The following is a 56233-nucleotide window of genomic DNA, read 5'->3' on the forward strand; positions in this document are numbered from 1 at the left end:
CCTCCACTATGTCCAGATAGACCGCGGGCGCCCCCGTGACGTACGTCTTGAGCCGGTCCGAGCGCACCTTCCTTCTGACCTCGTCGACCAGGTTTTGCACCCGGTCGGCCGAGGCATCGAAGCCGATTATCGCGTAGCTCTTGGTGCCGTCGTTGGACACGAGGTGCGGATCCTTCGTCCCGGCGTAGGTTTTGACGAAGCTCACCTCGGGCATCCGGCGCACACCCGCGAGGGCCCGGCGCTCCTCCTGCTGGAAGCGTCTGCTCGTAGCCGGAAGCCCACCGCCGTCGAAGACCACCTCCAGGGTGGTCGGCGCGAGCCCGAAGCGGTGAACCATCAGGCTCTGCACCCTCTCGGCTTCGGTGTGCCCTCCTCCGAATCCTCCGCCCTGCAGCCTCTGTGACAGGTGCGGGGCGAAGAAGACGCTGCCGGCGAGGAGGACGGCCCATAAGACGACCACCAGGACCCGGTAACGATACACCAGGCCACCGAGAGGACGGAAAGGGTTGGAACGCCGACGCCCTTCGCCGTTGCTCATGCGGCCATATTATCCGAAGCCCGGGCTCTCGGGGAGGACCCGCCCCTACGCTCCGGAGGAGCGGGCCTTACCCGGCAAAGTGTACGCGAGCACGGCACCGATCACCGGCAAGAAAGCGAGCACGACCACCACGGTATGGAGCCCGAAATGGTCGGCCATGACCCCCAGAGGTACTGCGCCGGCGCCACCGAGTCCTATCGAAAAGCCCATCGTGACCCCGGCGGCGAACCCGATCCTGTTCGGCAGGTACTCCTGTCCCATGACGGTGGTGACGGCGAACGTGCCGACGGTCGAGGCCCCCACCAGCACCAGCACCACCATCCCGGCCTCGGGTCCGAGCACCGAAAAGAGGAAGAGCAGGGGAGCGAGCAGACACATCGAGGCGAGAAGCACCCGTCTGCGCCCGAACCTGTCCGCCAGCGGACCGGCGATCAGCGTGCCGGCCGCGCCTCCGAAGAGCATGAGGGTGAGCGCCACGTTGCCCATCGCCTCCGAGGTACCGAGCGTCCCGTGGTAGTAGGAGGAGACGAAGGAGACGAGCCCGAAGTAGACCAGCGAGCGCACCGCCACGACGAGCGTCATCCTCACGAACGGCCCCCACTCGTCACGACCGGCCGGAACCCTCCTGGGACCGGAAGCGGGCTCTTCGGGCCGAAACTCCCTCAGGCGCGGCAGCTCGTGGAAAAGCACGGCGGCCATCAGAGCAGCCGGGATGGCCATGAAGAGCGTCCCCGGCAACCCGAAGGCCAGAACGAGCGGCGTGGCCACGGCAGGCCCGAGCGCGAACCCGGCGTTCCCGCCGACGGAGAAGAAGCTCATGCCCCGGGCCCGCCCGCTCTTCGAAGAGACGTAGTTCGCGAACCTGGCCGCCTCCGGGTGAAAGGCCGCGACGCCCATCCCGCTCAGGACGACGCACAGAAGGGTGGTCAGATACCCGGGTGCGATCCCCACCAGCGCGATCCCCACCCCGGCTGCGAGCACCCCGAGCGGCATGAGGGCCGGGAAGGGCCTGCGGTCCGAGAAGACGCCAAACAGCGGCTGGATTATCGAGGAACTGGCCGTGGAGGCGAATACCAACGCTCCGGCGGCCGCGAGCGATATCCCCCGATGAGTCTCCAGGAAGGGAAGCAGGGCGGCCACCGCCCCTTGATTCAGATCGGTGAACAGGTGCCCGGCGGACAGGGCTCCCATCCCACGTCTGTCGACTCTACCCTCGACGATAGTGCTCAAGATACGCCCCTCTCGAAAACATCCTTTCGATAAATCCGAAGACAATACTACCAGTGCTCACCGATGTGATAAGGCACCGCCGCCCACACCCCAGAACCAAAAGCCCGGGTCAGCGAGCGGGTGACCTCCTCGGGCTCTTCCAAGAGCTCACCCGCCACGAGATACCCCTTCGGTTCTCCCACCCTCACGAGATCCCGCTCGGAGACACCTTCGATCCCGGCGAGTTCCCCCGCCCTGGAGAGGGCCTCGCGAAATCCGCCGATCTCGTCTACGAGCCCGATCTCGTGCGCCTCCGCCCCGCTCCACACCCTACCCCCGGCGATCCGTTCCAGGGACCGGACCGGGATACCACGTCCCCGGCACACCTTCTCCTTGAACTCCTCGTAGCTCCTGCGAAGCTCCTCGCCGAGGATCCTCATCTCCTCCTCGGTCGGCGGCCGGCTCTCGTCGAAGATCCCGGCGTGCCTCCCGCGCTCGATCGAGACCGGATGCACCCCAACCCTGCGGTAGAGCCGGAGAGCCACGGGACGGGTCACGAACACCCCGATAGAGCCGGTCAGGGTGGTCGAGCGGGCGACTATGTGGCTGGCCGGGGCGCAGACGTAGTACCCGCCGGAGGCGGCCGCATTACCCATGAGAGCGACCACGGGCTTCTTGCGCCGAATCCTCTCCACCTCACGCCAGATCAGGTCGGAGGCCAGAGCGTCACCACCACCGGAGTCGACGAGGAAGAGCACGGCAGCAACGGACCTGCTGCCCTCGGCTGCCCTGAGCGAGCGGACGACCGAGTCGCTCCCGGCCTGCTCGGCACCCACCAGCGGAACGGGCAACGGCAACCTGCGGCTCCTGCCCCGGGTTATGGTCCCGCGGAGCTCCACAACGGCCACCTTCCTGCGCTTCGTACTGCGGTAGGGCCGCGGCAGCGCCCGGCGGGCAGCGCCCCACCCGGCCACGCGCTTCCTTTCCACACCGAGGACTCCGGGGAGCTCGTCCTCGTAGCAGGCCCCGTCGATGAGCCCGATCTCCACGGCGCGCCCGGCTCCGTAGGGAGCTCCGTCCACGAGCTCGCGCACCTTCTCCGGCGTCAGATTGCGCCCGTGCGCGATGGCCTCGACCAGCGCCTCGTACCTGCGCTCGAGGAGCCTCTCGGCCTGCTCCCGGGCCTCCCGGGAGAAGTCGTTGCGGGTGAAGACCTCCCCCGCAGACTTGTAGGGCGAGACGGCGAGTACCTCGGCTTCGACGCCGATGCGGTCCAGGGCGTCCTTGAGAAAGGTGACCCGGGTACGCACCCCGGTCACGGCGACGGTCGCCGACGGCGGACAGAAGATCCTCTCCGCCGCGCACGCCAGATAATAAGACCGGGTATCGACGGAGTCCAGATAGGCGACCACCCGTCCCCCCGCCTCTCGAAAGCGTACTATCTCCCGGCGCAGTTCCTCCAGCGCAGCGAAGCCGGCGCCGAGTTCCCCCACGCGGAGCAGTACGCCCACACCGGCTCGACGGGAGATTTCCAGCCTATACCGGATCTCCTCCAGACTGGGCTGCCCGGGCGAGGGCAGCAGGCGCCGACGCAGCACGCCGACCCTGCGAGAGAACTCCGGCAGCTCCCCCCGCACGTCGAGCCACACGTACTCCGGCCGCCTCCGCAGGAGCAGCACGCAAAGGTTTCGGAGGGCGATAAAAAAGTTCATTGTCCATCCGGCGATCATCGCGTAACCGGTATGGTACACCGAGGCGGCGCCAGAACCGTGTGGTAAACTCCAGATCAGGAATGGTTATCGATAGGGTGCTACATGCCGTCCAGCAAGGTTGACGAGAACATAAGAGAGAAATTCCGCAGGTCCGGATACACGCTGACCGCTCAGCGCCGGGCGGTGCTCGACGCCCTGAGGCAGGCCGACGGACACCCTTCGGCCGAAGAAGTTTATCTGATCGTCAAGCGCAAGAACCCGCGCATCGCGCTCGGCACCGTCTACCAGGCTCTCTCGGTTCTCGAGGAGATAGGGGTGATAAGCTCCAAGCACTGGGCCGAGTCCCCGATCCGCTACGACCTGAACCTGGAACCCCACCTCGACATCCGCTGCATCCGCTGCGGCCGGGTCTCGGAGGTGCCCGGGATAGAGATGGGCGACCTGAAAGCCAGGGTGCAGGAGAACACACCGTACGAGGTGACCTCGGCCGACCTGGTGCTCGAGGGTATCTGCCCCGAGTGCCGCAAGGCTGGAGAGAGCTGATCTCTCCCCCCTGAGAGGCACTTTACCACCGATCCCAGAGGGGCTACCCTGATGCGGGTGGCGAATCATCTGCCGGCAGCGGTAGCATTCGAACGCGAGAGAGCATGAGCGGAGGGGAACGAGAAGCCGAACGCGAACTCGAGAGCCAGCTCGAAGCCGCGGGGCTCCTCGTCGAAAGCCTCGAGCGGGAGATCGCAGGACTCCGGCACGAGCTGGCTCAGGCCACCGTGGCGCTGAAGGCAGCCCGGGCGGAGGTCACAGCGCGCGAGAGAGCACTGGAAGAAACCGGGCATGCACCGGAAGACGAGGTGCGCCGGATAAAGAGCGTCGCAGAGACACGCGAACGTGAGTTGCGCCGGACGTTCGCCAGGCGCCTCAGGGAAGCCGAAGAAGCCTTCGAGAAGAGGCTCGCCTCGCTCACCGAGCAGCGGGAAGCCGACAGGCGCGCCTTCCTGGACCGGCTGGAAGCCCAGCAGAAACGAAACCAGCACGAGATGGCCGTTCTCGAGGAAGAACTCGAAGGGATGCGCCTCAGACGTGAGACCGAGCTGCGCACCTACAACGAGCGGCTACGACAGCTGAAGGAGGAGAACCTCGCCCTCCGTCGCGCTCTGGAAGAAGCAAACCGTGAGGAGGCATACCGCAGAGGCTCCCACCTGGAAACGCAACCTCAGAAGGAGAAACGGGAAGAAGACTTCCCCGACGGTACGTCGAAGGTGCAAGGTCGAGACCTCGCAGAACGAGCGTCTCCCCCTCACAACTCCGCCGATCCCACGCATCGATTGCTGGCCGCGGTGGAACGATTCAACGCCAGCGACCACACGCTCACGGCCGCCGCGACGATAAAATCGTTCGGCCTGCCGGACGTCCTGGTCGAGCAGGAAAACCCCGATGGACCGGTATCGATCACGTTTTCGTGGGGAGAGCTGGGCTGGAGACGCTACATCTGTGAATCCCTCACGACCGACGAATCCAGGGTACGTCTCGCGGCAGAGGGCTCCGACCCCATCGAAATAATCCCCAACGCACGCCTGGATCTCGAGGGCAGGATCCTGCTCGGCGAGAGAGCCCGCTAGCGCTTCCCGAGGCGCCGTTCGGTACGTTTCACCTTCCGGTTGTAGATCTGAAGCTGCCAGCCCCGCCCCGCCCCGACGAAAGAAGCGGCCACGGAGATTGCGAACAATACGCCGCACAGCAAGAGGAACCCCGAATCCCGAAGCTGGACGAAAGGATCGTGCGCAGCAGCGAGGTTCAGAGCCGGCGAGACCACGAACAGCAGCACGGCCACCGCGACCCCGTGCAGCCGGGGGCGGTGCACGGCCTTGTACCCGGCCGCCATCCCTCCCCAGTACATCCCGACAGCCGCAGCAACGACCACCACCCCGTCCGCAAGGGCAGACGTACGAGCCAGGCTCTCGGGGACGAAGGCGGTGAATATGGGCGCCGCGATGCCGAAGACCAGAAGCAGCTCCACGATGAGCGCGATGGCGAGCCCGAACCCTACCGCCTTGAGACTTCTCATGCTTTCATTCTACCAACCCGGCGGGGTGGAGCTGACCTGCTACCCGAAGAGGAGATCCTCTCGCGTCTTTCCATCCCCGGTTTACCTGAAGGTGTCGAGTGGGAAGAGTTCGAGGGCTGGACAGCCGGCTTGGTCCGGGCCGGTCTTGAGGCCATCGCAAGGGCCACAGGCGAAGATCCCGAAGCGCTCCTTAAGGTAGCCACGGAAGAGGCCCGAAGGGAGGCGCTCAGCGCGAAGTACCAGGCGGAGCAGGTGGAGCGGGACCTCGAACGGATGAGCCGGGAGCGGCTCCTACCGGACGAGACGACGCTGGAGAAGATAACCCGCTACGAGGCGCATCTCTGCCGGCTTCTCTACAAGACCCTGCACGAACTCGAAGCGCTTCAGGCCAGAAGATCGGGCCAGGCTGCGCCGCTTGCGCGGCTGGACATAGACGGATTGCCAGAGGGCTAAACTGCCGAACGAACTCCCAAGATACGCTCTAGGTGCGTTCCGGGACGACGGAGAGGATCCTTCTCAGGTCCGGCGAGTAGGTCACGAGAGCCTTGCTCTGCCCCTCATCGTCCGTATACTCCACCAGCACGGCGGGGCGGGGATGCTCGAAGATCTCCACCACCACCCCCCTATCGCCGGCAGAGACGTCTATCTCGGGGATGCCTTGCGGGGCCCGTATCTCATCAAGCTCTCTGTACGCCGTAACGTTCGACATACCAGGATTTTAACCTACAGCTCCTCCCTCCGCCCCTCTCTCCGCCACTGCGTGGTCCTCACGTAGAGGGTGACCAGACGTGGAAAGTCCTCCCCCACCCTGTAGATCCACTTCGTCCTCACCGGAGCCTCCCTGCCCGAAGGACCGGATACGACCATATCAACATCGTACGTCACACCCCACTCGTCCCGGTGGCTGAAGACCGCCGGCCAGACCGCCAGCCCCTCCCTGATCGCCTCGCGCAGCTCCTCCCAGTTGCCCGCCCCCTCACTGTAACCCCAAACGCCAAACGGCCTCCTCTTGTCCCGATCCCTCAGAGCGTAGCGGATCTTACCCTCAGGCACGTAAGCTCGCTCGAAGTTGCGCAAAGCATCCGGATGTGGCTCTCCTCTCTCACCCATAGCCCACGCAGCATAGAGAAAAGAAAGAGTGGGCGTGGCCCCGCACGGTGCGCAGGCTGGCACAGGCGCTCGAAGTGGAGCCGAAAGAGTTGATGAAGGAGGAGTAGATGGAGCGCAGCAAACAGCGAGCCAATGGCGATGGGGACGTATTCCCACGCCGGAACAGGCAGGTCAGGATCACGAGCTGGAGGGGCGCGTACTTCGGGCCGGACGGCAAACGGCGCTACGTCTCCGGCAAGACGAAGACGGAGGCTCGCGAAGCACTCGCAAAAGCTTGGGCCGGCGCCTCAGGCGGCGTGGTCTTCGATGCCGGCAGGCTCACGGTGGCGGAGTACCTGGAGCGGTGGCTGGAAGACTCCCTGAAGCCACTCGTGGACGCCGGCAAGATGGCGCACAGCACCTACGTACGCTATGCCGGCATCGTAAAGAGGCACATCAACCCCGTGTTGGGCCGGAAGAAGCTCCGGGAGCTCTGTCGAGCCGAGGTCCGCGCACTCTATGCTGAGAAGGGAAAGAAGCTCTCTCCCCCGCTCCGTTGACTACATACACGTCACCCTGCAGAAAGCCCTCACGCAGGCCGTGCGAGACGACCTGATCCCACGCAACGTGGCAGCCGGTGAAAGACCACGCAGCAGCCGCAGCCGGAAGGACGTAAGAGCGTTCTCCCCCGACCAGGTCCGCGCGCTCCTCGAAGCTGCACGCGGCGAGCGCAATGAGGCCCTCTACGTCGTAGCCGTCCATACGGGCCTCAGACAGGGCGAGTTGCTCGGGCTGAAGTGGTCGGACGTGGACCTCGACGGGCGCCGGCTGTCGATCCGCCGGGCGATCAAGGTCACAGAGGGTGGTCTGGATTTCGGCCCTCCGAAGAACAAGGCCAGCCGCCGGTCGGTACCCCTGAGCAAGAGTGCCGCCTCAGCGCTAAGGGCTCACAGATTGCGGCAAAACGAGGAGAGGCTGCGTCTCGGAGACCTCTGGGAAGATTACGATCTGGTCTTCCCCAATCGTGTCGGCAGGCCGCTGGACCACAACAACTTCTACTACCGGGAGTACAAGGTACTGCTGAAGAGGGCCGGCCTCCAGGAGAAGGGCTTCACCTTCCATAGTCTGCGCCACACCTTCGCCACCGCACTCCTCATGCGCGGCGAGCACCCGAAAGTCGTACAGTCGCTCCTCGGATACTCCTCCATCACACAGACCATGGACACCTACTCGCACCTGCTCGAAGGCGTCGGGGCCGGCGCGGTAGACGGCCTGGATGAAGCCTTCGGTTGAGCACAGGGCGATCTATTGCTGCCGCATTGCTGCCAATGACCTCTGGTGGATCCACCAGAGGCCATCCCAGATTCCGAGCATTCGGCTTATCTAAGGGGGATTGGAGAGGGTGACCGACGGGATTCGAACCCGCGACCTTCGGAGCCACAATCCGATGCTCTACCGACTGAGCTACGGCCACCACGTTCCCGGCAGATGATTCTACCAGCAAAACCCGGCAAAATCGCCAGGGGCGCGCCCGGCAGGATTCGAACCTGCGGCCGGCGGATTAGAAGTGCGAATAACCACATTCCAACCCGTCCTAGTGTGTCCGGGGATTCAGCTTATCTATGCGGTTTTTGACGGTTTGGCAGGAGCTCTTTGTCCGTCCCGTACCGCTCCGTGTCAGCTTGGTTGCGGTACGGTCGCGGTAAGTTTCGCCAGGGATCAAGGGGCAGGGGCTGAAAGCCTCTGGATGAGTTCGGCTGGAGTGACGACCTCGGCGCTGAAGGGTAGCTCGGCGTCGAGCAGGTGCCGATCCCAGGTGACGATGAAGTCTGCACCGGCGTCGTAGGCGAGGTCGGGTATCCACCGGTCTTCGGGATCGGGCACGCTGGGCCATTCCCAGCCTGGAGGCCGCCTGAGCTCGCCTTGCAGGCCCAGGTCCAGCGCCACCTCGAAGGCCCTGGCCGCGTTGAGGATCAAACCCTGCCGGTATCGGTTGCGGACGGTCCTCACCAACTCGACCAGGAAGGCGTCGGAGAGCGCCACCCTAATGTCCCCGGCGCCCACGGCGCGCAGGATCCGGTAGCTCGAAGCGCCCTCGTCGCCGATCAGGGCGGTTACGACCGCGTCCGTGTCGAGGACGACCAGCGGCCCGCTCAAAGGGGCTTATAGCCCTCGCGCCGGCGACGCTCTTCCCTGCGGTGCTCCCACTCCCGGATCTCCTCCGGGGTCGGCGCGGGCCTTCTCTCCTCTTTGAGGCCCAACCGCTCGCGCTCACGCCTGAGTTCTTCCCTCACCTCGTGCACGCCTTCCTGGGCGAGCCGCACTGCTTCGTCTTCAGGGAATTCGCCGGGGCGTTGGATCTCAGCCAGCCTCTCGACCGCGGTTCTAAGCTCCTTGACGGCCTCGGTGATCTCTTTGGCCGCGCGGGTCATCTCTTCGGTCTGTTTCTCTAACCGCTGTTCCATCTGAGGGCTCCTATCGTTCCGTCCAGATTGTCGCATGTTCTGCCCGATTACGTCGCCTTCCCCGAACTCGTCGCCCGCCTCCGCGCAAGCTCCCCCTCCGGGTCGTCAGTCTTACCCAGGTAGAGCTTCTTCTGCCTGCCGCCCTCGTGGTAGCGGAAGTACCAGTACGGTCCCTGTTCCTTGACCGTGCCGTCCTTGCGCACGTACCGGCGGACCTCCGCCTGGAGCGTCCCGTCCGCATGCGGGCGGTACTCCAGCACCCCGGAGCCCGCCGGCTTGCCATCTTTCCCGGAGGCATCGTCTCCGAGCTCCCGCAGCCGCAGCTCGAGCTCCTCTCGCAAGCGGGCGAGCCCCTCCCGGTCGAGGTCCTTCAAGCCCGCGATCATCCGGTCCAGGTCCACGCGCCTCCTCTCGCATGTGCGCGCACAGATATAGTACCATTGTGCGCTCTCTTCGGGAGATGGTCAGGGGGCGCCGGCCGTGTGCGCCGGCGCCCCGGCGGGAAGAGGGCGTGCGTCAGGGAGCCCCGGCCACGAAGGCGCGCAGGGCCGCCTTGTGGCGAGCCCTCGCCGCCTCGACCAGTAGGCCGTCGCGCGGGTAGAGCCCGCACACCCGCAGGTACAGGTCGTAGCTCTGGCGGATCGCCGCCTCGGTGACCGGCTCAGCCAACGGCTCCGCGACCGCCTCCGCCAACTCCTCGGCGCGCCGGGCGCGAAGCTCCGCCATGAAGGAGACCGCCCGACCGTGGCGCGAGGCGGCGATCACCGCCGCGAAGACGTGCTTGCACGCCTTGCACCGGTTTTGGAAGTCCGCGCAGGTGCAGGACTCCTCTTCGAGATCCACCGCGTAGAAGCGCGGGCAGCTGCACGAAGGCACCCGCCAGCGCCTGTCCTGCATGGGCCGGATATCCACTCCCCGCTCCCGGAAGAGAACGAGACCGCGCAGCGCCCGAGACGTCTGCCGCTCGTGTACACTTTGCTCACTCAAGGACCAAACCTCCTTGGGTCGCGCCCGGGGCGGGACCAGCGCCGCCGGGCTTCTTTACACTCCGCACTGATTGTGCGCGTACAGTAATAGTACGGCAACATGGTGTTTTCCCAACATTAATTTTGTTTGATTTGCAGGAAAATCTTCCAAGCTAGAAGAGAGACGGCGCCGGAAGATAGACAAAGCCGGGCACACCCGCCAGGCGAAGCGAAGACCAGGAAACAGGCACGGAAGGCCGAGGCCCGGCACACCAAACCGGAAGGCCAGCGGACAGAGCGCACCGGATGGCGAGTGATGAGCCAGGGCCAAGGGAGCCGCCGGCGGGCGGGAAGACGCACAAGGCCGACGCACCGGCGACCACCGCACGGGTGCGAGCAGCCAGGCGGGCACGCGGCGGACCGGAAAACGACGAGGCGCGCACCACCACGGCCGAGATGCAGCACGAGCGGACGGCGGCATCAACGCCAGGGGCACAGCCGACGCGGACGGAGCCGCCGGCGGAAAGCACAGCCGCCACCACGGGAGAGACAGGAAAGGGCGAGCCATGACGGGAGCCGCAGAAAGCTACCACCCCACCGAGAGGGAGTGCAGAAGAAGAGCCAGATGTGTCGCTGCCAGAGATCATGTTTTGCCTGCCTGGAGGCGGGAGGGACCGGGAGGGCGGGGATGTCAAGGGGTAGGGCACGGCCGGTATGGAGGCCCCTTGACACCCCTTTAAGGGCGGCTTAGCCGTCCCCGCCCTCCCGGTGTAGCCTTCCCTGGCGTAGGCAAAACCCGGAACCCGGTCAGATCATGCGTGGATCCTTCGATGTCGGCGGAACTTTCACTCTGCGTCCTCAATGTGATTCGGGGCGGTGTGCCGACCTCCGGGAGGCTCTCCGCCTTTACGGCGTTGCGCTTCTCGCGATGTTCGATGAGGGCCGGGGTCGGCGTAGAGAAGCGGAGCCGACTGCGGACCGTACCGATGAGGATCGCCTTCCACAAGCGGCGAGCTTTAGCTGGCCGCCCTGTCGGGGCGCGTTACCGGAGAATGTCTGTAGAGGGCCGGGGGCCGACCATCCGGGGCGGCCTGCGGCCCGTACCTCCGAGCCTCGCCCTGCGCCGTTCCGCCGGGAGAGCACAGCCCGGTTCCTGCCAGGTTGCCGCAGGCAACCCCGAAGGGGCGGCATAAAGCCGCCTGGGAGGTAGGTGTGCGAGCCTTCCCGTAGGCGTGGCGATGTCGCGATCCGATCTCATAATCCCGCTTTGACGGCAGCGAAAGCCACTGCATCGATGCCGATCTGCGTGCTCTACAACTTTCTTGTTCGCCCGTCACGATCGTATGGTGCGAGACGGGCGAACAGCCTCAGAGCGAAGAGGAAGTCGACGGTTATTGCCACTTGGGGAGGTTGAAGGTGGGCCAGCACCAGGCTGTCGAGTAAATTGGCAAGGCTGCCGAGGACAAAGCCAAGTGCCGTTCCGCCGACTCCCACTCCGTCCCTCCGGGTCACGCCTTCGATGGTGATGCGAATAGGGCCGAACTCGCGCCAACGCTCGTCAGGCTCCGGGCGCTCTTCCGGCTCGTGCCTCCGCCCGGCACCGGTTAGCGGCCACGAGATTCATGCTCTCCTGCTCTGCGGAGCCGGGTGGTCGGGAAGCCGGATGACCATCAGGCGAGCGTGGCGGAGTCTTCAGGCCATGCTCGTGGAGGCCATCAGGGTCCCTGCCCGGCCCTCTACTCCACCTCCAGGTAGGTAGAGAGCAGCGCGAAGAGGGCGAAGCCGCCGATGAAGGCCAGGGACGAAAGCGGGGACTCGGGGACCTCCTCGACCGCCTCAGGCACCAGTTCCTCGACCACCAGCGTACTGAGAACCCCGGCGGTGAAGGTGAGCAAGAGGAGCTTGTTGAGCTCGGACGCGTCGCGCATCAGCCAGTAGCCGAGCGTGGCGCCCAGGAAGATGGGCGCCGCGAAGGCCGCCGAGAGGAGCAGGCGCCGGCTGCGCGGGACGCCCCTTCTCCTGAAGTTGGCGACGGTGGCGAAGCCTTCCGGGATGTCCGAGGGCACCTGTCCCAAAGCCAGGAGCAGGCCGAGGCCCACGGCCACCGTCGAGCCGGTGCCGACCATGATCCCGTCGGAGAAGAGGTCAACCGAGACGCCGAAGAAGATCACCCACGGCCCAGCTCCGCCCTCGCCGCCGTAGCGGTCGTTGAGGCGCTGTATGGCCCAGTCCACGGCCACGTAGAAGACGCCGCCCAGGACGAAGGCCAGAACGATGGCCCAGGCCGGGTCGGCCTCCAGCGCCCGGGGCATGAGCTCCACGGCCACCACGGCGACCACCACGCCGGCGGCCGAGTAGAGGGCGAGGTTGAGCATCAGGCGCGAGACGGGCACGAACTCGGCGAGCGCCCCGCCCGCGAAGTTGCCGAGTGCGGGCAACGCGGCGAACGCGAGTACGACCAGGTACTCGTTCAAGGGGCTGCTCCCTCGGGCGGCCGCGCTCCGAACGGGGCGCCAACGGCGTCAGGCACGCCCCTCCAACTCGCGCATGTACTGCACTTGGTTGCGTTGCGCGTAGCGGATCTGGTCGGCGAACAGGATCAGGCGGGGGTCCCTGGCCCGCCTTATCAGGTCGTCGGACATGGTTATCGCGCCTTCGTGGTGGGAGATCATGACGGGGTAGAAGCTCCGCTCGAAGGCGGCCCCGCTCATCGTCTCCAGCTCGTCCACCCGCCCGGTCGGCGGCATGCCGGGCATGCGCTCGTGCTCCTCTTCGGTCGGCTCGGGCATCTCGCCGCCGTACCAGTTGCGCCACCAGCGGCGCATCGCGTCGAGTTCCCCCACGTGCTCGGCGTACATCAGGGTCCCCAGCACCCGCGCCTCCTTTTGTGGGGCTTTGTCCCGCAGCAGGCGGGAGAGGCGGACCCCCAGCTCGTGGTGGGCCGTCATCTGCCGCAGGAAGCTCCTGCCGACCTCGATCTCCTGCTCCCGGTCGAAGGGCCAGCGGGGCTCATGCCCCTTGCGGGCGAGGACCTCGAGCAATGCGAGGGCCGCGATCGAGCCTCCCATCGCCAGGAGGGTCAGGCGCGCCAGCCGATCCTCGTCCGGGGTCGTCTCTTCCCCTGCGATGCGCCGCCGTATCCGCAGAAAGAGCGGGTAAGCGACGCTCGACGCCAGGTGAACGGTCAAGCCCGTCCAGTAGGGGACCTGCATTTTGAGCAGCCGCTGGAGGATCGGGATGGCGACGAAGAACTCGAACGCGGAGGACGCCACCGCCCACGGGATGGCCCCGGCGAGCAGGGCTTTCCTCTGCTTCTCCTGGCCGAGGTGCCCGATGCCGAGTCCGAAGTACGCCGCCGCCCACGCAAGGTCCACGCTCTGGTGGGTGAGGATGCCCGGGAGGACCTGGGGCCAGCCGGGCTCGGAGACGATCGCCCGGTCGCGCAGGTTGATGCTCGCTATCTCCATCCAGTCGAGCGGCACGTCGCGCCCGATCCTGGGTCCTCCCAGGGAGATAAGGACCGTCGAGAACGTGCCGCTGGCCAGTCCCGTAAGGGCGCCCGCGCGCCACCTGCCGTCCGGATCATGTTTATCGAAGAAGTCGCTCAAAGAGCCCACGCGAATTCTTCTCCTTTCCCGTCGTAGAGTGGGGCGCGTCACGCCAGAGCAGCCACACGACCAGGAAAACACCAACCGTTATCGCCGCGTCGGGCAGGTTGAAGGTAGGCCAGCGCCAGCTCCCCAGGCCGACGTCCAGGTAGTCGGTGACGCGCCCGTCGCCGAGGCGGTCGAGCAGGTTGGCGAGGCCGCCGCCGAGGATCAGGCCGAGCGAGACACCGCCCGCGCGGCTGTCCCGCAGGGATCGAGCCAGGTAAAGCGCGAAGACGACGAGCGCGAGCGCGGAGAGCCAGGGCACGAGCGGGGAGCCACCGAGCAGGCCGAAGGCCACGCCCGGGTTCTCGCCGAGGGTCAGGCGGAAGAGGTCGCCGGCCAGGGGGACCGTCTCGCCGTAGTCCAAGCCGCGTTCGGCCCACCGGCGCGCGAGGTACGCGCCGAGGACGGTCAGGGCGGCGGCTGTCGAGGTTACGCCAATCTTCCTGCCGAACCGTCGGGTCATGATCCCCCCGAGTTTAGCGGGATTATCGTACGGTACTTGCCACCCGCGGATTGCTCCGGCGGCTCCCCGGCGCGCTCGACCGTGACGTGGTCGAGCCCGTTTCCGGCGAGGAGGTGCGTGATCTCGTCGTGCACCATCCGCCACACGCGCTCCGGGTCGGCACCGGCCGCGGGATGCAGGCGCACGCGCAGGCTCGCCGGTGCGGTCTGCACGATCTGGAACAGCTCGACCCCCGGGGTGCGATCGACCAGCGAGCCGAACGCCAAAGGCGGAATGGTGACCCGCTCGCCGCCGATAGGAAAGGCGAGCACGTCGGCGGCGCGGCCCTGCACGCGGATGGCGGGCAGCGTGTTACCGCACGAGCAGGGGTCGGGCCGCTGCAAGATACTGTCGCCGAGGTCGTAGCGGATGATGGGCTGCACCCGGTTGGCGAGGTTCGTGAGCAGGACCGTGTGCGAGTGCTTGCCCGGCGCGACGGGGCGGTGGTCGGCGTCGACCGGCTCCAAGACGAGCCAGTCGCTATTGACGTGCAGCCAGCCGTGCTCGCAGCGGTAGCTGATGAAGGGGCACTCGGTGGCGGCGTAGCTGTCGCGGACCTTGGCGTCGAACGCCCCGGCGATCCGGTCGTACTCGCGTGCCGGGAGCCCCTCGGCCGAGAGCACCACCAGCACCGGGTCGATGCGCAGGCGGCCGGCCTCCCGCTCGCCGGCCAAGAGCGCGGCCATGCTCGCGTACGAGGCGACTATGACCGGCCGAAACCGGTTGAGTTGAGCCACCATCTCCGGTAGGGGCATATCCACCGGGAAGACCTGGACCCGTTTGCCGCGTAGGCGGGTGGCGGCTACCGCGGAGGCGAAGTGGCCGCCCATGGCGTTCACCATGGCCATGCGCCCGCCGCCGGCGAGGATGCCGATGACGTCGCCGATCCCGAGCCAGGCGCTCAGCATGCGGAAGACGAGGGCGCTGGTCACGGCCATGCTCCGGTCGTCCAGCACGAAGATCCCGCGGTTCCCGGTGGTGCCCGAGGTGGTGAGCAACGTGTACCTGCCCAGGAACCGCTCCCCGATGAGGTCGGGGTTCTCAACGAACGCCCGCGCCTTCTCGATGGTCACCTCACGGTCGGTCGCCCAGTCGTCGAAGCGCGCCATCAGCGCCTTCTTTGAGGTAATCGGCAAGAGCGTGGGATCCTCGATCTTCTCCGGCAGGTCCCGGTAGAGCTTGCGGTAGTACGGCGAGTTGGCACACGCGAAGGCCACCATCCCGGCAAGCCGGGCGCGCTGCCGCCGCTCGATCGCAGCCGGGCCTTGCTTTCTGGCCCTGCGCGCGTCGCGCAGCAGCCACAGCGGATGTTCGCGCGTCCTGCCGGGTGCGGTTGCCGCGCCGGTTGCTTTCGATGGTGCGCCGGACATGCCATCGACCTCCTTCAGCCGACCCTCCGGGCGACGCGCAGGCCGTTGGCGATGGCGAGAAGCTCCGATGTCTCGTGGGCGAAGACGGCAGCGGCGATGCCGAGCAAGCCGAGTACCGCGCCGGGGATGAGGACGGCCAGAACCAGTATGGAGAAGACGATGTTCTGCAGGCTTATGCGCCGGCTGCGCCTGGCGAGCCTGAGAGCGTAGGCAGCCTTGCGTGGGTCGTCGCCCATGAGCGCCACGTCCGCCGCCTCTATGGCCGCGTCGGTACCTGCGGTGCCCATCGCCATCCCGACGGTCGCCGTGGCAAGGGCCGGCGCGTCGTTAATGCCATCCCCGACCATCGCCACGGGGCCGTGCTCCCGCTCCAGCTCCTTTACGGCTTCCACCTTGTCCTCGGGCTTCAGGTCGGCGCGCACCTCGTCGATGCCCAGCTCCCGGGCGATGGCTCTGGCGGTGCGCAGGTTGTCCCCGGTGAGCATCGCTACCTCGTAGCCCATCTCGTGCAACTCTTCGATGGCGCGTTTCGCCTCCGGACGCGGCTCGTCACGGATGGCGAGGAGCCCCTCCACACGCTCTCCGGTCCCGACCAGGACCACCGTCTTGCCTTCCTCCTGAAGGTGCTCGATCTCTTCTAGCGTACCGTCGAGGGAAACCCCGAGATCGCGGAACAGGGCGGGGCTGCCCACGTAGACGGTCCGGCCGTCGACCTCGGCCCTGGCACCGGCACCGGTGAGGGACCGGAAATCCCTGACCTCCGCAGGATGTATGCCCTCCGAGCGGGCACGCTCGACGATCGCCCGGGCCAGCGGGTGCTCGCTCAGGTGCTCGACGCCGGCTGCGACTCTCAGCATGCCGTCGGCCGAACCGTTGCCCGCGACGACATCGGTCACCACGGGCTTGCCGCGGGTGAGGGTTCCGGTCTTGTCGAAGGTGACGACCCTGACCTTCGCCAGGTTCTCCAGGTGGATGCCGCCCTTTATGAGCACGCCCTCGCGCCCGGCGCGGCCTATCGCCGCGGCAACCGCCACGGGGGTGGACATGACCAGGGCGCACGGAGCGGCGGCGACGAGCAGCACCACCGCGCGGTAGGCCCAGGTGTCGAAGGAGCCGCCGAAGAGCGGCGGGACGACCAGGAGCAAGAGCGCTCCCAAAAGGACGGCGGGGCTGTAGCGGCTACCGAAGCGGTCGATCCAGCGCTGCGCGCCGGACTTGACGCCCTGCGCCTCCTCGACCAGGTGGATGATCTTCTGCAACGAGTTCGACTCGAAGTTCGTCGTCGCGCGCACCTTCAGGGAGCCTGTGGCGTTTATGGTCCCGGCGAAGACCTTCTCCCCCTCGCCCTTCTCCACCGGCACCGACTCGCCCGTCACCGCCGACTCGTCCAGGCTGCTTGCGCCCTCCAGGATCTCACCGTCCGTTGGGATGCGCTCGCCGGGCCTGACCAGGAAGAGGTCGCCGACCGCAAGCTCCTCCGCCGGGACCGTCTCCTCGCGCCCATCCTTGAGGAGCGTCGCCGTCTCGGGGGCGAGGTCCAGGAGCGCCCGGATGGCGGTGCGGGTCCGGGCGTAGGTGTACTCTTCGGTCGCCTCGGCGCCGGCGTAGAGGAAGACCAGGAAGGCGGCCTCGAACCACGCGCCCAGGATCACCGCGCCCACGGTCGCGAACGCCATGAGGACCTCGATGCCGACCTCGCGCTCCTCTACGAGTTCCTCAAGACCCTCGCGCGCCCAGTAGTAAGCGCCGATCAGGATGACGAGGACGAAGACGGAGATCGGTACGTAGTCCGGAAAGCCCGTGAAGCGCTCGATCAGCCACCCGATCAGCAACAGCGCGCCCGCGATGAGGGCGTTGCGCATCGGCGGGAAGAGATACCACGGCCCCTCAAAGCCCTCGACCTCTTCGTCCTCGTCTCTCTCTTCGGTCTCTACATCCTCGCGCTCGCGAAGTCGTTCTTTGGCCACGTTTTGCTCCTTTCGTTCTTTGGCCACGTTTTGCTCCTTTTAAGGTCTGCGTACGGTCAAAGCCCTAGGCGGAAGTCGCCCCTCGCTCTGCGAGGACGTGTCCCACGCAGTCCTCAAGGAGCCGGCGCAGATGCTCGTCTTCGAGGCGGTAGTAGGCCAACCGGCCCTCCTTACGGAAGCTCACCACCCCCCGATCCCTCAAGCGCTTGAGCTGGTGGCTCGCGGCGCTGATGGAGAGCCCCGCCACCGCGGCTACATCACAGACGCACAGCTCCTCCACCGAGAGGGCGTAGACGATGCGTGACCGCGTGGGGTCGGAGAGGAGCCCGAAGATCTCCGTCGCCCTCCGCGTGACCTCCTCCTCCGGCAAAGCCTCCCGAGCTCGCCGCACGGCCTCCGCGTGGATGACGTCCACCTCGCAGACGCCCTCGCTCGCGATCCGCTCCAGATCCTTCTCTTTGTCGTCGATCGCTCGCACGCGATACTCTCCTATAGTTGAACGACAATCGAAATAATGCTATACCGGCGCGTATGGAGCGTCAACTTGCCAGGGCGGCGCGATCCGCAGGAAGGCGGGCGGAGGCGGTCGGGTTCCGGTTCGGGGTTCCGGGCGGAGAAAGCCGGCGAGCGACCAACGACGGCGAAGAGGGAGCCGTTCGGGAGAGGAGAAAGAGCGGTGAGGACTTACACGGTTGGGGACACTATCACACTGGAGCTGGACCTGAGGGACTCAAGCGGCGTCTCCCGGGTCGATGCCCTTTTCAGGGAAGACGCGAGCGGTCGCGTCATATCCATGCACGGTGACGGCGGCGGAGAGAAAGAGGTGACCGTGAGGCTCGAGGTGGGGCTTACCGACGAGACCTTCCCCGGCGAGTACCGGTGCCGGTTCGTCGACGCTTACAACACGCGGGGCGGCAAGGACACCCACCACCCGGATATACGCTTCAGGGTCCAGATGTTCCCCGCCGAAGGCGGCGGGCCGGAGCTGGTGGAATGGCGCCTATCGTAGAGTCCGGCAAAGATCAAGTAAACGCCGGCATATGGTCAACATTGACAAAAAATTGAGCCGATCTGATCAGGACAACACCGTCTCGCTCCGATACATTTGCGTCGCAAGTACGAAGAAGGAGGCTCTTCGATGAGTGATGGTACCAAGACCGTGCTCGGCGCCCTCGGCGGTTTCTTGTTGTTGCTCGTCCTGCTGGCGATCCTCGCCGGCGGCGGCTTGTTCGGTGGTGGTTCGATGATGGGTCCCGGAGGCATGATGGACGACTGGGGGTGGGGTCCGGGTGGCATGATGGACGGCGGCCGGGGTTTCTTCGGGATACTCTGGACGCTCGTCCCGCTCCTGTTCTGGGGCGGGCTGATCGCATTGATCGTCTGGGCCGTAGTGCGCATCACCTCGGGTCAGGGTAGCTCCGACGACCATCGGGCACGCGCCGGATCGGCGGAGGAGATCCTGCGGGAGCGCTTCGCGCGCGGCGAGATCGACGCCGAGGAGTACGAGAGATCGCTTGAGGTGCTGCGGGGCGAAGGGAGTGCTTGAAAAGGGGTTTCTTCCAAGGCTGCCCAGGATCTTACGGCTGCGCCGGTATCCTCGCGGTGGCGCGGGTCGCCCTCTCAGCCAACCCGCGCCTGCGTAAGCGAACTGCGACTCCAGGACCAAAATCACAAGTCTCGCACCAGAACGTGAGACGTACGTACTGCTGAGAACCGTCACCCCCGCAAGGTTTCAAGGACCTTCTCGCGGAGTCGGGGTTTCTGCGAGACCACTCTCCACGAAGCCGCGTCCCCTTCGCGAGAGACCGAAGTAAGGCATCCCCGCTATGGGACGTTCTTCCGTAAGACCCCGGGCGGCGAGAGCGCGCAGCACGTCCTCGATCTCCGGCTGCGGATATTCGAGCAACGTGGCTACGTCGCAGGCGCAGAGGGTCGCCTCCGCGAGGCTTGCCAGTGTCCTGGCCTCCGTCGGGTCGCGCAGAAGGCCAGGGGCCGCTCCAAGGATCCGTTCGGCCACCGCTTCGCCGATCAGGACCGCCGCGACGTACTCCCCGGAGACCTCGCAGGTGAACGGCACCCGCCGAACCTCCCCCTCGCCGAGGCGCTCGCGCGCGGCTTTGGCCGCTTCCGGCAGCAGGCAACGGGTCGCGCAACCTCCCGTGTCAAGTATTCGGAACTTGCCTCGTCTGTCCACGGTTACACCTCCAGCTTCTCGCCGAGCTTCTTCGGGTCGAACCCGATGATGACCTCTCCACGGATCACGGTGGTCGGGGTCGCTTGAGATCCGAGCCCGGTCAGCTCTCTGAGAGCCTGCTCGTCTTCCCGGATATCCTTCTCGATGAAGAACACGCCTTTGTCCGAGAGCCACTTCTTCTCCCGCAAGCAGCCGGCGCAACCAGGCTGCGTGTAGATCACAACCTGTTTTTCGGCCATACTCTCTCCTTCGCTACCGGTCCTTTCGTACAAAGACCATCCCGTAGTGGTATGGGGGGAGTTCCATGACCCGCTCCAGCTCGAAACCGGCGGGCTCCACGACGGCCCCGGTCTTCTCGGGTGACATGCGCATCTCCGTGGCGGGGCCGCGGGGTTCGCCCAGTACGGACGTTTCTTCTCTCGGTATGGGGTGCCAGTTCACGATGGCGAACCTTCCGCCGGGTTTGAGCACCTCGAAGAGCGCGCGGGCCAACCTCGTTTGCTCCGGCACTCCGTGGAAGGTATTCGCCAGCAGCACGAGATCGACCGGCGCGGGGACGTGCTTGGCGATATCGCGGGCGTCGGCCAGGGCGAACTCGCAGTTGTTCGCCCCGTGGCGGGCCACCTCTTCTTTGGCCCGCTCCAGCATCCCGGGGTCCAGATCCAGCGCGTAGACCCTGCCCGGAGCCACCAACCGCGACAGAGGAGCGGTGAAGTAGCCGTCGCCGCAACACAGGTCGACCACACTCATCCCCGAGGAGATGCCCAGCTTCTCCAACACGCCTTCCGGGTCGGGCCACAGGGCGCTCCACCAGTCCCTGTCCGGCATGCCGGTGGCCGGGAAGGGGGACATTCGGCTTTCTTCCCGGCCCGGTCCACGACCGGCTCCGCCGGCGGGAGACATTACTTCCCTCCCCTCTCCGGCTTCGGGCGGAGCAACCTCAGGCCGTTGGCGATCACCACGAGGGCGCTCCCCTCGTTTATGGCGATGGCCGGCACCAGGCCCACCAGGCCGAGGAGCGCGGTGGGTACCAGCACCGCGACGAGGCTCACGGAGAAGAAGACGTTCTGGCGGATCGTTCGCGTCGCCCGGCGCCCCAAAGAGAGCGCCTCGGCCAGGCGCCTCAGGTCGTCGTCCATCAGCACGATGTCGCCTGTCTCGCGGGCCACGTCGGTGCCGCGGACTCCCATGGCGATCCCGAGGTCGGCCCGGGCGAGGGCGGGACCGTCGTTGATGCCGTCGCCGACCATCGCGACCCGGTGGCCCCGCTCCTGCAGCTCCCGGACCACCCGGATCTTGTCGTCGGGCAAAAGCTCGGCGTGGACCTCGTCTATGACCGCCTGCCGGGCGAGCGCCTCGGCGGTCCGGCGGTTGTCGCCGGTGAGCATGACGACGCGCTTTACGCCCCGCTCCTTGAGCAGCGAGACGGCCTCCGCGGCTTCCTCACGCAAGGGGTCCTGGATGCCCAAGACGCCGAGGATCTTCCTGCTCTTCCAGACAACGATCGCGGTTTTTCCTGCGGACTCGAGGTCCGCCACGGCCCCGAGTTCTCCTGTGGGGATGTCCTCCTCCGCAGCGAGGCGCGGGCTGCCGACGAAGATGCGCTCGCCTTCCACCTCGGCGACGGCCCCGCGTCCCGTAAGGGCCGAGAAGCGCTCGGAGGTCGGGACCGCGAGCCCTTCTTTTTGCGCCCGGCGCACGACGGCGGCGGCTATGGGGTGCTCGGAACCGGCCTCGACCGCCGCGGCGAGCCCGAGCAGTTCCTCGCGGGAGACGACACCCTCCGCCGGGACGACGTCGGTGAGCTCGGGTTGACCGGTGCTCAAGGTCCCAGTCTTGTCGAGGGCCACCGTATCCACGCGGGCGGCGGCCTCCAGGTATGCTCCTCCCTTGACGATCAGGCCGCGACGAGCCCCGTTGCTGATCGCGGCGAGCGCGGCCGTCGGCACCGAGAGCACGAGCCCGCAGGTGCAGGAGATCACCAGCACCACCAACGCCCGGTAGAACCAGGGCTCGAAAGGCTGGGCGAAGAGGAGCGGCGGTATGGCCGCCACGAGCGCGGCCAGGGCGAACATAGCGGGGGTGTAGACGGCCCCGAAGCGCTCTCCGAAGTTCTCGTAGCTCGACTTGTGGGCGCGAGCCTCCTCCACCGTGCGGATGATCTGGGCCAAAGTCGTCTCCGAGGAGGCGGCCGTGACCCTCACGGTGAGGACGCCATTCAGGTTCATCGTCCCGGCGAAGACCTCGTCGCCTCTCCCCTTGTCCGCCGGCATGGACTCGCCGGTGATGGGCGCCTCGTCCACCGCGGAGCCGCCCTCGACCACCTCGCCGTCCAGGGGGATCCTGGTCCCGGGCTTGATCCGGATCAGGTCTCCGGTACGCACCGCCTCCACGGGCACGGTCTCCTCCATTCCGCCCTGGCGCACCACGAGTGCCGAAGGCGGTGCCAGGTCCATGAGTGCCTTGAGGTTGCGCCGGGCGCGGTCGGTGGCGTAGACCTCCATCACCTCCCCGAGCGAGAAGATGACCACCAGGCTCGCCGCCTCTTCCCACAGCCCCAGCCACAGCGCCCCCGCGCTGCCCACGACCAGAAGCGTGTTGATCGTGATCCTCTTGCGCTTGAGGGAAGCGTAGGCGCTGCGCGCGGGCGCGTAGATACCGACGAGGATGGACGCGCCGAACAGAATTCGTGCCAGGAGCTCCCCACCTCCGAGCCTGTCGGCCAGGCCGGTCCACTCGAAGACGAGGCCCAACATGAGCAGCGACGCCGAGAGAGCCAGAAGCACCTGCCGGGTCTGCCTCCACCAGGGCCTGGGCTCCTCTCTTGCCGGCGTATCCCCGGCCGGTGGCGCCCCTGCGGCCGCAGCCACAGAACCGTTCGGGCTCCGGGAGCCCTGCGGCCTGACCGCCCACCCTTCGCTCTTCGTGATCCTCCGGATGGCCTCCGTGTCGGCCTCGCCGATCACCGTCAGCCTACCGGCCACCGGGTTGAAGTCGGCCTCCTCTACACCCGGAAGATCCGCTATGGCCTCCTCGACCTCCCCGGCGCAGTCCAGGCAACCAGCGCCCTCGACCTCGTAGACCGCCACCCGTCCGTCACCGCCGCCGTTTCCATCCTCCACGGGCGGCCCTACCTCCCGCTCTTCGAACCGCTCTTTCAAACCGTCTCCTTTATGATCAAGGAAATTTGATTAAATGAGTGTAAACGGACCGCCGAACGCGCGCCTTATGAACTTATGCGGTCAACGCCTCGTTACGTTCGTGCGTCGCCGAGAAGAGCAACCCGAGCCGCTCCAGGAGCCTCGGGTCGCGCAGGCTGTAGTGGCTCCAGGTGCCGTGCAACTCGCGCTCCACGACCCCCGCTTTGAGCAGGACCTTCAGGTGGTAGGAGACCTTCGATTGGCCGAGACCCAGGAGCTCCTCGAACTCGCAGGTGCAGAGGTCCTCTCGCTGCTCCAGAAGGCGGACCATCTGCAGCCGGATCGGGTCTCCGAGAGCCTTCCCGTAGGCCGCCAGGGCCGACGCCTCCCCCTCGGGGAGCAGTTGCAGGTCCCCCCGCCGCACCCTGGGTATCTCGCTGTAGCACTCGTCCAAGCCGAACCACCTTTTTATCAAATTTACTTGATTAATAACGACCAGTGTAGCTCTCCTCAGGGGAAAGTCAAGGATCGCCCTCGTCGTCAGCGAGGAGCCGGGACCGAGCGCGCCGCCGGCGGGTGGAAAGACGCACAGAGCCGAGGCACCGGCAACGACCACCCGGGTACGGGCAGCGAGCCGGGCACGCGGCGGGCCGGGAAACGACGAGGCGCGCACCACCACGGCCAAGAGGCAACAGGAGCGGACGACAGCGTCAACGCCGGGGGCGCAGCCCACGCGCACCGATCCACCTGCGGCAAGGACGGCAGAGACAAGCGGCGCCACCGGGAACGGGGAGCCGTGCCGGGAGCCCGCGAAGGCCACGACGCCGGATAGGGGGAACGGGTGTGCGGTGGAGGAAATCATGTGTTGCCTGCCTGGGGGCGTAAGGGGCCGGGGGACGGGGATGTCAAGGCCAGGGCACGGCCGGTATGGAGAGCCTCGACACCCTGAAAGGGCGGCGAAGCCGTCCCCGCCCTGCCGGTGTAGCCTTCTGGGGCGCTGGCAACACATCGTCTCCATCAGGCTCCAGACGCTGGTCTCGAAGTTGGTGGGAACCCTCGCTCTGCATCCTCAAGGTGGTCTGGGGCGGGGTGCCGGCCGTCAGGACGGCTCTCCGCCTTGCCGCGTTCCGCTATAGCTGATCATTGGTGGAGGGCCGGGGTCGGCTTTAGCCGACGGCGGACCGTGCCGGCGAGGATGATCCTGCGTAGCGGCGAGCGCAAGCTGGCCGCCATACCGAGTCTCGCCCGCTACGGACGAGAGGCGCAGGGCCGGGGGCCGACCCTCGGGGGCGGCCTGCGGACCGTCACGCGGAGTTGCGCCTTCCACCCTTCCGCGGCCGGGAGAGCGCAGCCCGGGGTGGGTGCGCAGACCCGCCACGGGAGTCTGGTGTCGCCTAATGGCTCCCGCCTGTGAAGCCTCCTCGCAACGGCGTTAGCCCGTCAGGGAGTGTCCACTTCGGGACAGGCGCTCCACAATCCCGCGCCCCTCTCCTCGGCCTCTTCCCTTGCTCGCTCGAACTCGCGGCGGTAGGTGTGGGCGAAAGTCGTGGTGCGGGCGAGCCCGAGTTCGATAAGGTCTTCGTTGAAGAGGCGCTCGTAGGAGCCGTCATCGTTCGCATCGATGTAGACGTAGGCAAGAGTACGGCCGTAGGCGTCCTCGGAATCTCCTATGCGCGGGATCTCCAGCCTCACGAGACGGCCTTCGCGCACGACCTCACCTTCTTCGTTGATCTGGCGCTCGTAGAGGACCTGCTTCGTGTAGTCAGATGCCTGCGGTCCAAAGCAACCTATAGGCTGGTCAGGCGCCACGGTCTCCGGGGTGTCCACGCCTATGAGACGCACGGGAGTAGTGCGGCCCTGGGTCTCTACCTCTATGGTGTCGCCGTCGGTCACTCTGGTCACCTCGCCGTAGAGCTGGTCGGAGCCACCCATGCGGTAGATCAGGCCGTCGAAGCCTACTCGCGAGACAGGGTAGAAGAGCAGCGCAAATATGAGGGCAAAAGCAACGAAGACACGTTCGGAGTTGCCACCGCTGACGACGCGGTACTCGTCGCGACCAGGGAAGACGGCGATCAGACGAGAGGGCCAGAAGAGCTGCACTCCTCCTAAAGTCATCATGTCGACGAAGAGGTGAGATCCGTAGCCCACCCCCACGGCGATCATCGTGGCAGGCTGGCCGGTGATCCACCACAAAAGCGAGCCGAGAGCAGCCGTGACGAGCACGAGAGCCAGTAAGCTGTGTAGGAAGGAGCGGTGCCCGAAGGCGCCATACAGATCCTCTGAGACGCTGCCGAGCTGGTGGCCGAGCCAGCTCTTGGGGTAGTCGGCGTCGGGCAGGACGGAGCAGACGGCAGCCGCCAAGACCGAGGGTATCTCGTAGTGGAAGTCGAAGACGGCGGAGGCGGCGAACAGGCAGCACTCGCCGAAGACTATGTGGGTAGCGACCTTCACGGCATGCTCCTATTCGTCCCTGGGCCTCTGCATCTTGAAGAAGAAAGGCCTGAGGCCGTACATGAGGGCGAAGGCTATGCCGGCGAGGATGTAGAGGCTCTGATCGTCCAGGCCCAAAGAGACGTAGCGGACGGCCATAGCGACCGCTGCAACAACGAAGATGACGGGAGTCATGTCTATGTAGCGCCTCTCGTCTTCGAGCCTTAGCTCCTCCACCTCGGCGCCGAGCCTCTCTATGGCGGTACGTCCCGTGCCGGCGAGATGGCCTTCCACGACGATGCGCTTACCCCTCACTATCGGGCCGAGGACGTGCTCGATCTCGCCCATGGAGGAGCGGTAGAGGGCTCGCTGCAAGCCGGCCTCGTCCACGTCGCGGCCCCTCACCTCACCGAGTTCCTTCGGGTCGAGCAGGCCAGCGCGCCACGCTTCGAGCGCCAGGTGGACCAGCGCGGCCTTCCTCGCGCCCGCCGGTATACGGAAGTCCTCGCCGACACCCCCGTCGATCCCGCTCTGGTGACGGTAACGGCGGGAGGTGTCGAAACCTCGACCCGGGCGGCCGGCTCTACCCGTCGAGAAGTCAGGGAAGCTGTTACCGCCGGAGGGACGGCGACCGTCCCTGCCGTTGCTCTTTGAGGTGTCGAAGTCCAAGCGCCTCGCCTTCTCCCGCCCGTGCGTGTGATCTTCTCTCTTATATAGGGTTTCTCACACACGGATACGCCCTCTTCCGGCACGGACGGCTACGTCTCCATCGTGTCGGTGCGGACGCGCCTTACGGCGTCCTCGCTGAAGCCCGCGTCCATGGGCTTACCTTTTTCCAGGCGGCCGAGGGCCTCGGCCAGCAGGGCCTTCACCATCCCGGCGCGCTGCCTCAAGGACGGAGGTCTGCCCTCGTAAGCGTACCGCAGGGTTATCTTCAGACCGCCCTCCCGGGCGCGGGACACGCAGACGGATAGGAGACGTGCTCTCAAGGGACCGGTCCGTTGCCGCGGACGAGCCGAAGACGGGGACATCTCTTCGGCAGTACCTCTGCCAGCGCGGCCTCGTTGTCCCGCACCAGCCGCATCAGGCGGTCGGCGTGGTCGGGGTTCAAGGACTTCAGGCCCTCGACCACTACCCTGTAGCCTGCCGGCCGCTCCGCGTCAGGTTCGGCATAGGCTTCGAGGCCCAGGAAGCAGAGCTTGCGGTAGAGGGTATTGACCTCCCTGCGGCGGACCACCTCGTCGTAGCTGCTCATGCTTCGCTCCTTTCCCGGCGGCGGTACGCCTTCGCATCCTCCAGCACCCAGGGCGGGCACCCGGACACCGCGACCTCGTGCCACTCGCCGGTGGTAGGGTCGTGCAGGGCGACGTAGCCGGGCTCTCTGGCCCACCGGATCACGAGCCCCCGGCGGTCCGCCTCCTCCAGCCTGCGGCGCTCGCGTTCGAGGTGCCGGATCAGGGCTCGCTTGTGCTCGCGGAGGACGGCGCGCAGCTCGTCGGTTGCGGCGCCGGCGGGAGCGTCTACGCGCAGCGTGAGGCCGCTGGCTTCCAGACGCACGTCGCGCGTACGCAGCTCCTCAAGCAGTGCGCGAGCACTCATAATGTGAACCTCACGCGCCCGTCTTCGTCCGGGGCGTGCAGGCGTGCACCGTTTTCGGAGGGGTATGCACCCCCTCCCCCGCCTTCCTCATCGCCGTTCGACGGGGGGAGGGGGGGGTCTATCCCCCCGTTTTCGCCTGCACGCTTGCACGCTTTCAATGCATCCGGAGGCGGCAGTATCTCCAGGTCCTCGGGCAAGGGATCTCCGGGCACCAAGCGGGAAGGCTTGCGGGGGTTATCTTCGAGATCTCTGAGATAGCCCTGTTCTCTGGCTGTCTTGATCCTGCGGGAGGCGGCGGAGCGGTCGAGCTCCAGCTCCCGGGCGACCTCTGCCACGGTCACCGGCTCGGAGTTCCCGGCGTGCAGGCGTGCAACGGCGTGCACGGCCTCGCGCACGCCTTTGGGCACGGTTGCTTCGATGCCTTCGCTCACCAGGTCGGCCACCAGTTCCCTGACGGCGACGTAGTCGTCGAGGGTGGCGACGATGCGGCCGTCGGCATCCTTCTCGCGAGTGGCCTGGTGCAGGACGGCATGGGCACGGATCAGATTCAGGACCGCACCGAAGTCCCGGCGCAGCCTGACGGCCACGGGCGGGACCAGCTCGGCGAGATCCCCGGCGTAGGGGATGACGACCTGGCGTTCGGCCGTCACCAGCCACTCCTGGAGGGCGAGCCAGGGTTTGAGGTCTGGCTCGCCGATCCTACCCCTGGCCAAAGCCCGCAGCACGTTCCTGGTCTGCTCCTGGGTGTCGGCGACGGTCAAAGAGAGCAGGCGGGTCTCGTTCTCGGGGTGGAGCTTGACGGCGGTGGTGGTGACGATCAGGCCCGTGGGGCCTTCCCGCTCTATGAGGCGGGGCCTTATGCCGTCTTTGGTGCTCTCGACCGTCTCGTAGCGGACGCGCCCCTCAGAGAGCAGAGAGCGCATCAGGTAGGTGGCGAAGTCGCCGCTCATGCCCTCGGCCTCGTAGATCACCAGGAAGCGGTGCTTTATGGGCTCTTCGGAGTAGGCGAGCGTCCGCTCGCTCATCGCGGTTAAAGCGTAGTAGGCGTCCTCCGGGAAGAAGGAGAGGACACGCTCCACAAGGTAGGTCTTGCCGCCGGAGGACGGCCCCTTGACCGCGATACTCACGATTCTCTCCAGGAGACGGCTCGTGAGGGCCAGGTAGAGGAGCTTCGCGGCCCGGCTCTCGCCGGCGACGCCGGAGCGCCCAAGCTCGGCGGCGAAGCGGTCGAGTATGCGTCCCTCGCGGGCCAGACCCTCGCAGGCTTCCCGGACTTCACGGGCACGGGCCTCGGCCCGCTCCTTCTCCTGGTCGATCAGAGTCGCCGCGCGCCCGAAGGCGGCCCGCAAGTTCTCCAGGAAGCGGGTAGGATCGGACAGGTGAAGCTCGCTGACGTCCTTCGCTCCGTCGAGCTCCACGAAGCGTAGCAGGTCCCGGATGCCCGAGGCGGCGAGCCTCTCCTTCAACATCTCGCCTCCCTCGTCCGGCTCGATCACGGCGTAGACCTTCCCGATCCCTTCGAGGTGCGCCGCCCACTCCTCCTTCCAGTTGGAAGCGCCGGGGACGCCCAGCGCCTCGATGCCATGGTGCCAGAGGGTGTGGCAGTCGCTCTCGCCCTCGACCAGCACGACGTAGCCGGCCTCCCGGACGCGCTCCATGCGCCACAGGCCGTAGAGGGTCGGCTTCGAGCCCTTGCGCCACCGGAAGCGGTTGTCGCCCTGCGGAGACTTCTCCAGGGCCAGCCGCAGGCGCACGGCTCCCTCCCGGCCGTCCTCCGTGAGGTACGGCATCCGCACAGCCTTCGTGCCCATGTAGCTGACGGTCGAGAGGCCGAGCTCCCGGAGAAACTCCACGGGCAGTTCCTTGGCCCCGGCATAGGCTTCGAGGGTGCAGGGAGGTTGCGCCATTGCACCCGGTTGCGCGGGGTCGCGCAATCCCTTTTCCCGCTTATCTTCGCCCTTTACAGAGCGGGGTTGCAGCGTTGCAGTCCTATACGGGGGGAGGTTACTCCCCTCCTCCACTCCGCGGCCGTTCCGGGAGAACAGGTCGCGCCTGCGAATTCCCCGCTCTTCCAGGGCCGACAGCACTTCGTCCTGCGAGCAGCCGGCAAAGCAGTGGAGCAGGACGCGGCCGTCCTCTGCCTCCTCGACGCGCAGGTTGGGGGTGTTCCTGTCGTCGTGGGCCGGGCAGAAGGCCAGGTACTCGCCTCGATGGTCGGGACCCCTGTCTACCTCCAGGACCTCCAGCACGCGCTCCAGCGGCCTCACGACGCCCTCCTAATGGCGTCTCCTGGGCGGGTGTATCACGTAGACGACCCGTCCCTGGATGATCGTCTCCTCATCGGGCACGACGATGTCCTCGTGCTCGCCGTTCTCGGGCTTTAGCCGCAGGTACTTACCCTCCCGGTAGAGCCTCTTGACGGTGACCTCCTCGCCTCCCCGAAGCAGCGCCACCACTACCGCCCCGTCGGGCGGGTCCTCGTCCTCCTCGACGACCAGAAGGTCTCCGTCCTCGATGCCGGCTCCGGTCATGCTCTGCCCGACCACCCGCAGCGAGTAGCGTTCCCTGCCTGAGGGGGAGTAGAGGAGTTCTGCGGGCAGAGAGAAGGTTGTGCTCTCGTCCACGATGGCCTCGAACCCGCGCCCGGCGGCGATCCGGCCCAATAGAGGCGTCCTCCCCGCCACCTCCCAGCCTGTAGGGGTGAGCCTCAGGCCCCGGGCCTTCCCGACCTCCCGCTCGACGTAACCGGCCTCTTCGAGCTTCTTGAGATGCTTGTGGGCGGTCTGTGTGCTCCTCAAGCCCACGGCCTCCCCCACCTCCTTCACGCTCGGCGCCCCCTCGCCCCTGGCGGCCCTGCGGGCCAGGTAGCCCAGGATCTCCAACCTCTTCTCCAGGTTCTCTCGCATCGCTTATGTCCCTCCCCGAAGGCGTATTCGAGGGTACTGTAGACGATCCTGGCCTTGACCGCAAATGTGTATTTGTACTACAGTAGGGAACAGGACAGAAGAGGGGAGTGTGGGTGAACAGGGAGCGAGAGTGGCTGAAGGTACCGGAGGTGGCGGAGGTCCTGCAGATCGCGCGCAGCCGGGCGTACGAGCTGGTCGGCTCGGGGCAGATCCCATCGGTGAGGATCGGGCGCAGCGTCCGGGTGAGCCGCAGGGAGCTCGATCGCTGGCTCGAAGAGCAACGCTATCCGGAAGCCAGGCGGAAGTAGACCCGTCGGGGAGGATCCCTACCTCGTAACAGGTGGATCATTGACATTGTCTACGCAGCGATCAAAGATCGTCGGACGGCAGGCTCATGGTTGGGGAGGTGGATCCAAGCAGGATAAAGGCACCCGGATGTTGAGAGGTGTTGTAAGTGGCGACGCTCGTCGCCGGGACCGGAAGGGAAGGAGAAGATGGGTAAACGCGGCAACGGCGAGGGCAGCATCAGCCGTCGCAAGAACGGCACCTGGCGCGCCGAGTACACCGTGTACACGGCCGAGGGGCGCAAGCGGAAGACGCTGTACGGCAAGACGCGCAGGGAGGTGGCGGAGAAGCTGGCGAAGGCGATAGCGGACCGCAATGGCGGCATCGTGTACGACGCCGGGAAGCTGACCGTCGGCGAGTACCTGGATCGCTGGCTTTCGGACTCCGTGCGGGACACGGTGAGGCAGCGCACCTACGAGCGGTACGAGTCCATAGTCCGGGTGCACATCAAGCCCACGCTGGGGCGGATCAAACTGAAGACCCTCGCTCCGGCGCATGTCCGGGGCCTCTACCGGGAGAAGCTGGGCGCCGGACTCTCGCCCCGCACCGTCCAGTACATCCACGTCACGCTCCACAAGGCGCTCAAGCAGGCCGTGAGGGACGAGCTGATACCCCGCAACGCGTCCGAGGCCATAAAGGCGCCGAGGCCCACCAAGAAAGAGATACGGCCCCTGTCTCCCGACCAGGCCCGCGCCTTCCTCGACGCCGCGCGCGGCGACCGCTTCGAGACCCTGTACGTGCTCGCCGTGCACTGTGGTTTGCGGGAGGGCGAGTTGCTGGGGCTCAAGTGGGAGGACGTGGACCTCGACGCCGGCACGCTCGCCGTGCGCCGCACGCTCTCGGAGACGCGAACGGGGCACCGTTTCGAAGCCCCCAAGAACGGCAAGGGGCGCCGCATCAAGCTCACCACCGGGGCTATGAAGGCGCTCAGGCGCCATCGCAAAGCGCAGCTGGAGGAGCGTCTGCGGGCGGCGGGGCTGTGGGAGGATCACGGGCTCGTCTTCCCCAACCAGGTCGGCAAGACCATGAACGCCAAGAACCTCACTGCCCGCTCCTTCAAGCAGATCCTGGAGCGCGCCGGACTTCCCCGCACCGTGCGCGTGCACGACCTCCGGCACACCTGCGCCACCATACTTCTTAAGGTGGGCCAGCACCCCAAGTACGTCCAGGAACTCCTCGGGCATGCCAACATCGGCATCACGCTCGACACCTACTCCCACGTGCTCCCCGGCATGGGCGACGGTCTGGCGGACGCGATGGACGACGCTTTGGGATAACGGGTTGCGGTACGGTTGCGGTAAATAGCCCCCGACGTCGAACCGGGGGCTTCTCTGTTGTTTGCGTTTCACCTGCAAATCAAGGCTTCTCGAAGCGCGCCCGGCAGGATTCGAACCTGCGACCGGCGGATTAGAAGTCCGCTGCTCTGTCCCCTGAGCTACGGGCGCAAGAGCGGGTGAGGGGAATCGAACCCCCATCGCCAGCTTGGAAGGCTGGAGCTCTGCCATTGAGCTACACCCGCACGGGTGGCGCCCCCTGTGTCGGGGCGAGAGGATTTGAACCTCCGACCCCCTGCTCCCAAAGCAGGTGCGCTACCAGGCTGCGCCACGCCCCGCCAAAGCCGCCACCTAGTATAACAAACGCACCGGCACGTCCAGATCCCTCAGGTACGCTGCAGGGCCGAGGCCGGTGTGACTACTTCTATGCTCTCCTCAAGGAAGCGACTGCCCAGCCTGGCGAACTCCTCCGGGTCGGCGCTGCAAACGTAGACCGACCTGCCGAAGTCCTCCAGATTGCGCGGCCGACGCAGATAACCTCTGCGAGAGAGGATGTTCCTCACCTCCAGCGCCGTCTGCCCGGCAGAGGAGATGAGACGGACCTCCGGTCCCAGGATCCGGTTTATGGTCGCGGAGATGAGCGGGTAATGGGTACACCCCAGGATGACCGCATCCACGCGGCGACGGATCAGGGGCTCCAGATATCCCCGGGCGACCTCCTCCAGCTCCGGACCGTCCACGATGCCACGCTCTATCATGGGGACGAACTCGGGAGCAGCCTGTTCGTACACCTCTATCCCTGCATCCAACGCGTGGATCGCCCTCCGGTAGGCTCCGCTCTCCGCCGTGAGTTTGGTGGCGAGCACACCCACCCTCCGGTTGCGCGTGTCGAGCACCGCTGCCCTCGCCCCGGGTTCTATGACGCCCACTATCGGAACCTCGAAGCTGGCCTGCAGATCCTTCAGGGCCGCCGCAGCAGCCGTGTTGCAGGCGATGACGACCAGCTTGACGTTCAACCCGACCAGGTACTCCACGATCTCGAAGGCGAAGCCCCTGACCTCCGCAGGATCGCGCGGCCCGTAGGGGACCCTGGCGGTATCCCCGAAGTAGATGGTGTGCTCGTAAGGCAGCCGGTCTCTGATGTCCGAGAGAACGGTAAGCCCCCCTACCCCGGAGTCGAAAACGCCTATAGGTCTCGGATCGCTCACGAGGCTGGATTATAGCCGCTGGGATGGCGCTTTTTCCCTCACACGAGAAAAACGAAAGGCCCGCCTTCTGGCGGGCCTCGAGAGTGGAGGCGGCGGGAGTCGAACCCGCGTCCGGAAGCGCGCCGTCCGTGAGATTGTACGAGCGTCGCACCCGCCTTCGTTTTTGCCTCACTCTGCGAGGGCGGGGCGCCGCAGAGGGGCTAGCCCTCCTGAGTTTCCCCCGTCAGCCCCGGGCCAGAGCCGAACGAGGTAAGCCCGCTAAGCTGACACCGGATACCGGGCCGCGGGCCGCCCGGTCCGATGGGCTGCGTCAGTATTCTTTACGCAGCCAGCGCCATCTCCGGTTCGTCGTTGGCGTGTATTTTTAGGTGCCGGCGTTTAACGAGTCTCCGGCGAACTCGGCTCGTCTCACAGGACGCTGTCCGCTCCCGTCGAAGCCAGACTCGCCCCCATCGACGACGTCTATTCTACCACCGATGAGACCTCTATCAACGCCTCAGGCGCTCCTTCATCGCCCGTTCGATCTCCCTCTGGGCGCTCTTGCGGGCGATCTCGCGCCGCTTGTCGTAGAGCTTCTTGCGGCTGGCGACGGCGAGTTCGATCTTGATCCTGCCGTTTTTCGTGTAGAGCCGCAGGGGGATGAGCGTCTTGCCCTGTTCGTTGAGTTTGCCGGCGAGGCGGTCTATCTCCTTCCTGTGCAGCAGCAGCTTGCGCTCGCGGGTCGGGTTCTGATAGACGTGGGTGGCGTTCTGGTACGGCGAGATGTGCGCCCCGAGCAAAAACACCTCACCGTCCCTGACCCGGGCGTAGCTCTCGCGCAGGTTGGCCCGCCCGGCGCGAACGGATTTGACCTCCGGACCGGTCAGCTGGATTCCGGCCTCGTAGGTCTCCTCTATGTCGAAGTCGTGCGTGGCTTTTTTGTTGCGTGCAAGGTCGGTCACAGTCTCTTCACCACCCTCAGCTCGGCCCGCTGGTAGAGCGGGAAGACGTCGAGCAGTTCCACGAGGACCCGGTCTCCCACCCTGTACGAGGCCCCTATCTCGTCGTTGGAGAGTACCACACCACTCTCGTCCAGCTCCCACCATCCAGGGAGCTTGCTCACGTGCACGAGCCCCGTGGCCCCGCTCTCGAGCTCTACGAAGAGGCCGAACGAGGTCGTGCTCACGACCACACCCTCGAAGGTCTCTCCCACACGGTCGCGCATCAGCCACATCAGGGTGTACTCGTCCGCGGTGCGCTCGCAGATCATGCTGCGGAACTCCCTCTCGGAGATGTGCTCGGCGATCTCCCACAAATCCTCTCCCGATCTCCCGCATCCGAAGAGCGCCCGGTGGACCAGGATGTCCGCGTAGCGCCGGATCGGGGAGGTAAAGTGCGTGTAGTTCTCGAGCGCGAGCCCGAAATGCCCGACGTTCGACGGCGAGTAGTACGCCCGGGGCAATGAGCGCAGGATCAGATACCCCACGGCCCCGGACTTGGCCTTCTGGGCTATGACGCTCAGGTTCTCCGGCGACGGTTCATCGGCCAACCCTATCGCATCCAGCTGACGCCCGAGTTCCTCCAGTGCCTGTGCCTCCGGCCGCTCGTGAACCCGGAAGATCCCACCGGGACGGTCTATGATCTCCATCGCCACCTGCTCGTTGGCGAGGATCATGAGCTCCTCGATGAGCTCGCGGGCGGGGCTCGCCCCCCTCATCCTCGCGGAGATCGGCACCCCATCATCGTCGAGCTCGTACTCCGGCTCCCTGCTCTCGAGCTCGAGTTTGCCCCGGACGGCGGCGCGGGTCTTCAGCCGACGTGCAAGCTCGTGCGCCTCGGTGACGAGCCGCGGCTGCTCGATCCGGCCCTCTCCCCGCAGGAAGGCATCCACTCCCTCATACGTGAGACGGGCGTCGCTCGCTATCCTGCTGCGGTAGATGCGACTCTCGCGTACAGCCCCGGAGTGGTCCAGGTCCATCTCGACCGTCACGGCGGCCCGCTCGGCACCGGGGACGAGCGAGCAAACGTCCGCGGAGAGCCGTGCCGGGAGCATCGGCGCGACGCGGCCCGGCAGATAGACGGAATTGCCCCGCCGCGCGGCCTCCAGGTCGAGCGCCCCCTCGGGGTCGACGTAGTGCGTCACGTCGGCGATGTGTACCCACACCCTGTAGCCGTCGGAGGTACGCTCCACCGAGATGGCATCGTCGAAATCCATCGCGTCTTCACCGTCTATGGTGACGGTCGGCAGGGCTCGGAGGTCCTTCCTGCGTTCCGAGAAACCTCGTCCGGCCACCTTCTCGGCCTCCTCCTCGACCCGGCGTGGGAAGCGGGGCGAGGTCCCGATGGAGGCGAACAGAGCCTCGTAGACGTTGCGCGGATCCTCCGAAGTCCCGATGACCCGCACGACCTCACCTCGCAGCGAACGCCTGGTCTCGTGGACGTCGACGAGTACGAGGTCCCCGGCCTCGGCCCCGCGCCGGGCCCGGCGCGCGACCAGGACTGGCCGTCGCTCCTCGACGAAGAGCGGGTCGGCGATAGAATACTTCCCCCTTCTGACGAGGACCGCAGGCAGTATCACAGGTCCTCCTCAGAAACCAATCCAGCGTACCTCACGGGCTGAGTCTAACATGACGGACCACACCGGGACTCCGGCCCGAAGCCAAAACAGCGTGCCCGCGGCCCCAAGCACGCAGAGGCCCCGTTGGGCCCGCCGGCCCAAGAGGATGGTTTCAGACCTTGAGGAACCGCCGCACGGAGAGGTAGCTCCCGGCAGCACCTATGATACAACCGAAACCCACCACGACGCCGAGCACCTGGAGCGGATCCACGTAACCCGCGGAGATAGGGAAGAAAGGCAGCGCGTGATGCGACCAACCGACGAAGGCTCTGTTGGCCAGCAGCACGACCACGGCCCCGATGACGGCACCGGTCAGGGACTGCAGCAACCCCTCTATGACGAAAGGTGTCCTCACGAACCCGTCCGAGGCCCCCACCAGCTTCATCACCTCTATCTCTTTGCGCCGGGCGAAGATCGAAAGCCTTATGGCGTTCGAGACCAGAAGGACGCTCGCCAGAAGGAAGAGCCCGGTGGTCAGCCGGAGCGCCCAGATCACGTATCCCGCAACCCGGTCGAGCCGGCGAACCGTCTGCTGAGGATAACTGAGGTCCGAAGAAGAGAAACCCTCGCTCTTGAGCCGCGCGGCGACCCCGGGGGCGGCGGAAGATTTCTTCAGCGTGATCTCGAGTGAGGCCGGAAGAAAGTCGCTACCGAGCCCCCTGTAGACCCGCGGGTTGTCCGAGAACCTCTTCTTGAACCGCTCGTAGGCCTCCTTCTTCGTAACAAGGCGAACCTTCTCGACCTCCGGGTAACCCGCCACGGTCCGGCGCACATCCTCCATCTTCTGCTTCGAGACCCCCTGGGGGAAGAAGGCGTCTATCGTCACCCCACGCTGCAGGGACTCCACGAGCCCCTTGACGTGCGCCCCGAAGAGCAACGCCCCACCGAGCGCCACGGCGCAGATGAAAGTCGTCACCGTCGCGGTCAGGCTCATGAGCAGGTTGGCCCGGATGCCCCCGAAGGCCTCGCGCAGGAAGAAACCCAGGTTTCTACTCACCGGCGTACGCCCCCTTCAGCTGGTCTCGCACGACCCGCCCGTCCTCCAGAGCTATCACCCGCCGGCGCATCGCATCGACCATCTCCCTGTCGTGGGTCGCCACCAGGACCGTGGTGCCGATGCGGTTTATCCGCTCCAGAAGCCGCATCAGCCCCCGGCTCGTCTCGGGGTCCAGGTTCCCGGTGGGCTCGTCGGCGACCAGCACCGGCGGGGAGGAGACCAGCGCCCGGGCTATCGAGACGCGCTGCTGCTCCCCCCCGGAGAGCTCCGCCGGATACTTGTCCTTCTTGGTGGTGAGCCCCACGAGGTCGAGCATCTGGGGAACCTTGGTGCGTATGGCACGCCTGCGGTGTCCGGTGACCTCCATCGCGTAGGCCACGTTCTCCGCCGCCGTCTTGTTGGGGAGCAGCTTGAAATCCTGGAAGACGCACCCGATGCTCCTGCGATGGCGCGGGATACCCCTCCGCGGGATCCCGGAGAGCTTCACCCCCCGCACGTATATCTCCCCCCGCGTGGGTTCCACCTCCTTGAGGAGCAGGCGCACGACCGTGGACTTCCCGGAACCGCTCGCCCCCACCAGGAAGACGAACTCGCCTTCGCCTATCTCGAAGCTCACGTCGTCCAGCGCGAGGGTGTCCCTGCCGTAGAACTTGGTGACGCTGTCGAACCGGATCATCATCCTCCCAACGCGAGCTCCGGCGAGGTTCCGAGCTGAACGGCGGAGTCCCCCCTCCGAAAACTCCGCCGGACAAGGGCGAAAGATAGCAGCAAAGCGCGCCGCTATCAACCGGAGGGGATGGTGATGGTCCCACGCAAGACGGCGCGGCCCGTCCTCACTTCGACCCCGTCGAACCGGATGGGGAACGGGAGGTTCCGGATCGGGTAGAAGAAAGAGATACCGGAGAGGATGGCGTCGTTCACCACCCGCGGCAACGAGAGCCCGAACGCGGAGACCCGCGTCGGGGAGAAGACTATCCCTCCATCGCGCACCGCGACCGAGCCTACGACCGACACGGGGACCGAAACCCCGGCCAGCACGGCTTCGCTCCCGATCTCGACCCTCCCCGGCCTGAGGGCGAGGCTCTTGATCGAGACGGCCCTCACCTCGGAGACGGCCATCCGCTTCACCTCATCCTCGGAGAGCGTGATCTTAACGCTCCCCTTCATGGGTTCCCTGCTCACGAGGCGACCGGAGACCAGGCTCCTGAGCACATCCAGCTCGAACGACCCCAGCCGCACCCTGATCCGGCGGGTGTGGATGTTGCCGAAAGCGGCCCCCTCCATCTCTATCGTGCCGGAGGAGAATCTCCCGCCGAGCATGGCGTACGGGGGATCGCTGCGCAGTTTTACCCTGGGAGGCTCGCTCAGGCCCATCCTGGCCTGCAAATCCCGGCTCACCACCCCATCGACCAGCCCCGGAAGGTACGTGTAGGGCCCCGCGGCGATCGCCCCGGCGAGCACCAGCAGGACGAGGATGACCGCGCGGCGGACCCTGCGTCCCTTCCTTACGCCCGTATCAAACAGCGGCCGTACGGCTCTTCAGGTAAGCGTAGATGAAGTCGTCTATCTCCCCGTCCAGCACCCGCTCCACGTCCCCTCTCTCGAGCCCCGTGCGATGGTCCTTGACCATCTTGTAGGGGTGCAGGACGTACGAGCGTATCTGAGAGCCCCACTCGATATCCGCCTTCTCGCCGCTCTGGGCGGCTATCTCACGCTCCCTCTTCTCGCGTTCGAGCTCGAGCAGCCTCGCTTTGAGCACCCGCATCGCCGTCTCCCGGTTCTGGTGCTGGCTGCGCTCGTTCTGGCACTGGACGACGATCCCGGTCGGAAGATGCGTGATGCGCACCGCCGAGTCCGTCTTGTTCACGTGCTGCCCGCCCGCCCCCGAGGACCGGTAGGTGTCTACCTTGAGATCTTTCTCGTCGATGTCCAGCTCGACCTCGCCCTCCACCGCCGGCGCGACCGCCACCGAGGCGAAGCTCGTGTGCCGCCTGCGGCTCGCGTCGAAGGGGCTTATGCGCACGAGCCGGTGTACGCCCCTCTCGGCCGAGAGCAGCCCGAAGACGAACTCCCCCCTGACCGTGAAGGTCGCGCTCTTTATGCCGGCCTCTTCCCCTTCGGTGTACTCTATGACCTCGAGATCGAAGCCACGCCGCTCGGCCCACCGGCGGTACATCCGGGCGAGCATCTCCGCCCAGTCCTGCGAGTCGACCCCCCCAGCGCCGGAGTTTATCGTGAGGATGGCATCTCCCTCGTCGTACTCCCCGGAGAAGAGCTGCGCCACCTCCTGCTCCTCCAGTACCTGCTCAACCCGCCTCAGCTCGCCCGAGACCTCCGCCAGAAACTCCCCATCCTCCTCGCCGGCGAGCTCCAGCAACTCCCCGGCATCGGAGAGCCTCCTGCGCAGATCATCTAGGAGTTCGAGACGGTCCTGGATCCTGGAGAAACGCGACGAGATCTCACGCGCCCGTCCGGGATCGTCCCAGAAATCGGGCCGGTTCATCTCACGGGCGAGCCTCCCGGCCTCCTCGCGCATCTCCCCGACGTCGAAGTACCCCTCCAGGTCGGAGAGCCGCGCTTCGAGCTCCGCCAGCTTCTCTTCGGCCTCAGGCATCAGCCTTCCACCCTCAGCGGCGGCGCTCCGGGCATGCCGTGACACTTCTTGTACTTCTTGCCGGATCCGCAGGGGCACGGGTCGTTGCGTCCGATCTTCTGCTCCGCGCGCCTCGGGCTCCTCTGCTGCGGGGCTGCGGGTTCCTCCTCTCCACCTCCGCTGTAGGAGAGCTGCTCGAGGTCGGACTCGGTTACCTGCACGTTCTCGACCCGGTAGATGTAGGTGACGTAGTCTTCCTTGAGAGCCCGCTCCATCTGGCGGAACAGCTCGTAGCCCTCGCGCTTGTACTCGACCAGCGGGTCGCGCTGCCCGAGACCGCGCCAGCCGATCCCTTCCCGCAGATAATCCATGTCGTAGAGGTGCTCGCGCCAGCGCTGGTCGACGATCGAGAGCAGCGTCCTGCGCTCGGCTTCCTCGAAGCTGTCTATGCCGTCGGCGCGCTCGAGCCCGAGCCGCTCGAGCTCGGCCGTACGCTCCTCCCACTCCCGCTTGCGCTCTTCGAGCCGCTCCCGGGCATCGGCGAGCACCAGCTCGCGCAGATCCTCCGTCGTGGCCTCCTCGGGGTCCAGGACCCCGAAGTCCACCGAGACCGGATAGAAGCGCCGGAGCTCGCGCTCGAGCCCCTCGAGATCCCAGTCCTCCGGGTAGGAGTTGGCCGGGGCGTGAGACTCTATGACGTCCGAGAGCACCTCCTCGACGTAGCCCATCGTGTCGACCTCGCCGCCCATCAGGATCTCACGGCGGATCGCGTAGATCACCTCGCGCTGCTTGTTGAGCACGTCGTCGTACTCGAGGATGCGCTTGCGCGCCTGGAAGTTCTGGCTCTCGACCTGCTCCTGCGCCCGCCGCACCGAGCCGGAGACCATCCCGGCCTCGAGCGGCACGTCCTCCTCGAGCCCGATGCGGCTTATGATGTTCTGCATCCGCTCGCCCCCGAAGAGCCTGAGGAGGTCGTCCTCGAAGGAGAGGTAGAACCGCGACTCTCCGGGGTCACCCTGGCGTCCGGAGCGCCCCCGGAGCTGGTCGTCTATCCGGCGCGCCTCGTGCCGCTCGGTGCCGAGCACGTAGAGGCCGCCGAGGTTGACCACCTTCAAAGACTCGAGCGTGCGCCCCTCGAGCATCTCCCGTTCGATCGTCGGGTACTTCTGCATGATCTCCTGCGCGAGGCGCTCGTGCTCTTCGGTCCACTCCTCGGTCCCCTCCTCGGAACCGCCGAGCTTTATGTCGGTGCCGCGCCCGGCCATGTTGGTGGCTATCGTCACCGCGCCGAGCTTCCCGGCCTCGGCGATGATCTCGGCCTCCCGCTCGTGGTGCTTGGCGTTGAGCACGTTGTGCGGGATGCCCCGCTGCTTGAGCAGCTTCGAGAGGTGCTCGGAGACCTCGACGGAGACGGTGCCGACGAGGACCGGCTGCCCCTTTTTGTGCCGCTCGACGATGTCCTCCACGACCGCCTTGTACTTGGCCTTCTTTGTCTTGTAGACGAGGTCGTCCTTGTCCACCCGGATCATCGGACGGTGGGTCGGGATCGAGGCGACCTCCATCTTGTAGATGTGCATGAACTCGTCGGCCTCGGTCGCGGCCGTGCCGGTCATACCGGCGAGCTTCTCGTACTGGCGGAAGTAGTTCTGGATGGTTATCGTGGCGACCGTCTGGTTCTCTTCCTTGATCGGAACGCCCTCTTTGGCCTCTATGGCCTGGTGCAGCCCCTCGGAGTAGCGCCGGCCCTCCAGGATGCGCCCGGTGAACTCGTCGACGATGAGGACCTCCCCGTCGCGGACGATGTACTCGTCGTCGCGCTTGAAAAGGGTGTGCGCCCGGAGGGCCTGCTGCAGGTGGTTGACCAGATTGGCATTCACGTCGTCGTAGAGGTTGTCTATCCCGAGCGCCTTCTCGACCTTCGCGACCCCCTGCTCGGTCGGGGCGACCTGCTGCTTCTTCTCGTCCACCTCGTAGTCCTCACCCTCCTTGAGGGTGGGGACGATCGCGGCGAACCTGTAGTAGGTGTCGGCGGCGCTCTCGGGCACCCCGCTTATGATGAGGGGGGTGCGGGCCTCGTCGATCAGGATGGAGTCCACCTCGTCGACGATGGCGTACTTGAGCTCGCGCTGCACGAGCTGATCGGGCGAGGTCGCGAGGTTGTCCCTCAGGTAGTCGAAGCCGAACTGGGTGTTGGTCCCGTAGGTGACGTCGGCGGCGTAGGCTTCCTTGCGCTCGTCGAAGTCCATCCACTCCTGGATCACCCCGACCCTGAGCCCGAGGAACTCGTAGAGGGGCCCCATCCATTCTGCATCGCGCCGGGCGAGGTAGTCGTTGACGGTCACAAGGTGCACGCCCTCGCCGGTGAGCGCGTTGAGATAGACTGGCATCGTCGCGGCGAGCGTCTTCCCCTCGCCGGTCTTCATCTCGGCGATCTTGCCCTGGTGCAGTACGATACCGCCCATCACCTGCACGTCGAACGGCCTCATCCCGAGCGTCCTCTTGGCGGCCTCCCGCACCACGGCGAAAGCCTCGTAGAGGAGGTCGTCGAGCGTCTCGCCCTCCGCGAGACGCTCGCGGAACTCGTCGGTCTTCGACCGCAGCTCCTCGTCGGTGAGCTTCTCGAGGGACGGTTCGAGCGCGGAGATCTCCTCCACGTCCCGCCAGAGGGCCTTCACCTTGCGGCCCTCGCCCATCCTCAGTATCTTCGTCAAGAGATTCGCCACGTCGCCTTACACCTCGCCGGAAGCTTTCGAGCCAGAGCTTATTTTATCGCGCGGGCTCGATGAGGCCGTAGTTCCCGTCGCGCCGCCGGTAGACCACGTTTATCTCCCCGGTCTCGGCGCTGGTGAACACGTAGAAGTCGTGGTCCAGCAGCTCCATCTGCAGCGCCGCCTCCTCGGGGCTCATCGGCTTCATCTGAAACTGCTTGGTCCTGACTATTTTAGCCTCTATCTCGTCTTCGTCCTGCGGGACCTTCGCCTCCTCCTGAGGCTTCTGGGATCCCCCCTTCTTGATCTGACCGTGCCAGCGGTCGATCTGCCTTCCCCTGTAGCGCCTGACCTGCCGCTCGAGCTTGTCGCTCATCAAATCTATCGAGGCGTACATGTCCGGGGAGGCACCCCGGGCCCTGAGCACGGCCCCGTTTATGAAGAGCGTCGTCTCCGCCACCTCCGGCTCGGGTATCGACGGGTTGCGCTCGTGGATGAGCTCGACCTCGGCCCGCGCCGCGCTGCGCTCGTCGTCGAAGAACTTGCTCAGGCGGGAGACCTTCTCCCGGGCGTAGTCCTCGAGTGCCTCCGTGACGGAGATGTTGCGCCCCTTGATCGTTATCTCCACCTGCTCCCTCCTTTCCCCTAGAGGAGCGTCCTGCAGACGCTCAAGGCATGGACCTGCTCCGCTCCGGCTTCGAGCAGCGCTGCGGCACAAGCACTCATGGTGGCACCGGTGGTGAACACGTCGTCGACCAGCAGGACCCTCCCCACCACGGCCTCCCGGGCCCCGAACGCGCCCCTGACGTTCGCCCACCGCTCGCGGCCCGAGAGATCGACCTGATCCCTGGTCCTCCTCACAACCACAAGTTTATCCGATACGGGTGTGTTTATCCTCCGTGCGAGCGCCCGGGCGATCACCCACGACTGGTTGAACCCTCGCTTCCTCAGCCGCGAGCGGTGCAGGGGCACGGGGACGATGAGATCGAACCTCCCCTCGACGAGCCCGGTGAGGAGCGGGGCCAGGACCCGTTCGACGGCCCCGAAATACGCCTGATACTTGAGGGTGTGTACGAGCTCCTTCCCCACACCCTCGTAGACCAGGGCGGAGCGCGCCCTCTCGAACGCGTAATCCAGGCCCCTGCATCGCCCGCACACCGGCGTCGCGAAGGTGGAAGGCGCCCCACATCGCTCGCACAGAGGCCCCGAGATCAGGGGGAGCCGCTCGAAGCACCCGCGGCAGAGGACGTCCCTGGCCCGCTCACCGCACCCGACACAGCGCTGCGGGTAGAAGAGATCCGCCAGGGCCTGCAGGTAGGGCTCGAACCCTCCCATCTCATCCAGGATAGCGATTCAGAAGCTTATGCTCTTCGGGGGGAGCACCACGCCGGGGTTTATCCTTATCCCCTGATCCAGGACGTTCCCCTCCCCGACGACCGAGTTGGCCCCGAGGACCGAGAGCCCGCGCACTATCGCCTGTCGGCACACCCGCGCACCGGGGCCGATTATCGAACCCCGCACGACGGCACCGGGCTCCACCTCAGCTCCCGCCAGGAGGATGCTCCCCTCCACGACGGCCCCGCTGCCGATCCTGCATCCTTCGCCGATGGCGCTCCTTCCACCGATGGTCGCCCCCCTCCCGACCTTGCAGCCGGGTGCGATCGAGACCGGAGGCAAGAGCTTCACGTTCTTCGCGAGCTGCACCGACTCGTCCACGTCCAGGTATGCGAAGCCGTCGTCAGCCCCGACCGCACCGGAGAGCACGTCGTAGGAGGCCGCGAGGTAGCTCCTCGGCGTCCCGATGTCCTTCCAGTAAGCACTCGAGACGTACGCCCGCAGCCTCCCCTGCTCCTGCAGCCGGGGGAAGATCTCCCGCTCTATGGAGACCTCCCGGCCACGCGGGATCATCCGGAAGACCTCCGGCTCGAGCACGTAGATTCCGGCGTTCACCAGGTTGGTCGTGATCTCGTCGTAGGCCGGCTTCTCGATGAAACGCCGGACGAGCATCTCGTGGTCCACCTCGACGAGCCCGTAGGCCGAAGGATCCTCGACGGTCGTGAGCGTGATCGTGGCGAGGGCGTCCGTGCTCCTGTGGGCCTCTATGGCCTCCCTGAGGTTCAGCCCGGAGAGAACGTCCCCGTTTACCGCCACGATGGTCCCCCCGTCGAGGTACTGCTCGGCGTTCTTGAGTCCCCCCGCCGTCCCGAGCGGCCGCTTCTCCACCGCGTAGTCCACACGGAAGTCCTTCAGATCCTCCCGTCCGGCGAAGTACTCCTGGATCGGGTCCGGCAGATACCCGAGCGAGAGCACCGCTCCGTCTATCCCGCCGGAGCGCAGAAAGTCGACCATGTACCCCATGAAGGGCTCGTTGCGCAGCGGCACGAGTGCCTTGGGGATGTCATATGTGATGGGACGCAGACGCGTCCCCAGCCCTCCAACCAGTACTACTGCCTGCATGATGATGCAGCTTACAACATACCGGCGGCCCTGGCCACCGCCGAGAGGGGTGCTATGCCCACGAAGAAGACGAACGTGAGGAAGGCGAGCGTGTGTACGGCGAGGCGCAGGCCCGCCGGCTCACCTTTCTTCACCACCTCGGAGGAGACCGGCTCCTCGAGCAACATCCCCCTGACTATCCCGAAATAGTACGGAACGGAGATCACCGTGCTCACCACCAGGGCCCCAACCGTCACGTAGGTCAGCACGGACCCCGAGCCGGCACCGGAGAGGATGACCCACAGCTTGCCCCAGAACCCCGAGAGCGGCGGTATCCCGACCAGAGCGGCCATGAACACGAACATGCTCGCCGCCAGCCCCGGCCGGGTCCTCACGAGGCCGTTGAAGCTCTTCGCTTCCTCCCCGACGATATCCACCACGAGAAAAGCCCCGAGGTTCATCACCGCGTAGGCGGCAGCGTAGATCATCACCGCCTGCACGGCCTCCGCCCTGGCGTTCCCCTGCCAGGCCGCGAACGCGGTGAGCACGTACCCCGAGTGTGCGACAGAGCTGTAGGCGAGCATCCTGCGGACGTTCGTCTGGCGCAAAGCCGGCAGGTTCCCGGCGAACATCGTCACGATCGCGATCACCGCCAGCACCGCCGTCCAGACGGGAGCCTCCCCGGGGGCCCCCTCGGTCAGCACCCGGAGGAAGACGGCGAAGGTGGCCATCTTCGGGGCAACCGAGAGGAAGGCCGCCGCCGTCGCCGGCGCCCCCTGGTAGGCGTCCGGGGTCCAGAAATGGAACGGCGCGGCGGAGACCTTGAAGGCGAAGCCGCTGATGAGCAGCAGAAGCCCGAGCAGCGCCGCCGGCTGTTGCGGCCCGGAGAAAGTCTTCGCGACGTCGGGCAGCGAGGCGGATCCGGTCGTACCGTAGATCAGGACGATCCCGTAGAGCAGCACGGAGGAGGCCACCGCCCCGGTTATGATGTACTTCATCGCCCCCTCGGGGCTCTCCCTCCTGCGACGGTCGAACGCCACGAGGGCGTAGGAGGGGATCGTGGAGAGCTCGAGCGCGAGGAAGACGCCGAAGAGGTCCCGCATCGAGACCAGGAGCGTCGCCCCCAGCATCACCGAGAGGATGAGCACCAGATACTCCGTCGCATCCCCCGCACTCCGGGCCCAGCCCAAACAGGCCACGACGGTGAAAAACGCGCACCCGGCGACGAGCAGCTCGAAGTAGAGCGCGAACCCGTCGACCACGTACCCGCCGCCGAAGAACGTCCCGTGGAACCCGCTCGCGAACATCCACGTGGCCGCCGCGAAGACCGCCGCGGCGCCGGCGGCCGCGAGCCCTCCGACCACGCGCACCGAGCCCGGCAGGAAGACGCCCACCATCAGGACCACCAGCAGGAAAACAGCCCCGATGATCTCGGGCAAGAGCGCAACGAGGGACTCTGCAGAGTAGGGCACGCTAGCCACCTCCTATGACAGTCAGCACGCTCTGGACCGCATGATGCTGAACCACCACCAGCAGCCCGGGGAAGAACCCGATCAGGACCAGCAACGCGGCCAGCGGGAAGATGGCCGTCATCTCGAGCGGCGTGGCATCCTGTATCGCCTCGTACGCCGGGTTCTTTATGGGGCCGAAGATCACCCGCGCGAGCATGTACAGGAAGTAGAAGGCCCCCGTGACGATCCCGAGCGCCGCGAGGACGGCCTGTACGGGATGCGCGTCGTACCCACCGAGGAGCGTCATGAACTCCGAGGAGAAGACCGCAAGCCCCGGCAGTCCCATGGCGGCCAGCGAACCTATCGCGAAGAGTGACGCGGCCCACGGCATCCTTCCCACAAGCCCTCCGAGCTGGGAGATCTCGCGGGTGCCGGTGCGCGCCTGGAAGATCCCCACCACCACGAACAAAAGCGCCGAGTAGAGCCCGTGGGTGAACTGCTGCAGCACCGCTCCGTTGTATCCCACGGTGTTCACCGCGGAAGCCCCGAGCAGGATGAACCCGAGCGTCGCCAGCGACGAGTAGGAGACGAGCGCCTTCAGATCCGGCTGCATGAACCCGACGAAGGCTCCATAGAGTATGTTTACCACCGCCAGGATCGCGATGTACGGCAAAAACGGATGCACCCCCTGCGGCAGGAGCGGGATCGCGACCCGCAAGAGCCCGTAGGTCCCGAGCTTCGGCAGTATCCCAGAGAGCACCACGTTGGTCGAGGTCGGGCTGGAGAGGTAGACGTCGAGGAGCCACCCGTGCAGCGGCACGGCCGGCACCTTGATCAGGAGCCCGAGCACTATCGGGGCGGCGACCGCCACCTGGGCGGCCCGCGAGAGCCCCCCTCCACCTTCGAGGGTGGAGAAGGAGAAACTCCCGGCCAGGATACCGAACGCCAGAAATCCCGCGAGCATTATCGTGCTCCCGAGGAACGTGTAGAGGAAGAACTTTATCGCCGCGGCCCTCCGGTTTTCGTCCCCCCACGCACCCACCAGCAGATACATCGGGAGCAGCGTCAGCTCGAAGAACACGTAGAAGAGAACGAGATCCTGCGCGGCGAAGACCCCGAGCATCCCCACCTCGGCGACGAACAGCAGCGCGAAGTACTGCCTCAGGTTGCGTCGCACGTCCCACGCCGCCACCACCGCGATGAGCGTGAGCAGCGCCGTCAGCAGGAACATCCCGAACCCTATGCCGTCGAGCCCGACCCGGTAGCCGATGTTCAGGGAGGAGACCCAGGTGACGTTCTGGGTGAGAGCCGGCGCACCCAGATCGTGCCGGTAGACGAAGTAGACGTAGAGCGCGAGCGCGAGCGGAACGGCCGCGACCGCGGCCGCGATGGCGCGCACCCTCCTCTCCTCGAACTCCTTCGGCAAAAGCATCATCAGCAGGGCGCCGAGCAGCGGGATGAATATCGTTACCGTCGTGATCACAGCCTGGACCCCACCGCAGCAGCCGCCAGCCCGAACGCCACGAGCACGATGACGGCGATGAACGAGTACTGCGCGCTCGCGAGCACCGCCACCGCGAAAGCCCCGAAGAGTATGAAGAGCGCGTAGTTCTGGGCTCCGCCGGTCTGAAGCGAGCGCAGCTTCTCGCCGGCCCATCCCGCGCCCCTGCCAAAGCCGCTCACCAAACCACCAACCTCCCGCAGATCGAAGTCACGCACCGCCCGTCCGAGGGCTTTGGCCGGACGGACGAAGAGCCTGTCGTAACAGAGGTCGAAGTACCAACCGTTGAGGAGGAAGTCGTGAACCACCGGCAACCTCCTCCCGAGCGCCTCGGCCCACTGAGGCCGCGCCAGCACGAACACGTACGCGAGCCACAGCCCGACGAGCGCGAAGAGAACCGAGATGCCTGCCAGCACGAAGCTGAACAGCCCCGGGTTCGCGTGCGTCATGCTCTGCACGAACCGGTCGGGGCGCACGAAGTCCCCGAAGACGTCCTTCACGGGCAGCCCGAACCCCTTGGGGATACCAACCCAGCCGGCGACCACCGACAGAAAGGCCAGTATCACGACCGGCACGCGCATTATCACGGGAACCTCGCTCGCCTTGCGCGCGTCTTCGCTGCGCGGCTCCCCGTGGAAGCAGATGAAGATCCCCCGGAAGATGTAGAACGCGGTCAGCCCCACCGTAAGAAGGGCCAGGGCGAAGAGCACGTAGTGCCCTCCCTCGTAAGCCGCCGCTATCACAGCGTCCTTGCTCCAGAACCCGCTGAACGGGAAGACCCCGGCGAGCGCGAGACCGGCTATCACGAAAGCCCAGTAGGTGACCGGCATCCTGCTCTTCAGTCCACCCATCACCCGCATGTCAGAGCTGCCGGCCACGGCGTACCCCAGGTTCGCCGCGAGCAGGAACAGAAGCGACTTGAAGAGCGCGTGGGTGTAGATGTGGAAGACACCGGCCGTGAAGGCCCCGACGCCGAGCCCGAGCATCACGTACCCGAACTGCGAGATCGTCGAGTAAGCGATTATCTGCTTTATGTCCTTCTGCACCAGCGCCATCGTCGCCGCCATGAACGCGGTGAACGCCCCGACTATCGCGACGACCTCCATCGCCGTAGGGCTCTGGACGAAGATGTCGTAGGTGCGCGAGATCACGTAGACGCCGGTGACGATCATCGCCGCCGCGTGGATCAGGGCCGAGAGCGGGGTCGGACCCTGCATGGCGTTCGAGAGCCACACGTGCAGCGGGAACTGCGCGCTCTTGCCCGTCGCCCCGAGCAGAACCAGGAGAAGTCCGATGGTGAGCGCCGTCTGCCCGATGATCCCGGCCTTCGCCGCCTCGGCTATCCCGGAGAAGGAGGTCGTCCCCGTCTCGCGCCAGAAGACCATGATCCCGATAAAGAGCGCCGCGTCGGCCACCCGGTTGACGATGAAAGCCTTCTGCGCCGCGTAGGTCGCCGCCGGACGCTCGAAGTAGAAGCCGTGGATCAGATAAGAGGTCCCGCCGACGAGCTCCCAGAAGAAGTACGCCTGGATGAAGTTCGGAGAGACGACGAGCCCGAGCATCGAACCGGTGAAGATGCTCACCACCGCGTAGTACCAGGCGAACCGGGGATGACCCGCCATGTACCCGCCGGAGAAGAGCTGCACCATCAGGCTCACGAAACACACGATCACGAGCATGACCGCCGTCCAGTGCCCGATCTGCACGCCCATCGGGAACGTCGCGTTCTCCCCGAGTCCTATCCAGGGCACAGAGAAAGAGATCTGGCCCCCGCTCGCGGGCAGCACCCCGGCGACCCACAGAAGCGCGAAGACGGAGAAGACGAGCGAGATCGTGACGGCAAGTATCGAGACGTACTGGGCGTTCTCCTTCAGGCGCCGCCCGAGGAAGACGCACGCGAGAAAGGACATGAAAGGCAGCCCGACTATGGCCGCGATGATGAGCTGCGATCCCGCCGTGTTCAACTCTTCCGCTTCCTCCCTAGCCCTTCATGGAATCGATCTCGTCTATGTTGACCGTCCTGCGCGTCCTGAAGACCGCGATCACTATGGCGAGCCCGACGGCGACCTCGGCGGCGGCTATGGCGATCACGACGACAGCATAGCCGCTGCCGGCCCCGTGCGCCTTCGGCAGGTAGTCCGAGAAGGCCACCAGCGTGAGGTTGACCGCGTTTATCATCAGCTCGACGCACATGAACACGACGATCGCGTTGCGCCGGATCGTCACCCCCCACGCACCGAGGGCGAACATGAGCGCCGCGACTATCAGGTAGGCCTGAAGCGGTATCACGCCCTCACTCACCCCCCCTCTCCGTCGGCCGTTCGGGCCTGCGACGGCTTATCACTATCGCGGCGACGGTGGCCACGAGGAGCAGCACCGAAGACACCTCGAACAGAAGCCCGAAGATCTGCGGCGCCCCGCCGGTGCCGACCAGTATCCTGCCGAGCTGGGCGACCAGCCGGGGCCCGTGGCCCGGTGAGGTCCCACCCCAGTCCTGCTCCAGGAAGACGTAGATGAGGATGGCCGCGACCCCCGCCGCAACCACGAAACCTCCCCACACCTGCCTGTTGAGGATCATCCGGAAGCGCCTGGCCTGCGGCTTCTGGGTGAACATGATCCCGAAGAGGATGACCACCGTGACGGCCCCGACGTAGATGAGCACCTGCAGCGCGGCGAGCGCCGGCGAGTGCAGCATCACGTAGAACCCGGCTACCCCCAGGAAGGCCCCGGCCATAAACAGCGCCGAGTGGACGACGCTGCGGCTGATGACGACCCCGAAGGCCGAGAGCAGCGTTATGCAGGCCAGGACCGCGAATACCGCTATCAAGCCGCCTCTTCCTCCTTGCCGGCGGCCTTCTTCTTCGCCGCGGCCTTCCCCTTCGATCCTCCCCTGACCGGCCGCTTCTTCTTAACCTGCGGCTTGGGATCCACCGTCGGGTCGACCGGCCGCTCTCCGAACTGCCGGGCGAGCTCGAGCCGGCTGTAGGCCTGCACCTCGAACTCCTCGGTGTGGTAGATGCAGTTGACCGGACACACCTCGACGCACAGCGAGCAGTACATGCACCGCGAGTCGTCGATCATGAACCCCACGGCGAACGGCTTGGGTTTGCCCGAACCGTCGAAGTCACGCTTGGTCTGGTCGATCGAGATGCAGTGGTCCGGGCAGATCCTCATGCACTGCAGGCAGGCGATGCACCGGTCCATGTCCACCGTGAGCATCCCGCGCGAGCGCTCGGGCATCTGGCGCTTGTACTCGGGATACTGACGGGTGATCTTCTTCGAGAGGAGGTGCTTGAGGGTTATCCCCATCCCCTTCAGAGTTCCCTGTCCGATCTGTGGCATCGCCAACGACCTCCTCTAACCGACTATCAACGTCCCCGCGGCGGTGACCAGAAGCCACACCAGCGAAAGCGGCACCAGAACCTTCCAGCCGAGATCCATCAGCTGGTCCATCCGGAAACGGGGCACGCTCCAGCGGACCCACTGCAGCGTGAACATGACCAGAGCGGTCTTGAGCCCGAACCAGATCCAGTCGAAGTTCCCCAGGTCCAGAAACTCGAACGGCGGCTGCCACCCACCGAGGAAGAGCGTCACCGTGATCGCGGACATCAGCCCCATCGAGGCGAACTCGGAGGCCTGGATCATGGCCCAAGTCATCCCGGAATACTCTATCTGGTAGCCGCCCACGATCTCGCTCTCCCCCTCCGGCAGGTCGAAGGGCACCCGCTTGACCTCCGCGATCGAAGCGATGTAGAAGACCGCGAACATCGGCAGCTGCGACCAGATGTACCAGTGCCAGAATCCTCCGGCCTGTTTGTCCACGACGTCGGAGAGCGAGAGGCTGCCGGTGAGGATTATCGTCCCGAGCAGGCTGAGGATGAGCGGCACCTCGTAGGAGATCATCTGCGCCGCTCCCCTGAGCGCCCCGAGCAGCGAGAAGTTGGAGTGGCTCCCGTAACCGGCCATTATCACCCCGAGAGCCCCGATGGAGGTGGTCGAGACCACGAACAGAAGCCCTATGTTCAGGTTCGTGACCACCGCCTTCGGCGCGAAGGGGACCACCATCCAGATCACGGCCGCCGGGACGAACATCGCTATGGGAGCGGCGAGGAACACCCAGCGGTCCGCCTTCCCGGGTGCGACGTTCTCCTTGACGAACAGCTTTATCACGTCCGCCGCGGGCTGCAGGATTCCCCGGAACCCCGTGCGGTTGGGCCCGTAGCGGAGCTGGATGTAACCCGCCACCTTGCGCTCGGCGAGCGTGAGGATCGCGGCGGTGTTGAGCGTGAGCACGACGATCACGAGGAACGAGATGATGAACCGCCAGGGCTCCTGGTCGAGCGCGTTCACGAAGGCGCCCATCCTACTTGTCCCATCCCCCGGAGACCGGGTCGATGAGCCCCATTATCGGCATGATGTCCGGCAGGTAGTGCCCCGGCACGATCTCCTGCAGCATCTGCATGTTGACGAAGCTCGGGTCGCGGTAGTGCACCCGGTAGGGAACGTCGGTGCCGTCGGAGACGACGTGCACGGCGAACTCCCCGCGCGGACCTTCCACCCGCCCGAAGCCCTCGCCCTCCGGTGGCCTGAGCCTCCGCCCGAGGTCGGCCATGACCTCCCCCTCGGGCATCTTCTCGAGGACCTGCTTGATGATCCTCATGCTCTGGTAGCACTCCTTGACCCGCACCCGGTAGGAGGCCTCGACGTCCCCGGCCTCGTCCGTCACGACGTCGAACTCTACGTTCGGATACCAGCTGTAGGGATAGTCGCGCCGTACGTCGAAGTCGACGCCGGTGCACCGCAGGGGCGGACCGGTGAGCCCGATCTCAAGCGCCTTCTGCTGGGTGAGCTTGCCCACCCCCCTCGTGCGGGCGACGAAGATCTCGTTCCCCTCTATCAGGTCTATGAAGTCGCGCTTGAAGCTCGCTTCGAGGCTCTCGATGTAGTTCCAGATCCTCTCTTCCATCCCCTCGGGGAGATCTGCCTTCACACCCCCGATGCGGATGTAGTGGAACATCATCCGGGCCCCGGTTATCGCCTCGAAGATGTCCTGTATGCGCTCCCGCTCGCGGAAGGCATACAGTATCGGGCTGAATGCCCCCAGCTCGAGCAGCAGGAACCCTATCGAGGGGATGTGGCTCGCGAGCCGCATCAGCTCGCTCATGAGGACCCTTATCGCCTCGGCCCGCGGCGGGACCTCGACGTCCATGAGATCCTCCACCGCCATGCAGTAGCCGTGCTCGTTGTGGATGTTGGCCAGATAATCCAGCCTGTCGGTGAGCGGGATGACCGCCGGGTAGAGCCTGTTCTCGGCTATCTTCTCCTGGCAACGGTGCAGATAACCCATCACCGGGTCGCACCGCACCACCGTCTCACCGTCGAGTTCGAGTACGAGCCGCAATAGCCCGTGCATCGAGGGATGCTGCGGGCCCATGTTCATGTCCATCGTCTCGAGCCCGAACTCGTCCCTGATGTCCGGCCGGGCGAGCCTGCCGCTCTCCCGACCACCCGGGACGACGGTCTCCGCGCGGCGCCTCTCTTCTTCCTTCAGCATTATCGCAACCCCTCGAAAGTGCGTTTGGTGCTTATCTCGAAGCTCTTCAGCAACGGGTGGTGGTCGAAGTGGTCCTGCCAGGTGTAGACCCTCCTAAGGTCCGGGTGCCCCCTGAAGGCTATCCCGAACATGTCGTAGGCCTCCCGCTCGTGCCAGTTGGCGGTGGGATAGATGCTGGTGACGCTCTCTATGACCGGCTCCTCACCTTCGAGCGTGGTCTTGACCCGAACACGCCCTCCGCGCAGATCGAGGAGCTCGTAGGTGAGATCGAAGTGCCCCCGCCGGTCCACGATCGTGATGAACGAGAGATGCATTATCCCAAGCACATCCCGCGCCACCGTGAGCACCCGCGGAACCAGCTCGGGCTCGACCACAATCCTGACCACGTCCTCTTCGATCCCGCTCTCCTGGAGCTCCGCGTGCTCCCGAAAACCCTCCAGGTAGCGTTCGAGCCTCTCCTGCAGATCACCCTCCGGCAGACTTACGGTCATCTTCAGGCTCCCTCCCCATCGCCAGCCGGCGCATCCTTCCCCTGGTCCGCCGCTTTGCGCGCCTTCTCCTGCGCCCGGAGCTTCTTCTTCGCCTCCGGAGGGATCCAACCCACGTCCGTCATGCTCTTCGGCGGCATCCCTTTGCGCTCGAAGACGTAGGTGCGCTTGAGCGGCCTTATCCCGGGAAGCCGCGCCGCCTTGCCCTCGCTGATGTTCCTGTACTCGCGCTCGGGGAGGTACTCCATGACGTTGCCCTCCTCGTCCACCAGCGCCGGACGCGGTTTCTTCTCGTAGCCCACCTGCCGCTCGCGCTCTATCTTCTTCTGCAGCGTCATGATCCCGAAGATGAGCGCCTCGGGCCGCGGCGGACACCCCGGTACGTACACGTCCACCGGGATCACCCGGTCCGCCCCCATCAAGACCGAATAGCCCTCCAGAAAAGGCCCGCCGCTTATCGCGCAGGCCCCCATCGCTATCACCCACTTGGGCTCGGCCATCTGCTCGTAGAGCCTCGTCATCCGCTCGGCCATCTTGGTCGAGACGGTGCCCGAGACGATCATCACGTCAGCCTGCCGCGGAGACGCCACGAAGAACCCGGCCCCGAAGCGGTCGAGGTCGTTGTGCGCCATCCCCGTGGACATCATCTCTATCGCACAACAGGCGAGCCCGAACTGGAGCGGCCAAAGCGAGTTCTTGCGCGCCCAGTTGAAGAGCCTGTCGGTCGTAGTAGTAAGGATGTTGGGTTCCTCGAACTGCTGCATCACACCCACTTGAGGGCCCCCTTCTTCCAGGCATACACCAGCCCGGCGGCGAGGATCACCACGAACACGACCATCTCCACGAACCCGTAGACGCCCAGCGTCCGGTAGATCACCGCCCACGGATACAGAAACGCCGTCTCGACGTCGAAGATCAGAAAGAGCAGCGCGAAGACGTAGTAGCGCACCGGGAACGGCCTCCACGGGTCCGTCACGCTCAACTCACCCGTCTCGTAGACGTTGCTCTTCGCCTTCGAGCGTCGGCTGGGCGAGATGAGCCGCGCCACCATCAGAACCACCGCCACGAAACCCGCCACCAGCAGCATGAACAGCCCCACGTACAGATACAGCACCCCGTAGGACATCTGCTGCTGTACCAGCGCTAACGCCACACAACCCCTTTCTGCCCTCGGAACTGTTCTGAATATACCTGTGAAACAATCAACTTTCAAGTGGATACTAATCGTAGCAAAAGCTCAGTTTATGGATACTTTGGTTGCTTTCCGAGGATCTGAACGAACTGGACGAGCATCTGACGGTAGGTCTCCAGGGAGCTGGAGACGACGTACTCGTCGGGGCCGTGGTGGCCGCCTCCGATCGGGCCGAACTCGACGCCGGGGACGCCGGCGCGTTGGAAGTACACGATATCCGAAGCGCCGTGTCGTCCGACGCTCACCGGGTTGGCGCGGTAGTGGCGGGTGACGACCTCGCGCAGGGCGCGCACGAATGGGTTGCCGCGCGAGACGTAGGTGGGCTCGCGCGAGAAGAGTACCTCGACCCGGGCGGGCAGGTCTATCGAACGGATCTGGCGCACGATCTCCTGCGGGTCCTGCTCGGGGAGGTAGCGGATGTCGAGGTCGTAGGTACATCGGTCGGGGACGCGGTTTATCACGTCTCCGCCTATGATCCTGGCGAGGTTTATGCTCGGGTAGGGGAAGAGCTCGCTGCGCTCTCTGGTGAAAGGCAGCTCGGTCACCCTGCGGTAGTGTTCGGCGGCGAGCAGCACCGCGTTCTTGCCGAGCCAGGGCCTGGAGCCGTGCGCGCTCTTGCCGAAGAGAGTTATCCTGAGGTCCAGAACCCCTTTGGCCTGCGTCCCGATCCGGAAGTCCGTCGGCTCTCCGGTGATGATGAAGTCCCCTACGTGTCCGTTCTCGATCAGGATCTCCGCCCCGCTCGGTCCGCCGTAGTCCTTTTCTTCGTCGGGCACCACCAGGAGGTCGACCGTCGCGGGGCATCCCAGCTCGTTCAGGTCTTCGAGGGCGTACATCATCGCGGCCAGAGCACCCTTCATGTCGTAGGTGCCCCGTCCGTGCAGTTCGCCGCCCTTCTCGTAGGGCTCGAACTGCTTCTCCTCGGCCGGGACCACGTCCGCGTGCCCGTGCAGCAGGATGTGTGGGCTCCCCGAGCCTATCCGCACGGCCAGAGAAGTCAACCCGCCGTCCGGCCCGGCCCCCGGGTACCGCATCGGTTCGAACCCCCGCGCCTCGAACCAGCCCCCGATGAACTCCATGACCGACTGGGCTCCCGCGGGTGAGTAGGAGCGGTACCGCACGAGCGTCTTCGTCAGCGCGAAGACCTCGGTACTTCTCAGCTCAACCGTCAGAACGACACCTCTTCTCCCGGGGCGGCCCGAACGGACCACCCGCGAACCACAAAACCCGAGACGCCATTCTATATCGGACTGGCCGGGGCTACGAGGGCTCAGCGCAGAGCCGGGGCATCCACGGCCTCGAACGAGACCGAGGCGCCGAGCGAGGAGAGCTTCTCATCGAGCCTCTCGTACCCGCGCAGTATGTGGTGTGCACCCTCCACCACGGTCGTCCCGCTCGCCACGAGCCCCGCCATCACCAGCGCGGCCCCGCCGCGCAGCTCCGGAGCCTGCACGACCGTCCCCGAGAGCCGCTTCGGCCCCCTCACCAGCGCCCGGTGTCCCCCGAAGAGGTCTATCCCCGCCCCCATGCGGTTGAGCTCCTCGGCGACCTGGAAGCGGTTCTCGAAGATGTTCTCCGTTATGATGCCGACCCCGCTCACCTGGGTGAGCAGCACCATCATCTGCGCCTGATGGTCGGTCGCGAACCCCGGGAAGGGCAGCGTCGAGATGTCCACGCTGGAGAGCTCAGCCGGCTCCTCGACCCGCACCCGCACACCGGGCTTCCCAGGCTCGAAATCGAGCTCCGCACCCATCTCGCGCAGCTTCTCGAGCTCCATCTTGAGGTGCTCCGGAACGGCGTTTTTCACGTTCACGTCGCCACCGGCGGCAGCCGCGGCCATGATGAAGGTCCCCGACTCTATCCTGTCGGGCATCACGGCAAACTCGACCGGATGGAGCTCTTCCACGCCCTCTATGACTATCCGGCCGGTTCCGGCCCCCCTGATACGCGCCCCCATCGCGTTCAGGAAGCGCGCCAGCTCCACGACCTCCGGCTCGCGCGCCCCGTTCTCCACTATCGTCGTCCCGGAGGCCAGAACCGCCGCCATCATGATGTTCTCGGTCGCCGTGACGCTCGGATAGTCGAA

The 56233-nt window shown here is 65.9% G+C and carries 61 protein-coding genes, 4 tRNA genes and 1 other RNA gene (2 of these 66 cut by a window edge); 9 read left to right on the plus strand and 57 right to left on the minus strand.

What is annotated here, in order from left to right; translation table 11 throughout:
• The 3 genes in view from AC6EKW_RS04420 to AC6EKW_RS04430 are tightly spaced (at most 47 nt apart) and all read right to left on the minus strand, a layout consistent with a single transcriptional unit that may run on beyond the window.
• Positions 1-538: the start of an MMPL family transporter gene (locus AC6EKW_RS04420; RefSeq protein WP_273887488.1), read on the minus strand. It extends 1943 nt beyond the left edge of the window; 538 of the gene's 2481 nt are visible here — the first part of the coding sequence; it begins with the start codon at positions 536-538; the stop codon falls past the left edge of the window.
• A 45-nt stretch (positions 539-583) separates the two neighbouring features.
• Positions 584-1768, minus strand: coding sequence for an MFS transporter (locus tag AC6EKW_RS04425; RefSeq protein ID WP_498513791.1), 1185 nt, complete (start codon positions 1766-1768; stop codon positions 584-586).
• Positions 1769-1815: 47 nt separating this feature from the next.
• A complete protein-coding gene (locus AC6EKW_RS04430) occupies positions 1816-3459 on the minus strand; it encodes a S49 family peptidase (RefSeq protein ID WP_498513792.1) in 1644 nt (547 codons plus the stop codon).
• Positions 3460-3561: 102 nt separating this feature from the next.
• Between AC6EKW_RS04430 and AC6EKW_RS04435 the strand changes: the two genes are divergently transcribed.
• Together AC6EKW_RS04435 and AC6EKW_RS04440 are read left to right on the plus strand one after the other, a co-directional pair.
• Positions 3562-4002 (plus strand): Fur family transcriptional regulator, encoded by a 441-nt coding sequence (locus tag AC6EKW_RS04435; protein ID WP_498513793.1) that lies wholly within the window; start codon positions 3562-3564, stop codon positions 4000-4002.
• A 104-nt stretch (positions 4003-4106) separates the two neighbouring features.
• Positions 4107-5078 (plus strand): hypothetical protein, encoded by a 972-nt coding sequence (locus tag AC6EKW_RS04440; protein WP_498513794.1) that lies wholly within the window; start codon positions 4107-4109, stop codon positions 5076-5078.
• Here AC6EKW_RS04440 and AC6EKW_RS04445 read toward each other — a convergent pair.
• The gene (locus tag AC6EKW_RS04445; RefSeq protein ID WP_273887483.1) at positions 5075-5524 is read right to left on the minus strand and encodes a hypothetical protein; all 450 of its coding nucleotides are present in this window, start codon (positions 5522-5524) and stop codon (positions 5075-5077) included. The two genes, AC6EKW_RS04440 and AC6EKW_RS04445, sit on opposite strands and share 4 nt — an antisense overlap.
• Before the next feature lie 129 nt (positions 5525-5653).
• Here AC6EKW_RS04445 and AC6EKW_RS04450 point away from each other — a divergent pair, with 129 nt between their 5' ends.
• Positions 5654-5977, plus strand: a complete 324-nt coding sequence (locus tag AC6EKW_RS04450) for a hypothetical protein (protein ID WP_273887482.1) — start codon at positions 5654-5656, stop codon at positions 5975-5977.
• Positions 5978-6005: 28 nt separating this feature from the next.
• Here AC6EKW_RS04450 and AC6EKW_RS04455 read toward each other — a convergent pair whose 3' ends face one another.
• Together AC6EKW_RS04455 and AC6EKW_RS04460 are read right to left on the minus strand one after the other, a co-directional pair.
• Positions 6006-6233, minus strand: coding sequence for a DUF4926 domain-containing protein (locus tag AC6EKW_RS04455; protein WP_273887481.1), 228 nt, complete (start codon positions 6231-6233; stop codon positions 6006-6008).
• A 14-nt stretch (positions 6234-6247) separates the two neighbouring features.
• The gene (locus AC6EKW_RS04460; RefSeq protein WP_273887480.1) at positions 6248-6634 is read right to left on the minus strand and encodes a DUF6883 domain-containing protein; all 387 of its coding nucleotides are present in this window, start codon (positions 6632-6634) and stop codon (positions 6248-6250) included.
• A gap of 107 nt (positions 6635-6741) precedes the next feature.
• Between AC6EKW_RS04460 and AC6EKW_RS04465 the strand changes: the two genes are divergently transcribed.
• Positions 6742-7173, plus strand: coding sequence for a tyrosine-type recombinase/integrase (locus AC6EKW_RS04465; RefSeq protein WP_498513795.1), 432 nt, complete (start codon positions 6742-6744; stop codon positions 7171-7173).
• Positions 7133-7906 (plus strand): tyrosine-type recombinase/integrase, encoded by a 774-nt coding sequence (locus tag AC6EKW_RS04470; protein ID WP_498513796.1) that lies wholly within the window; start codon positions 7133-7135, stop codon positions 7904-7906. Before AC6EKW_RS04465 ends, AC6EKW_RS04470 begins: the two co-directional genes overlap by 41 nt.
• A gap of 108 nt (positions 7907-8014) precedes the next feature.
• Here the strand turns inward: AC6EKW_RS04470 and AC6EKW_RS04475 are convergent.
• The 11 genes from AC6EKW_RS04475 to AC6EKW_RS04525 form a co-directional block, all read right to left on the minus strand.
• Positions 8015-8087: transfer RNA gene (locus AC6EKW_RS04475), tRNA-His, on the minus strand.
• 245 nt (positions 8088-8332) lie between these two features.
• Entirely contained in the window at positions 8333-8770 is a 438-nt protein-coding gene (locus tag AC6EKW_RS04480; RefSeq protein ID WP_143527109.1) for a putative toxin-antitoxin system toxin component, PIN family, read from the minus strand.
• A complete protein-coding gene (locus AC6EKW_RS04485) occupies positions 8767-9078 on the minus strand; it encodes a hypothetical protein (protein WP_132689247.1) in 312 nt (103 codons plus the stop codon). The genes AC6EKW_RS04480 and AC6EKW_RS04485 overlap by 4 nt, the downstream gene beginning before the upstream one ends.
• Positions 9079-9125: 47 nt before the next feature.
• Positions 9126-9479 carry a DUF6788 family protein gene (locus AC6EKW_RS04490; RefSeq protein ID WP_143527110.1) on the minus strand — a complete coding sequence of 118 codons (354 nt, stop codon included), beginning with the start codon at positions 9477-9479 and terminating at the stop codon, positions 9126-9128.
• A gap of 115 nt (positions 9480-9594) precedes the next feature.
• Positions 9595-10065, minus strand: a complete 471-nt coding sequence (locus tag AC6EKW_RS04495; RefSeq protein WP_132689242.1) for a hypothetical protein — start codon at positions 10063-10065, stop codon at positions 9595-9597.
• A 1714-nt stretch (positions 10066-11779) separates the two neighbouring features.
• The gene (locus AC6EKW_RS04500) at positions 11780-12517 is read right to left on the minus strand and encodes a ZIP family metal transporter (RefSeq protein WP_132689233.1); all 738 of its coding nucleotides are present in this window, start codon (positions 12515-12517) and stop codon (positions 11780-11782) included.
• Between the two features lie 48 nt (positions 12518-12565).
• Positions 12566-13660: a DUF305 domain-containing protein gene (locus AC6EKW_RS04505; protein WP_132689231.1), complete on the minus strand. Its 1095-nt coding sequence runs from the start codon at positions 13658-13660 to the stop codon at positions 12566-12568.
• Positions 13632-14159: a signal peptidase II gene (lspA, locus tag AC6EKW_RS04510; protein ID WP_132689228.1), complete on the minus strand. Its 528-nt coding sequence runs from the start codon at positions 14157-14159 to the stop codon at positions 13632-13634. Before lspA ends, AC6EKW_RS04505 begins: the two co-directional genes overlap by 29 nt.
• Positions 14156-15568, minus strand: coding sequence for a phenylacetate--CoA ligase family protein (locus tag AC6EKW_RS04515; RefSeq protein ID WP_273845084.1), 1413 nt, complete (start codon positions 15566-15568; stop codon positions 14156-14158). Before AC6EKW_RS04515 ends, lspA begins: the two co-directional genes overlap by 4 nt.
• 14 nt (positions 15569-15582) lie before the next feature.
• Positions 15583-17562 (minus strand): heavy metal translocating P-type ATPase, encoded by a 1980-nt coding sequence (locus AC6EKW_RS04520; protein ID WP_498513797.1) that lies wholly within the window; start codon positions 17560-17562, stop codon positions 15583-15585.
• Positions 17563-17599: 37 nt separating this feature from the next.
• The gene (locus AC6EKW_RS04525) at positions 17600-18013 is read right to left on the minus strand and encodes an ArsR/SmtB family transcription factor (RefSeq protein ID WP_207890325.1); all 414 of its coding nucleotides are present in this window, start codon (positions 18011-18013) and stop codon (positions 17600-17602) included.
• A 198-nt stretch (positions 18014-18211) separates the two neighbouring features.
• Between AC6EKW_RS04525 and AC6EKW_RS04530 the strand changes: the two genes are divergently transcribed.
• Positions 18212-18544: a hypothetical protein gene (locus AC6EKW_RS04530; protein WP_219975194.1), complete on the plus strand. Its 333-nt coding sequence runs from the start codon at positions 18212-18214 to the stop codon at positions 18542-18544.
• 129 nt (positions 18545-18673) lie between these two features.
• Positions 18674-19081: an SHOCT domain-containing protein gene (locus tag AC6EKW_RS04535; protein ID WP_219975195.1), complete on the plus strand. Its 408-nt coding sequence runs from the start codon at positions 18674-18676 to the stop codon at positions 19079-19081.
• 186 nt (positions 19082-19267) lie between these two features.
• Here AC6EKW_RS04535 and AC6EKW_RS04540 read toward each other — a convergent pair whose 3' ends face one another.
• The 12 genes from AC6EKW_RS04540 to lexA form a co-directional block, all read right to left on the minus strand.
• Complete coding sequence (locus AC6EKW_RS04540; protein WP_132689216.1) at positions 19268-19729, minus strand: helix-turn-helix domain-containing protein; 462 nt, start codon at positions 19727-19729, stop codon at positions 19268-19270.
• 2 nt (positions 19730-19731) lie between these two features.
• Positions 19732-19968, minus strand: coding sequence for a glutaredoxin family protein (locus AC6EKW_RS04545; RefSeq protein ID WP_143527114.1), 237 nt, complete (start codon positions 19966-19968; stop codon positions 19732-19734).
• A 13-nt stretch (positions 19969-19981) separates the two neighbouring features.
• Positions 19982-20581: a class I SAM-dependent methyltransferase gene (locus AC6EKW_RS04550; RefSeq protein WP_197735547.1), complete on the minus strand. Its 600-nt coding sequence runs from the start codon at positions 20579-20581 to the stop codon at positions 19982-19984.
• A gap of 50 nt (positions 20582-20631) precedes the next feature.
• Positions 20632-22890 carry a heavy metal translocating P-type ATPase gene (locus tag AC6EKW_RS04555; RefSeq protein ID WP_498513798.1) on the minus strand — a complete coding sequence of 753 codons (2259 nt, stop codon included), beginning with the start codon at positions 22888-22890 and terminating at the stop codon, positions 20632-20634.
• A gap of 73 nt (positions 22891-22963) precedes the next feature.
• Positions 22964-23323 carry an ArsR/SmtB family transcription factor gene (locus tag AC6EKW_RS04560; RefSeq protein WP_165874163.1) on the minus strand — a complete coding sequence of 120 codons (360 nt, stop codon included), beginning with the start codon at positions 23321-23323 and terminating at the stop codon, positions 22964-22966.
• Positions 23324-24309: 986 nt separating this feature from the next.
• Positions 24310-25320 (minus strand): metal-dependent hydrolase, encoded by a 1011-nt coding sequence (locus tag AC6EKW_RS04565; RefSeq protein WP_498513799.1) that lies wholly within the window; start codon positions 25318-25320, stop codon positions 24310-24312.
• Positions 25321-25329: 9 nt separating this feature from the next.
• Positions 25330-25968, minus strand: coding sequence for a hypothetical protein (locus AC6EKW_RS04570; protein ID WP_498513800.1), 639 nt, complete (start codon positions 25966-25968; stop codon positions 25330-25332).
• Between the two features lie 89 nt (positions 25969-26057).
• Positions 26058-26288, minus strand: a complete 231-nt coding sequence (locus AC6EKW_RS04575; RefSeq protein ID WP_228033595.1) for a hypothetical protein — start codon at positions 26286-26288, stop codon at positions 26058-26060.
• Positions 26285-26554 (minus strand): hypothetical protein, encoded by a 270-nt coding sequence (locus AC6EKW_RS04580; protein WP_132689193.1) that lies wholly within the window; start codon positions 26552-26554, stop codon positions 26285-26287. Before AC6EKW_RS04580 ends, AC6EKW_RS04575 begins: the two co-directional genes overlap by 4 nt.
• A complete protein-coding gene (locus tag AC6EKW_RS04585; protein ID WP_132689191.1) occupies positions 26551-26898 on the minus strand; it encodes a TubC N-terminal docking domain-related protein in 348 nt (115 codons plus the stop codon). Before AC6EKW_RS04585 ends, AC6EKW_RS04580 begins: the two co-directional genes overlap by 4 nt.
• Complete coding sequence (locus AC6EKW_RS04590; protein ID WP_498513801.1) at positions 26895-29165, minus strand: hypothetical protein; 2271 nt, start codon at positions 29163-29165, stop codon at positions 26895-26897. Before AC6EKW_RS04590 ends, AC6EKW_RS04585 begins: the two co-directional genes overlap by 4 nt.
• Before the next feature lie 9 nt (positions 29166-29174).
• Positions 29175-29804 (minus strand): transcriptional repressor LexA, encoded by a 630-nt coding sequence (lexA, locus tag AC6EKW_RS04595; RefSeq protein ID WP_132689185.1) that lies wholly within the window; start codon positions 29802-29804, stop codon positions 29175-29177.
• Between the two features lie 113 nt (positions 29805-29917).
• Between lexA and AC6EKW_RS04600 the strand changes: the two genes are divergently transcribed.
• Together AC6EKW_RS04600 and AC6EKW_RS04605 are read left to right on the plus strand one after the other, a co-directional pair.
• Positions 29918-30112 carry a helix-turn-helix domain-containing protein gene (locus AC6EKW_RS04600; RefSeq protein ID WP_132689182.1) on the plus strand — a complete coding sequence of 65 codons (195 nt, stop codon included), beginning with the start codon at positions 29918-29920 and terminating at the stop codon, positions 30110-30112.
• A gap of 186 nt (positions 30113-30298) precedes the next feature.
• A complete protein-coding gene (locus AC6EKW_RS04605; RefSeq protein ID WP_132689179.1) occupies positions 30299-31426 on the plus strand; it encodes a site-specific integrase in 1128 nt (375 codons plus the stop codon).
• Positions 31427-31521: 95 nt separating this feature from the next.
• Here the strand turns inward: AC6EKW_RS04605 and AC6EKW_RS04610 are convergent.
• The 28 genes from AC6EKW_RS04610 to murA form a co-directional block, all read right to left on the minus strand.
• Positions 31522-31594 (minus strand) — tRNA-Arg (locus AC6EKW_RS04610).
• 3 nt (positions 31595-31597) lie between these two features.
• Positions 31598-31668 (minus strand) — tRNA-Gly (locus AC6EKW_RS04615).
• Between the two features lie 19 nt (positions 31669-31687).
• A tRNA-Pro gene (locus tag AC6EKW_RS04620) sits at positions 31688-31761 on the minus strand.
• Positions 31762-31809: 48 nt separating this feature from the next.
• Positions 31810-32631 (minus strand): glutamate racemase, encoded by an 822-nt coding sequence (murI, locus tag AC6EKW_RS04625; RefSeq protein ID WP_273887477.1) that lies wholly within the window; start codon positions 32629-32631, stop codon positions 31810-31812.
• A gap of 81 nt (positions 32632-32712) precedes the next feature.
• Positions 32713-33082, minus strand: a transfer-messenger RNA (tmRNA) gene (ssrA, locus tag AC6EKW_RS04630).
• 37 nt (positions 33083-33119) lie between these two features.
• Positions 33120-33572, minus strand: a complete 453-nt coding sequence (smpB, locus tag AC6EKW_RS04635) for an SsrA-binding protein SmpB (protein ID WP_498513802.1) — start codon at positions 33570-33572, stop codon at positions 33120-33122.
• Positions 33569-35188 carry a ribonuclease R family protein gene (locus AC6EKW_RS04640; protein WP_273887475.1) on the minus strand — a complete coding sequence of 540 codons (1620 nt, stop codon included), beginning with the start codon at positions 35186-35188 and terminating at the stop codon, positions 33569-33571. The genes smpB and AC6EKW_RS04640 overlap by 4 nt, the downstream gene beginning before the upstream one ends.
• A gap of 151 nt (positions 35189-35339) precedes the next feature.
• Positions 35340-36224, minus strand: a complete 885-nt coding sequence (locus AC6EKW_RS04645; RefSeq protein WP_273887474.1) for a cell division protein FtsX — start codon at positions 36222-36224, stop codon at positions 35340-35342.
• Positions 36217-36900: a cell division ATP-binding protein FtsE gene (gene ftsE, locus AC6EKW_RS04650; protein ID WP_273887473.1), complete on the minus strand. Its 684-nt coding sequence runs from the start codon at positions 36898-36900 to the stop codon at positions 36217-36219. The genes AC6EKW_RS04645 and ftsE overlap by 8 nt, the downstream gene beginning before the upstream one ends.
• A gap of 107 nt (positions 36901-37007) precedes the next feature.
• Positions 37008-37685, minus strand: coding sequence for an LmeA family phospholipid-binding protein (locus AC6EKW_RS04655; RefSeq protein WP_498513803.1), 678 nt, complete (start codon positions 37683-37685; stop codon positions 37008-37010).
• Between the two features lie 55 nt (positions 37686-37740).
• Positions 37741-38838 (minus strand): peptide chain release factor 2, encoded by a 1098-nt coding sequence (gene prfB / locus AC6EKW_RS04660; protein ID WP_273887471.1) that lies wholly within the window; start codon positions 38836-38838, stop codon positions 37741-37743.
• Complete coding sequence (secA, locus tag AC6EKW_RS04665; protein ID WP_273887470.1) at positions 38838-41528, minus strand: preprotein translocase subunit SecA; 2691 nt, start codon at positions 41526-41528, stop codon at positions 38838-38840. Before secA ends, prfB begins: the two co-directional genes overlap by 1 nt.
• Positions 41529-41583: 55 nt before the next feature.
• Entirely contained in the window at positions 41584-42153 is a 570-nt protein-coding gene (gene hpf, locus AC6EKW_RS04670; RefSeq protein ID WP_273887469.1) for a ribosome hibernation-promoting factor, HPF/YfiA family, read from the minus strand.
• A 17-nt stretch (positions 42154-42170) separates the two neighbouring features.
• Positions 42171-42860 carry a ComF family protein gene (locus tag AC6EKW_RS04675; RefSeq protein WP_273887468.1) on the minus strand — a complete coding sequence of 230 codons (690 nt, stop codon included), beginning with the start codon at positions 42858-42860 and terminating at the stop codon, positions 42171-42173.
• A gap of 18 nt (positions 42861-42878) precedes the next feature.
• Positions 42879-43982 (minus strand): nucleotidyltransferase family protein, encoded by a 1104-nt coding sequence (locus tag AC6EKW_RS04680; RefSeq protein WP_273887466.1) that lies wholly within the window; start codon positions 43980-43982, stop codon positions 42879-42881.
• A gap of 11 nt (positions 43983-43993) precedes the next feature.
• The gene (locus tag AC6EKW_RS04685; protein WP_273887465.1) at positions 43994-45433 is read right to left on the minus strand and encodes an NADH-quinone oxidoreductase subunit N; all 1440 of its coding nucleotides are present in this window, start codon (positions 45431-45433) and stop codon (positions 43994-43996) included.
• Position 45434: 1 nt separating this feature from the next.
• Positions 45435-46895, minus strand: coding sequence for a complex I subunit 4 family protein (locus tag AC6EKW_RS04690; RefSeq protein WP_273887464.1), 1461 nt, complete (start codon positions 46893-46895; stop codon positions 45435-45437).
• A complete protein-coding gene (nuoL, locus tag AC6EKW_RS04695; RefSeq protein ID WP_273887463.1) occupies positions 46892-48877 on the minus strand; it encodes an NADH-quinone oxidoreductase subunit L in 1986 nt (661 codons plus the stop codon). Before nuoL ends, AC6EKW_RS04690 begins: the two co-directional genes overlap by 4 nt.
• 16 nt (positions 48878-48893) lie before the next feature.
• On the minus strand, positions 48894-49214 hold the full coding sequence (gene nuoK, locus AC6EKW_RS04700; protein ID WP_273887462.1) for an NADH-quinone oxidoreductase subunit NuoK: 321 nt from the start codon (positions 49212-49214) through the stop codon (positions 48894-48896).
• A complete protein-coding gene (locus tag AC6EKW_RS04705; RefSeq protein ID WP_273887461.1) occupies positions 49207-49740 on the minus strand; it encodes an NADH-quinone oxidoreductase subunit J family protein in 534 nt (177 codons plus the stop codon). Before AC6EKW_RS04705 ends, nuoK begins: the two co-directional genes overlap by 8 nt.
• Complete coding sequence (locus AC6EKW_RS04710; protein ID WP_273843330.1) at positions 49737-50255, minus strand: NuoI/complex I 23 kDa subunit family protein; 519 nt, start codon at positions 50253-50255, stop codon at positions 49737-49739. The genes AC6EKW_RS04705 and AC6EKW_RS04710 overlap by 4 nt, the downstream gene beginning before the upstream one ends.
• 15 nt (positions 50256-50270) lie before the next feature.
• A complete protein-coding gene (gene nuoH / locus AC6EKW_RS04715) occupies positions 50271-51275 on the minus strand; it encodes an NADH-quinone oxidoreductase subunit NuoH (RefSeq protein ID WP_273887460.1) in 1005 nt (334 codons plus the stop codon).
• A gap of 1 nt (position 51276) precedes the next feature.
• Positions 51277-52467 carry an NADH-quinone oxidoreductase subunit D gene (locus AC6EKW_RS04720; RefSeq protein WP_273887459.1) on the minus strand — a complete coding sequence of 397 codons (1191 nt, stop codon included), beginning with the start codon at positions 52465-52467 and terminating at the stop codon, positions 51277-51279.
• Positions 52467-52958, minus strand: a complete 492-nt coding sequence (locus tag AC6EKW_RS04725; protein WP_498513804.1) for an NADH-quinone oxidoreductase subunit C — start codon at positions 52956-52958, stop codon at positions 52467-52469. Before AC6EKW_RS04725 ends, AC6EKW_RS04720 begins: the two co-directional genes overlap by 1 nt.
• Positions 52959-52960: 2 nt before the next feature.
• Positions 52961-53719, minus strand: a complete 759-nt coding sequence (locus AC6EKW_RS04730) for an NADH-quinone oxidoreductase subunit B (protein ID WP_337958739.1) — start codon at positions 53717-53719, stop codon at positions 52961-52963.
• Positions 53719-54108, minus strand: coding sequence for an NADH-quinone oxidoreductase subunit A (locus tag AC6EKW_RS04735; protein WP_273887457.1), 390 nt, complete (start codon positions 54106-54108; stop codon positions 53719-53721). Before AC6EKW_RS04735 ends, AC6EKW_RS04730 begins: the two co-directional genes overlap by 1 nt.
• An 89-nt stretch (positions 54109-54197) precedes the next feature.
• A complete protein-coding gene (locus AC6EKW_RS04740; RefSeq protein WP_273887456.1) occupies positions 54198-55268 on the minus strand; it encodes a M20 family metallopeptidase in 1071 nt (356 codons plus the stop codon).
• Between the two features lie 149 nt (positions 55269-55417).
• A protein-coding gene (gene murA, locus AC6EKW_RS04745) for a UDP-N-acetylglucosamine 1-carboxyvinyltransferase (protein WP_273887455.1) crosses the window boundary here: on the minus strand, positions 55418-56233 show its 3' portion. It continues 474 nt past the right edge of the window; 816 of the gene's 1290 nt are visible here — the last part of the coding sequence; the start codon falls outside the window, past its right edge; the stop codon is at positions 55418-55420.

It is taken from the genome of Rubrobacter sp. M3-4, from assembly GCF_059772285.1.

Excerpts from the sequence above, each read along its gene's own strand:
- AC6EKW_RS04605 (WP_132689179.1), top strand. The coding sequence starts at position 30,299 with ATGGGTAAACGCGGCAACGGCGAGGGCAGCATCAGCCGTCGCAAGAAC.
- AC6EKW_RS04465 (WP_498513795.1), top strand. The coding sequence starts at position 6,742 with ATGGAGCGCAGCAAACAGCGAGCCAATGGCGATGGGGACGTATTCCCA.
- ftsE (WP_273887473.1), bottom strand. The coding sequence starts at position 36,900 with ATGATCCGGTTCGACAGCGTCACCAAGTTCTACGGCAGGGACACCCTC.
- AC6EKW_RS04730 (WP_337958739.1), bottom strand. The coding sequence starts at position 53,719 with ATGCAGCAGTTCGAGGAACCCAACATCCTTACTACTACGACCGACAGG.
- AC6EKW_RS04720 (WP_273887459.1), bottom strand. The coding sequence starts at position 52,467 with ATGCTGAAGGAAGAAGAGAGGCGCCGCGCGGAGACCGTCGTCCCGGGT.
- AC6EKW_RS04445 (WP_273887483.1), bottom strand. The coding sequence starts at position 5,524 with ATGAGAAGTCTCAAGGCGGTAGGGTTCGGGCTCGCCATCGCGCTCATC.
- prfB (WP_273887471.1), bottom strand. The coding sequence starts at position 38,838 with ATGCCTGAGGCCGAAGAGAAGCTGGCGGAGCTCGAAGCGCGGCTCTCC.
- AC6EKW_RS04455 (WP_273887481.1), bottom strand. The coding sequence starts at position 6,233 with ATGTCGAACGTTACGGCGTACAGAGAGCTTGATGAGATACGGGCCCCG.
- AC6EKW_RS04550 (WP_197735547.1), bottom strand. The coding sequence starts at position 20,581 with ATGTCCCCCTTCCCGGCCACCGGCATGCCGGACAGGGACTGGTGGAGC.
- nuoH (WP_273887460.1), bottom strand. The coding sequence starts at position 51,275 with ATGGGCGCCTTCGTGAACGCGCTCGACCAGGAGCCCTGGCGGTTCATC.
- lspA (WP_132689228.1), bottom strand. The coding sequence starts at position 14,159 with ATGACCCGACGGTTCGGCAGGAAGATTGGCGTAACCTCGACAGCCGCC.
- AC6EKW_RS04580 (WP_132689193.1), bottom strand. The coding sequence starts at position 26,554 with ATGAGCAGCTACGACGAGGTGGTCCGCCGCAGGGAGGTCAATACCCTC.
- AC6EKW_RS04725 (WP_498513804.1), bottom strand. The coding sequence starts at position 52,958 with ATGACCGTAAGTCTGCCGGAGGGTGATCTGCAGGAGAGGCTCGAACGC.
- AC6EKW_RS04515 (WP_273845084.1), bottom strand. The coding sequence starts at position 15,568 with ATGTCCGGCGCACCATCGAAAGCAACCGGCGCGGCAACCGCACCCGGC.
- AC6EKW_RS04435 (WP_498513793.1), top strand. The coding sequence starts at position 3,562 with ATGCCGTCCAGCAAGGTTGACGAGAACATAAGAGAGAAATTCCGCAGG.
- lexA (WP_132689185.1), bottom strand. The coding sequence starts at position 29,804 with ATGCGAGAGAACCTGGAGAAGAGGTTGGAGATCCTGGGCTACCTGGCC.
- AC6EKW_RS04470 (WP_498513796.1), top strand. The coding sequence starts at position 7,133 with ATGCTGAGAAGGGAAAGAAGCTCTCTCCCCCGCTCCGTTGACTACATA.
- AC6EKW_RS04675 (WP_273887468.1), bottom strand. The coding sequence starts at position 42,860 with ATGGGAGGGTTCGAGCCCTACCTGCAGGCCCTGGCGGATCTCTTCTAC.
- AC6EKW_RS04585 (WP_132689191.1), bottom strand. The coding sequence starts at position 26,898 with ATGAGTGCTCGCGCACTGCTTGAGGAGCTGCGTACGCGCGACGTGCGT.
- AC6EKW_RS04460 (WP_273887480.1), bottom strand. The coding sequence starts at position 6,634 with ATGGGTGAGAGAGGAGAGCCACATCCGGATGCTTTGCGCAACTTCGAG.
- AC6EKW_RS04440 (WP_498513794.1), top strand. The coding sequence starts at position 4,107 with ATGAGCGGAGGGGAACGAGAAGCCGAACGCGAACTCGAGAGCCAGCTC.
- AC6EKW_RS04545 (WP_143527114.1), bottom strand. The coding sequence starts at position 19,968 with ATGGCCGAAAAACAGGTTGTGATCTACACGCAGCCTGGTTGCGCCGGC.
- AC6EKW_RS04710 (WP_273843330.1), bottom strand. The coding sequence starts at position 50,255 with ATGCCACAGATCGGACAGGGAACTCTGAAGGGGATGGGGATAACCCTC.
- AC6EKW_RS04680 (WP_273887466.1), bottom strand. The coding sequence starts at position 43,982 with ATGCAGGCAGTAGTACTGGTTGGAGGGCTGGGGACGCGTCTGCGTCCC.
- AC6EKW_RS04535 (WP_219975195.1), top strand. The coding sequence starts at position 18,674 with ATGAGTGATGGTACCAAGACCGTGCTCGGCGCCCTCGGCGGTTTCTTG.
- AC6EKW_RS04485 (WP_132689247.1), bottom strand. The coding sequence starts at position 9,078 with ATGGAACAGCGGTTAGAGAAACAGACCGAAGAGATGACCCGCGCGGCC.
- AC6EKW_RS04430 (WP_498513792.1), bottom strand. The coding sequence starts at position 3,459 with ATGAACTTTTTTATCGCCCTCCGAAACCTTTGCGTGCTGCTCCTGCGG.